This is a genomic window from Salinivibrio sharmensis, from assembly GCF_001995985.1.
GTDB lineage: Bacteria > Pseudomonadota > Gammaproteobacteria > Enterobacterales > Vibrionaceae > Salinivibrio > Salinivibrio sharmensis.
This window is the reverse complement of the sequence record NZ_MUFC01000002.1, coordinates 230,686-288,356: the sequence shown is the minus strand read 5'-3', so window position 1 is coordinate 288,356 and position 57,671 is coordinate 230,686. Positions and strand designations below refer to the sequence as shown.

49 protein-coding genes (2 of these 49 only partly in view) are annotated in these 57,671 nt (G+C 50.6%); 29 read left to right on the top strand and 20 right to left on the bottom strand.

The window, feature by feature from the left end:
• Nucleotides 1-2,396, top strand: the 3' portion of a protein-coding gene (glnD, locus tag BZG74_RS03375) for a bifunctional uridylyltransferase/uridylyl-removing protein GlnD (RefSeq protein WP_077771336.1). It extends 223 nt beyond the left edge of the window; only the last 2,396 of its 2,619 coding nucleotides appear in the window; the start codon falls outside the window, past its left edge; its stop codon occupies nt 2,394-2,396.
• 67 nt (nt 2,397-2,463) lie between these two features.
• On the top strand, nt 2,464-2,841 hold the full coding sequence (locus BZG74_RS03370) for a DUF3461 family protein (protein ID WP_077771335.1): 378 nt from the start codon (nt 2,464-2,466) through the stop codon (nt 2,839-2,841).
• 106 nt (nt 2,842-2,947) lie between these two features.
• On the opposite strand, the gene truC is transcribed toward BZG74_RS03370, so the two are convergent.
• Both truC and BZG74_RS03360 read right to left on the bottom strand, forming a co-directional pair.
• Nucleotides 2,948-3,697 (bottom strand): tRNA pseudouridine(65) synthase TruC, encoded by a 750-nt coding sequence (gene truC / locus BZG74_RS03365; RefSeq protein WP_077771376.1) that lies wholly within the window; start codon nt 3,695-3,697, stop codon nt 2,948-2,950.
• Nucleotides 3,697-4,014 (bottom strand): YqcC family protein, encoded by a 318-nt coding sequence (locus BZG74_RS03360; RefSeq protein ID WP_077771334.1) that lies wholly within the window; start codon nt 4,012-4,014, stop codon nt 3,697-3,699. Before BZG74_RS03360 ends, truC begins: the two co-directional genes overlap by 1 nt.
• 139 nt (nt 4,015-4,153) lie before the next feature.
• On the opposite strand from BZG74_RS03360, the gene BZG74_RS03355 reads away from it, so the two are divergent.
• The 4 genes from BZG74_RS03355 to BZG74_RS03340 all read left to right on the top strand — a co-directional run bounded on the left by BZG74_RS03355 (nt 4,154) and on the right by BZG74_RS03340 (nt 6,864).
• Entirely contained in the window at nt 4,154-5,206 is a 1,053-nt protein-coding gene (locus tag BZG74_RS03355) for a DUF3549 family protein (RefSeq protein ID WP_077771333.1), read from the top strand.
• Nucleotides 5,196-5,519 carry a DUF3301 domain-containing protein gene (locus tag BZG74_RS03350; protein ID WP_077771332.1) on the top strand — a complete coding sequence of 108 codons (324 nt, stop codon included), beginning with the start codon at nt 5,196-5,198 and terminating at the stop codon, nt 5,517-5,519. The genes BZG74_RS03355 and BZG74_RS03350 overlap by 11 nt, the downstream gene beginning before the upstream one ends.
• A gap of 798 nt (nt 5,520-6,317) precedes the next feature.
• Complete coding sequence (locus tag BZG74_RS03345; protein WP_077771331.1) at nt 6,318-6,551, top strand: DUF2789 domain-containing protein; 234 nt, start codon at nt 6,318-6,320, stop codon at nt 6,549-6,551.
• A gap of 34 nt (nt 6,552-6,585) precedes the next feature.
• Complete coding sequence (locus tag BZG74_RS03340) at nt 6,586-6,864, top strand: hypothetical protein (protein ID WP_077771330.1); 279 nt, start codon at nt 6,586-6,588, stop codon at nt 6,862-6,864.
• 47 nt (nt 6,865-6,911) lie between these two features.
• Here BZG74_RS03340 and BZG74_RS03335 read toward each other — a convergent pair whose 3' ends face one another.
• Entirely contained in the window at nt 6,912-7,691 is a 780-nt protein-coding gene (locus BZG74_RS03335; RefSeq protein ID WP_077771329.1) for a Zn-ribbon-containing protein, read from the bottom strand.
• Entirely contained in the window at nt 7,688-8,236 is a 549-nt protein-coding gene (gene syd, locus BZG74_RS03330) for a SecY-interacting protein (protein ID WP_077771328.1), read from the bottom strand. Before syd ends, BZG74_RS03335 begins: the two co-directional genes overlap by 4 nt.
• 63 nt (nt 8,237-8,299) lie before the next feature.
• Here syd and queF point away from each other — a divergent pair, with 63 nt between their 5' ends.
• The 5 genes from queF (at nt 8,300) to xni (ending at nt 15,573) form a co-directional block, all read left to right on the top strand.
• A complete protein-coding gene (gene queF, locus BZG74_RS03325) occupies nt 8,300-9,148 on the top strand; it encodes an NADPH-dependent 7-cyano-7-deazaguanine reductase QueF (RefSeq protein ID WP_077771327.1) in 849 nt (282 codons plus the stop codon).
• Between the two features lie 59 nt (nt 9,149-9,207).
• Nucleotides 9,208-11,553, top strand: a complete 2,346-nt coding sequence (locus BZG74_RS03320; RefSeq protein WP_077771326.1) for a tetratricopeptide repeat-containing diguanylate cyclase — start codon at nt 9,208-9,210, stop codon at nt 11,551-11,553.
• Between the two features lie 77 nt (nt 11,554-11,630).
• Nucleotides 11,631-13,187 carry a GGDEF domain-containing protein gene (locus tag BZG74_RS03315; protein ID WP_077771325.1) on the top strand — a complete coding sequence of 519 codons (1,557 nt, stop codon included), beginning with the start codon at nt 11,631-11,633 and terminating at the stop codon, nt 13,185-13,187.
• Nucleotides 13,188-13,306: 119 nt separating this feature from the next.
• A complete protein-coding gene (gene ppnN, locus BZG74_RS03310; protein ID WP_077771324.1) occupies nt 13,307-14,662 on the top strand; it encodes a nucleotide 5'-monophosphate nucleosidase PpnN in 1,356 nt (451 codons plus the stop codon).
• A gap of 119 nt (nt 14,663-14,781) precedes the next feature.
• Complete coding sequence (xni, locus tag BZG74_RS03305) at nt 14,782-15,573, top strand: flap endonuclease Xni (RefSeq protein WP_101494652.1); 792 nt, start codon at nt 14,782-14,784, stop codon at nt 15,571-15,573.
• A gap of 33 nt (nt 15,574-15,606) precedes the next feature.
• On the opposite strand, the gene rlmM is transcribed toward xni, so the two are convergent.
• The 4 genes from rlmM to BZG74_RS03285 form a co-directional block, all read right to left on the bottom strand.
• Nucleotides 15,607-16,683: a 23S rRNA (cytidine(2498)-2'-O)-methyltransferase RlmM gene (gene rlmM / locus BZG74_RS03300; RefSeq protein WP_077771322.1), complete on the bottom strand. Its 1,077-nt coding sequence runs from the start codon at nt 16,681-16,683 to the stop codon at nt 15,607-15,609.
• Nucleotides 16,684-16,805: 122 nt separating this feature from the next.
• Complete coding sequence (locus BZG74_RS03295; protein ID WP_077771321.1) at nt 16,806-17,183, bottom strand: DUF423 domain-containing protein; 378 nt, start codon at nt 17,181-17,183, stop codon at nt 16,806-16,808.
• A gap of 2 nt (nt 17,184-17,185) precedes the next feature.
• The gene (locus BZG74_RS03290) at nt 17,186-17,818 is read right to left on the bottom strand and encodes an alpha/beta fold hydrolase (protein WP_077771320.1); all 633 of its coding nucleotides are present in this window, start codon (nt 17,816-17,818) and stop codon (nt 17,186-17,188) included.
• The gene (locus BZG74_RS03285; RefSeq protein WP_077771319.1) at nt 17,815-18,720 is read right to left on the bottom strand and encodes a transcriptional regulator GcvA; all 906 of its coding nucleotides are present in this window, start codon (nt 18,718-18,720) and stop codon (nt 17,815-17,817) included. Before BZG74_RS03285 ends, BZG74_RS03290 begins: the two co-directional genes overlap by 4 nt.
• A gap of 357 nt (nt 18,721-19,077) precedes the next feature.
• Between BZG74_RS03285 and BZG74_RS03280 the strand changes: the two genes are divergently transcribed.
• The 8 genes from BZG74_RS03280 (at nt 19,078) to BZG74_RS03245 (ending at nt 27,236) form a co-directional block, all read left to right on the top strand.
• A complete protein-coding gene (locus BZG74_RS03280; RefSeq protein ID WP_077771318.1) occupies nt 19,078-20,289 on the top strand; it encodes an aminotransferase class V-fold PLP-dependent enzyme in 1,212 nt (403 codons plus the stop codon).
• 19 nt (nt 20,290-20,308) lie between these two features.
• Entirely contained in the window at nt 20,309-20,734 is a 426-nt protein-coding gene (gene csdE, locus BZG74_RS03275) for a cysteine desulfurase sulfur acceptor subunit CsdE (RefSeq protein WP_077771317.1), read from the top strand.
• A 499-nt stretch (nt 20,735-21,233) separates the two neighbouring features.
• Nucleotides 21,234-21,974 carry an SDR family oxidoreductase gene (locus BZG74_RS03270; protein ID WP_046074155.1) on the top strand — a complete coding sequence of 247 codons (741 nt, stop codon included), beginning with the start codon at nt 21,234-21,236 and terminating at the stop codon, nt 21,972-21,974.
• A 15-nt stretch (nt 21,975-21,989) separates the two neighbouring features.
• Nucleotides 21,990-23,201 (top strand): acetyl-CoA C-acetyltransferase, encoded by a 1,212-nt coding sequence (locus BZG74_RS03265; RefSeq protein WP_077771316.1) that lies wholly within the window; start codon nt 21,990-21,992, stop codon nt 23,199-23,201.
• 58 nt (nt 23,202-23,259) lie between these two features.
• Entirely contained in the window at nt 23,260-23,607 is a 348-nt protein-coding gene (locus tag BZG74_RS03260) for a phasin family protein (protein ID WP_046074153.1), read from the top strand.
• Between the two features lie 79 nt (nt 23,608-23,686).
• Nucleotides 23,687-25,501: a class I poly(R)-hydroxyalkanoic acid synthase gene (gene phaC, locus BZG74_RS03255; protein ID WP_077771315.1), complete on the top strand. Its 1,815-nt coding sequence runs from the start codon at nt 23,687-23,689 to the stop codon at nt 25,499-25,501.
• Between the two features lie 124 nt (nt 25,502-25,625).
• Nucleotides 25,626-26,390, top strand: coding sequence for a substrate-binding periplasmic protein (locus BZG74_RS03250; RefSeq protein ID WP_077771314.1), 765 nt, complete (start codon nt 25,626-25,628; stop codon nt 26,388-26,390).
• 60 nt (nt 26,391-26,450) lie between these two features.
• Entirely contained in the window at nt 26,451-27,236 is a 786-nt protein-coding gene (locus BZG74_RS03245; protein ID WP_158020626.1) for a substrate-binding periplasmic protein, read from the top strand.
• Here the strand turns inward: BZG74_RS03245 and tcdA are convergent, their stop codons facing one another.
• Nucleotides 27,237-28,049 carry a tRNA cyclic N6-threonylcarbamoyladenosine(37) synthase TcdA gene (gene tcdA, locus BZG74_RS03240; protein ID WP_077771312.1) on the bottom strand — a complete coding sequence of 271 codons (813 nt, stop codon included), beginning with the start codon at nt 28,047-28,049 and terminating at the stop codon, nt 27,237-27,239.
• Nucleotides 28,050-28,081: 32 nt separating this feature from the next.
• Nucleotides 28,082-28,999 (bottom strand): LysR substrate-binding domain-containing protein, encoded by a 918-nt coding sequence (locus BZG74_RS03235; RefSeq protein WP_162273999.1) that lies wholly within the window; start codon nt 28,997-28,999, stop codon nt 28,082-28,084.
• A gap of 99 nt (nt 29,000-29,098) precedes the next feature.
• On the opposite strand from BZG74_RS03235, the gene BZG74_RS03230 reads away from it, so the two are divergent.
• The 3 genes from BZG74_RS03230 (at nt 29,099) to BZG74_RS03220 (ending at nt 32,406) form a co-directional block, all read left to right on the top strand.
• Nucleotides 29,099-30,424: an aspartate aminotransferase family protein gene (locus tag BZG74_RS03230; RefSeq protein ID WP_077771310.1), complete on the top strand. Its 1,326-nt coding sequence runs from the start codon at nt 29,099-29,101 to the stop codon at nt 30,422-30,424.
• A gap of 40 nt (nt 30,425-30,464) precedes the next feature.
• Nucleotides 30,465-31,292, top strand: coding sequence for a BKACE family enzyme (locus BZG74_RS03225; RefSeq protein ID WP_077771309.1), 828 nt, complete (start codon nt 30,465-30,467; stop codon nt 31,290-31,292).
• A gap of 142 nt (nt 31,293-31,434) precedes the next feature.
• Nucleotides 31,435-32,406: a TAXI family TRAP transporter solute-binding subunit gene (locus BZG74_RS03220; RefSeq protein WP_077771308.1), complete on the top strand. Its 972-nt coding sequence runs from the start codon at nt 31,435-31,437 to the stop codon at nt 32,404-32,406.
• Between the two features lie 75 nt (nt 32,407-32,481).
• On the opposite strand, the gene mltA is transcribed toward BZG74_RS03220, so the two are convergent.
• Complete coding sequence (gene mltA / locus BZG74_RS03215) at nt 32,482-33,561, bottom strand: murein transglycosylase A (RefSeq protein WP_077771307.1); 1,080 nt, start codon at nt 33,559-33,561, stop codon at nt 32,482-32,484.
• A 235-nt stretch (nt 33,562-33,796) separates the two neighbouring features.
• On the opposite strand from mltA, the gene BZG74_RS03210 reads away from it, so the two are divergent.
• A complete protein-coding gene (locus BZG74_RS03210) occupies nt 33,797-34,021 on the top strand; it encodes a hypothetical protein (protein ID WP_077771306.1) in 225 nt (74 codons plus the stop codon).
• Nucleotides 34,022-34,052: 31 nt separating this feature from the next.
• Here BZG74_RS03210 and BZG74_RS03205 read toward each other — a convergent pair whose 3' ends face one another.
• Complete coding sequence (locus BZG74_RS03205; RefSeq protein WP_077771305.1) at nt 34,053-34,409, bottom strand: DUF2850 domain-containing protein; 357 nt, start codon at nt 34,407-34,409, stop codon at nt 34,053-34,055.
• Nucleotides 34,410-34,661: 252 nt separating this feature from the next.
• Here BZG74_RS03205 and argA point away from each other — a divergent pair, with 252 nt between their 5' ends.
• The gene (argA, locus tag BZG74_RS03200; protein ID WP_077771304.1) at nt 34,662-35,987 is read left to right on the top strand and encodes an amino-acid N-acetyltransferase; all 1,326 of its coding nucleotides are present in this window, start codon (nt 34,662-34,664) and stop codon (nt 35,985-35,987) included.
• A 15-nt stretch (nt 35,988-36,002) separates the two neighbouring features.
• Here argA and recD read toward each other — a convergent pair whose 3' ends face one another.
• Together recD and recB are read right to left on the bottom strand one after the other, a co-directional pair.
• Nucleotides 36,003-37,841 (bottom strand): exodeoxyribonuclease V subunit alpha, encoded by a 1,839-nt coding sequence (gene recD, locus BZG74_RS03195; RefSeq protein WP_077771303.1) that lies wholly within the window; start codon nt 37,839-37,841, stop codon nt 36,003-36,005.
• Nucleotides 37,838-41,425, bottom strand: a complete 3,588-nt coding sequence (gene recB / locus BZG74_RS03190; RefSeq protein ID WP_077771302.1) for an exodeoxyribonuclease V subunit beta — start codon at nt 41,423-41,425, stop codon at nt 37,838-37,840. The genes recD and recB overlap by 4 nt, the downstream gene beginning before the upstream one ends.
• Before the next feature lie 252 nt (nt 41,426-41,677).
• On the opposite strand from recB, the gene BZG74_RS03185 reads away from it, so the two are divergent.
• Nucleotides 41,678-43,288 (top strand): methyl-accepting chemotaxis protein, encoded by a 1,611-nt coding sequence (locus BZG74_RS03185; RefSeq protein ID WP_077771301.1) that lies wholly within the window; start codon nt 41,678-41,680, stop codon nt 43,286-43,288.
• A gap of 134 nt (nt 43,289-43,422) precedes the next feature.
• On the opposite strand, the gene BZG74_RS03180 is transcribed toward BZG74_RS03185, so the two are convergent.
• The 3 genes from BZG74_RS03180 to BZG74_RS03170 form a co-directional block, all read right to left on the bottom strand.
• Nucleotides 43,423-45,669, bottom strand: coding sequence for a CehA/McbA family metallohydrolase (locus tag BZG74_RS03180; RefSeq protein ID WP_077771300.1), 2,247 nt, complete (start codon nt 45,667-45,669; stop codon nt 43,423-43,425).
• Nucleotides 45,670-46,196: 527 nt separating this feature from the next.
• Nucleotides 46,197-49,577 carry an exodeoxyribonuclease V subunit gamma gene (gene recC / locus BZG74_RS03175; protein WP_077771299.1) on the bottom strand — a complete coding sequence of 1,127 codons (3,381 nt, stop codon included), beginning with the start codon at nt 49,575-49,577 and terminating at the stop codon, nt 46,197-46,199.
• A gap of 134 nt (nt 49,578-49,711) precedes the next feature.
• Complete coding sequence (locus tag BZG74_RS03170) at nt 49,712-50,395, bottom strand: DNA-3-methyladenine glycosylase I (RefSeq protein ID WP_077771298.1); 684 nt, start codon at nt 50,393-50,395, stop codon at nt 49,712-49,714.
• Nucleotides 50,396-50,478: 83 nt separating this feature from the next.
• On the opposite strand from BZG74_RS03170, the gene BZG74_RS03165 reads away from it, so the two are divergent.
• The 4 genes from BZG74_RS03165 to pheA all read left to right on the top strand — a co-directional run bounded on the left by BZG74_RS03165 (nt 50,479) and on the right by pheA (nt 54,231).
• The gene (locus BZG74_RS03165) at nt 50,479-50,787 is read left to right on the top strand and encodes a YebG family protein (protein ID WP_077484446.1); all 309 of its coding nucleotides are present in this window, start codon (nt 50,479-50,481) and stop codon (nt 50,785-50,787) included.
• Nucleotides 50,788-51,010: 223 nt separating this feature from the next.
• The gene (dapD, locus tag BZG74_RS03160) at nt 51,011-52,042 is read left to right on the top strand and encodes a 2,3,4,5-tetrahydropyridine-2,6-dicarboxylate N-succinyltransferase (protein WP_077771297.1); all 1,032 of its coding nucleotides are present in this window, start codon (nt 51,011-51,013) and stop codon (nt 52,040-52,042) included.
• A 394-nt stretch (nt 52,043-52,436) separates the two neighbouring features.
• Nucleotides 52,437-52,787: a ribosome hibernation-promoting factor, HPF/YfiA family gene (gene hpf / locus BZG74_RS03155; RefSeq protein WP_046074133.1), complete on the top strand. Its 351-nt coding sequence runs from the start codon at nt 52,437-52,439 to the stop codon at nt 52,785-52,787.
• Between the two features lie 259 nt (nt 52,788-53,046).
• The gene (gene pheA / locus BZG74_RS03150; RefSeq protein ID WP_077771296.1) at nt 53,047-54,231 is read left to right on the top strand and encodes a prephenate dehydratase; all 1,185 of its coding nucleotides are present in this window, start codon (nt 53,047-53,049) and stop codon (nt 54,229-54,231) included.
• Between the two features lie 99 nt (nt 54,232-54,330).
• On the opposite strand, the gene BZG74_RS03145 is transcribed toward pheA, so the two are convergent.
• The 3 genes from BZG74_RS03145 to BZG74_RS03135 all read right to left on the bottom strand — a co-directional run.
• Nucleotides 54,331-56,025 (bottom strand): KAP family P-loop NTPase fold protein, encoded by a 1,695-nt coding sequence (locus BZG74_RS03145; RefSeq protein WP_077771295.1) that lies wholly within the window; start codon nt 56,023-56,025, stop codon nt 54,331-54,333.
• Between the two features lie 219 nt (nt 56,026-56,244).
• Nucleotides 56,245-57,378, bottom strand: a complete 1,134-nt coding sequence (gene tyrA, locus BZG74_RS03140; RefSeq protein ID WP_077771294.1) for a bifunctional chorismate mutase/prephenate dehydrogenase — start codon at nt 57,376-57,378, stop codon at nt 56,245-56,247.
• A 3-nt stretch (nt 57,379-57,381) separates the two neighbouring features.
• Nucleotides 57,382-57,671: the end of a 3-deoxy-7-phosphoheptulonate synthase gene (locus BZG74_RS03135; RefSeq protein WP_077771293.1), read on the bottom strand. 787 nt of this gene lie beyond the right edge of the window; 290 of the gene's 1,077 nt are visible here — the last part of the coding sequence; its start codon lies off the right edge, out of view; its stop codon occupies nt 57,382-57,384.

Genomic DNA, 57,671 nt, shown 5'->3' with positions numbered 1-57,671 from the left:
CGGTAGGAGGATACGGCCGGCGTGAGCTGCACCCACTCTCGGATATTGATTTACTCCTGCTTTGCCAATCCCCGCTGGATAACCACCAACAACAAAGTTTGAGCGATTTGCTCACCCTATTATGGGATTTAAAACTTGAAGTCGGTCACAGTGTGCGTACAGTCGATGAGTGCATTCACGTGGGGCTGGACGATCTTACCGTCGCCACCAACTTACAAGAGTCACGCTTGTTATGTGGCGATAACCAACTGTTTGATGCGCTTGAAGCCCGGGTACACGATGACAGCTTTTGGCCCAGCGAGCGGTTTTATCAAGCCAAAGTTGAAGAACAAAAAGCGCGTCATCGCCGCTATCATGACACCGCCTACAAGCTGGAGCCTGATTTAAAGCTCAGCCCCGGCAGCCTCAGAGATATTCACACCTTGTCTTGGATTGCGCGCCGTCACTTTGGTGCTACCAGCTTACGGGAAATGAGCGATTTTGGCTTTTTGACCGACGCGGAATATCGCGAGCTCAATGAGTGTCAGAATGTATTATGGCGTATTCGCTTTGCACTTCATCTTGAGCTACGCCGCTACGATAATCGCCTGACCTTTGCACACCAAACATCGGTCGCAGAGCTGCTTGGCTATCGAGGTGAGGGCAATCGTGCGGTCGAAACCATGATGAAAGACTTTTTTCGCACGCTCGGGCGCGTTGGTGAGCTCAACAAAATGCTGCTACAGATCTTTGATCAAGTGATCATCGATAATGGCCGCACCGGTGAGGTTGAGATCTTAAGTGACGATTTTCAGCGCTGCGGACGCACCATTGAAGCGCGCAAACCCGCCCTGTTCCAAGCGCGACCGGAAACCATTCTCGATATGATGTTGCATATCGCTAACGACACCTCGATTGAAGCGATTGCAGCACCAACCTTGCGCCAGTTGCGTACAGCAAGACGTCGACTCAATCATTTTTTGTGTCAGCAAGAAGACGCACGTGAAAAATTCATGGCCCTGGTCCGCCATCCCAATGCGCTTCATAAAGCGTTTGGCTTAATGCACCGCCATGGTGTGATGTCAGCCTACTTACCGCAGTGGAGCCAAATTGTAGGGCAGATGCAATTTGACTTATTCCATGTCTACACGGTTGATGAGCACACCATCCGCCTGCTTAAACATATGCGCTTATTTGATGACGAGGCTAACCGTGATCGCCACCCGATTTGTTGTGATGTTTTCCCTCGACTCGCACGCCGCGAGCTATTACTGATTGCGGCCATTTTTCATGATATTGGCAAGGGGCGTGGTGGCGACCATAGCGAAATTGGCGCCATTGAATCGCATGACTTTTGCTTAGAACATGGTTTATCCAAACCAGAAGCAAACATTGTCAGCTGGCTAGTACGCAACCACTTACTGATGTCCGTCACCGCGCAGCGCCGTGATATTTATGATCCTGATGTGATTACTGACTTTGCCAAAGAGGTGCGTGATGAAGAACGTCTGGATCTTCTCCTTTGTCTTACCGTCGCAGACATCAATGCCACCAATCCAGATTTATGGAACAGTTGGAAACGCACACTGATTGCGGAGCTTTACTACTCGACGCAAAAAGCACTGCGCCGTGGCTTAGAAAACCCACCTGATGTGCGTGAGCGTATCCGCCACAACAAGCACTTGGCCGCCGCCATGCTGCGCAAGCAAGGCCATAGCCCGAGAGATATTGAAGTCTTATGGCAGCGTTTTAAGGCAGACTATTTTTTGCGCCATACTCATAAACAAATTGCTTGGCACAGCGAGCACCTTCTTCATCATGCTGAGCAAACACCATTGGTTTTGGTGAGTAAAAAAGCAACCCGTGGCGGGACCGAAATCTTTGTATACTGCCAAGACAGACCCAGCTTGTTCGCACGGGTGGTAGCGGCGCTCGATAAGAAAAACCTTAGCGTCCATGATGCACAAGTGATGACGAGTAAAGATGGTCATGCACTTGATACCTTTATGGTGTTAGACCAAAACGATGACGCTATCCCTCTCGACCGCCACCCCAGTATTATTGAAGGGGTCAGTAAGGCGCTGAGAGAGACAGGGACAATTACCCTCCCCAAACGGCGAGCACCGCAAAAGCTTCAGCATTTTTCGGTCAAAACCCAGGTGCTGTTCTTACCCACCAAAAACGGTCGTCGTACTTTGATGGAGCTGGTTGCACTCGACACACCTGGATTATTGGCACGTGTGGGCGCGGTATTTGCTCGCCAAGCTGTCAGCGTCCATGCTGCTAAGATCACCACTATCGGTGAACGCGCCGAAGACTTTTTTATCGTCACCGACGCAAACAACCAAGCATTAACTTCTGAGCATCAGGCACAATTAAAAGCCGCACTTGAAAAAGCGCTGGCTCGCGCAAAATAGCACGCACCACAATAAGCGGTGCGCCCAACGCACCGCGTTACCAGGAGCATCTAACCACGAGGTGGCTATGTATCAACAGTTGAAAAATATTGGCATTGAACATCCGGAAAAAATTGAGCGTTATTCGCTGCGCCAAGAAGCCAGCTACGACACGCTCAAAGTCTATTTTAGTAAGCAAAAGGGCGACCTTTTTGCCCGGAGCATGAAGTTTAAATACCCGCGTCAACGGAAAAATGTGGTTGTCGATAGTGGCACAGGTCGCTCTCGTGAAGTCACCGAGATCAATCGCAGTCTCTCATTGGTGATTGATGAGCTGGACCAAATTGTTCAAAACGAGCACGCCGAACAAGATGTGAAGCAAAAGGTACTCACTGACCTTCGCCATTTGGAAAAAGTCGTGGCCAGTAAAATCGCTGAAATTGAGGCGGAGCTCGACAAACTTTAGCCCTATCAAAAGGGAACGATGTGCCAAGCGACCTTTGAGCAACCATACCTGACGGTGGTGCTTGGCGGTGCATGTTGACACCGCACAAAAAACTTTGGAGGGACGTTTAGCGTGTGGCGGCGAGGCGAGGCGCTTCCCACCCCAACGCTGATAAGACATGCAGCCATCTATTGTCAAACGGCGCTTGCACCTGAATACGCTCGCCACTGACCGGATGGACAAACTGCATGTCACTGGCATGCAGCAACAGCTGATGACAGTCAAAGTGTTCACGAAAAACACGGTTATGCCTGCCATCACCATGGGTAGTATCACCAATAATCGGATGGCTGAGGTGGTGCATGTGGCGACGTAATTGGTGTTTTCTTCCCGTTTGCGGTTGCATCGCCACGAGGCTATAGCGACTGGTCGCATACCGCCCTGTTGCGATAGGTAGCTCCACCGATGCCAGTGGTTGATAATCCGTCACCGCCGGTTTGGCCCTGGGCGGCTGGCTCGCGTCTTTGTCCGCTATCTTATCCTGCTCCTCCACCAACGGATAATCGAGTTGGCCCGCTTCCGTGATCCAACCTCTAACCACCGCATGATATCCTTTTTTAATCTCTCCTTGCGCGAACTGTGGCATCATCAAGGACGCCACCTCGCTAGAAAGCGCAAACACCAACACCCCAGAGGTGGGTTTATCGAGCCGGTGCAACGGATAAACACGCTGGCCAATCTGGTCCCTGAGCGTTTGCATCACAAAGCGTGTTTCACCTTTATCTAACCAAGAGCGGTGCACCAACATACCAGCAGGCTTATTGACCACAACCAGCGAGGCATCGCGGTATAAAATGGATAATGGTTGCTCACTCATCATTGACTTAATAGCGCGTCAATACGGTAAGTCACTTTGACTACCGCCGTCGCCCCTTGCTGCTCTTTCATCGCTTCTTCCACATACGGGGCGATTTCAAAATTTCTTGGCAACGGCTGACGAGCAACAACTAAGGCACGCATTTTGGGCAGAAATATCCACTGTAGCCACTCATGGCAATCAAGCGTGTCCACCGCGAACGGCTCGGTACTGGCCAGTCGTTTAGGAGAGGGTGGCTCGGATTGCAGCAGATCACAGGCATCTAACACTTGCTCAAGCTCATCCAGAAGTTGCTCACACTGTTGATAAAGAGTCATTGACAATCCCATCATTACTCAAATTAGAAACCGCGAAGCATAGCACGATCCCAGCAAAGACAACATCAACTCGACAAGCATCTCACCGGTAAAAACTGATATACTCGCGCGCATTAAGCGATAACCAAGAGCGGACATCATGGAAACGGTTCACGCCCTGAGCACCTTATTTGACCACGCCGATTGCCAATTCAGTGTTTACGACTTAGGTCGTCGTGTTTGCCAGCTGGATCAAGCAGCCTTTCGTGCGGTTGAGGCCAATCAACAACCTTACCCTCATCCCTTGCGCCAACATGCCCACATGGCTGTCGCTTTTTGGCCACAAGGCGGTGCACCTTGGGTATGGTTTTTAAAAATGCCGCTTGACGAGCGGGGCTTGCTCAACCACACCGCAATGGGCGACTTTTTACAGTATGTCAGCACCGCGATGGGTGAGCGCTTAACCGCGACGCCGAATAAAGAACAGCGAGAAAAGCTGGCCAATAACCCCTATACCTTTACCCCTACAGACGACAAGATGGCCATGTTTCATGCCAACTTGACCTATCAACTCGGCCGATCTGCAAGCCAGTATTATGATCATGCCCAGCATTATTTAAATGGCGAACTTGGCTGGGATAATTGGCAAGGGGTTGGCCTACAAGGACTGGCCGATGCCTGTGTACGCATGGCAGAGCAAAATAATGTCACGCGAATTCGCAAAGCGCTGAACAACCTCCCAACGACACCAATGTATGCCCTGCTAGGTTGCTTAGAGCACTGCCAAATCAATGAAAAGCTCGCGGCAAGCATACGCGACATGTTTAGCCGAATGTGTCAGACGCAAGACGTCGATCTTTTCTTGGTCAGCGCTTTACTCCGCGCGCATGCTGGCGCACCGGATTCCACTCGCCATCACTTGATTGATGCCGTGTTGGATAAAACCGAACTGCACCATCGCGAGATTTTTGTTGCGATTGCGGGGCGGTGCTGGGATAGCTTGACGGACGACACAGTGTTAGATCGCTTCTTGATTGCGCTTGCCGATCAGCACGACCCTGCACTGTTTCAACAAATCTATGCCGATCTTGTGATGCTGCCACCGCTTCGAGGCGCGCTGCTTAGCCGTTTGCACGGAGACACCTCTCCGGCGCTGACCCAAGCGATGACGCGTATGCAACAGGCGGTCAAACATACTTCTTATGATCACTGACCTGCTGACCATTGTCTTGGTCGTTGTCGTCGCCTTGCTGTTTTGGCAACAGCGGCGACAATCCGAGCAAGCACACACATACATTCGCCAATACTGTCAGCGGATGGAGTTGCAACTACTGTCTATCGCACGAGGTCGACACACCATACGCAGAACCGAACAAGGATGGCAGTGGGTCACCCAATATTGGTTTGAGTTTTCTGCCACCGGGGATGATCATTATATCGGTCACGCTCAGCTTCGAGGGTTAAGATTAAAGGCGATAGACACACCGGTTCATGCGATGCCAAGAACGGGCCAAATCGACGGTTAGATGTCACTCAACCACGCCAACCGTGGTGATAATAAAAAAGGCGGGGATAATTGTTCGCGCAACGTGAAAAGCTGTACTAGATTAGAAGTATGGTGCACACGCAAGTTTAGTGCTAACGGTGCGTGACAGGGAGTCACCGGTGTCGGTTTAACCGGCCAGAAAAAAGGAAAGGGCGCAGCTTGCGCCGCGCCCTAGAGTTTTACTTGCAGCCATCCTGCTACTAAAAGGTGCTCCCTGCATCATTCCTTGATCAGTCGCCGATTCCTTCAGCGTCGTTCCATGTCTCTCCGTCTTGGAGGTGTCCTTTCGTCATCCTGACAAACCGAAATTCCCGTTTCGATAAGCTCTCCATCCTGGAGGTGTCCATGACTTCGTCCTGAAGTGGTCCTTAAGCCCCCATCCTGGGTTGTCCTAAGTCTTCCTGACGTACAAGCTTCCTGCCTGTAGAGAACGGCTCCATCCGTTGTCCTTTTTGCAATCCATGCCAGCGCTTCTTCCTGAAGTACTGCCTCATCCTGAGGTACCAAGTCCTTGGCGATTCCTGTTCCCTGTGTCAGTTCCCTTCCGACACCGATAAGATTACGCGACTATGTAATATAAGAAAAAATAAAAACAAGAAGGTCAGTTTTCGTAGCAATACTCTGCTTTTATCCCACGCCCTTGTAAGAGATATCTCACAAGGAGCAAGGGCCTTTTCTATTTATTGTTCTATGCTAACAGGCCCCGCTTTGTCACAACACGGAGCGGAGGCTGCTACTATAGTGAGTATAGACGTGTATCAAGCAGCTAGGAGGGACAATGGAAACTTTTCAACATGACTTACAGCACCTTTTTGAACAGCTGGGTTTGGCAACCGATAAGGCCTCGATTGAGCACTTCCTATCCAGCCACTGCTTGGTTGAAGGGCAAACACTGGTCGATGCCCCATTTTGGAACGCGGCGCAACGCGCTTTTATTGATGAAGCGATCAAAGAGGATGCTGACTGGGCCGAGCACGTTGACACGCTTGATGCGCTGCTGAGAAAGCCCTAATCTTGATGCCCTATCGAGTGACGAGGAAGTATGGATGAGTTATCAAGCCGAACTGGAACGAGCGCTTGACGCGCTCGCCGCAAAGGGACAAACCGCAACGGTCGCAAAGGTAAAAGCCCAGTTAAGGACGTCAGTGCCCTTGCCTTTAATTATTCAAGCGGTTAAAAGTGCTAAGGCTAATACGCCGCTGCCCGAGATGGCTAGCTTGGATGCAGCAATGTCGGACGCGGAACGCATTAGTCAACTAGAACAGCAGGTTGCCGACTTGAGTGAGCGATTGGCGACTCTAGAAGCGCACTGTGCCCGCAGCTAAACAGTTTGCCACGCAGAACCTAGCGGCGTGCTGCACGATACGCGGCACTACGTCAGTTTAAAGTCCCAAGAAAGGTTGGATACTAGCCGGCAACGATCGCATTTAAACAGAAAGATATCGTGGAGTGGGCGCTCAAGCCGCCAAGGCTCCCCACACTTGGGACATGGGCGTTCAAGCTCACTCTCTTTATCTTTACCGCCAACACGATATTGATAATAGTAAGTCGGCGTGCCTGTTAAGTACTCTATCCGCCCACGTAAATCCCAACCGCGCTGAAATAGGCGCGTATTGGGACATCCAATTTCATTCAAGCCTGCAAATTCGGCATCGCTGGCGCCGGCCATTTGTAATTCATCACAGGCTTGCCATTCTGTTTGCCATTTGATGACCGCTTTGTGATCACCGTTAAAGGTGGCGGGTAAGCGATAAAGCGGGATAGGTAGCAGCGTATCGCCACAACGCAGCGGCGAACACGTGTGAACAAAGGTGGTGTAAAGCACTTGCCAAGTCGGTGAGACACTCGGAGCGGCTTGTTCTGAGTTCAAATCGCGCCCCAGCACACGCACTTTCGGTTGGGTTAAGCACGCATCGGCGAGCTGCTGCAAAGCCCGTTTCACTTGTGGGCTGTGAAAGCGTGGGTGCAAGGCGTCTTCATCTGGGCAGACAACACGAAGCTGAAACTGGCCTTCTTGCATCAAGATCGGAAACTCGCGTCCAAGCACCTGGCCATTATAACGTAACGCATCCATGAGGCCGTTGATAGTACAGTCGACCGCACTAACGGTGGTATTATCAAAGCACTCAAAGGTCAGTTCCGTGAGAATCATGCCACATCAACCTCTAGTGCCGCGAGAAATGTTTCCAGATTGGGGGCAATCACATCACGCGTCCCTTTATTAAGGGTTTCTCTGATCACTTCTCCGCTCATGTTATCAATTGCAATGATCACCATTTCATCGGCTGTGGTCGCGATAAAGACACTCGGCGTAAGCTTGCGCTGACGCTGCATCATCAGATGCCCCAAGATATTTTCTTGCAAGCGCGCCAAGTCATCGTCACTCCATACCTGAAGCAAGCTTATCGGCTCCCCCTGATAACGAACCGATAAATCTGCACAATAAAATGCGTTGTAAAAATCTTTAATATCGCCATGCAAACGCAACGCGATCGCTTCTTCTACATTAGAAAAGTTAGCCAAGGCGTCGCGCTTGACCGGTTGCCACTGTAGTTGGTGATCGTTTTCGCTCACGATACAGGGAGATGGCAGCCCAATGTAAGCATCTGTACAGGGTAAATGCTGATAATTACGCTGCCATACCGCCATATAATTCTGTGTTAGCGCCCAAAGGGCACGATGTACTGTGTTCTCCATTCGCAACCTATAGCAAGATTCAGTAAACTTTACCTATTCTACTTGAATCAATAGCAGATCCGTATGAGCAATTATCAAGATGCCGATGCCCTCGCCAATTTATCGCTTGGCGAAAAGACAGATTATCCAACCCAATACGACCCCTCGCAACTGCGTGCTGTTCCTCGCGCGCTAAATCGTCAGGCCATCGGATTAGATAATGCGCCGATGCCCTTTACCGGTTACGACATCTGGACCTTATATGAGCTGTCATGGCTCAACAAAAATGGGTTGCCCCAAGTCGCGATTGGCGAAGTCCGTCTACCGGCCTCTAGCCCCAACTTGATCGAGTCAAAATCATTTAAGCTGTACCTCAATAGCTTTAATCAAACCAGCTTTGATAACTGGCAACAGGTAGCTAACGCATTGCAAACCGATCTATCCGCCTGTGCGGGCGAAGAGGTGGATGTCACCTTATCACCGCTCAGTGAGTTAGAGGGAGAAACCATTGCAGGCCTAGCGGGTGAATGCATCGATCACCAAGACATCAGTATCGACGACTACACCTTTAAGCCAGACTGGCTCGATGGTGCCGCTCAAGGCGCGATTGTGTCTGAGACGCTTCATAGCCATTTACTGAAATCAAACTGCCTCATCACCAATCAACCAGACTGGGGCTCGGTGAGGATCGCTTACAAGGGCAAAAAAATAAACCGTGAGAAACTACTTCGCTACTTAGTTTCATTTCGAGAGCATAATGAGTTTCATGAGCAATGTGTGGAGCGCATTTTTATGGACATCATGCGCTTTTGTCAGCCAGAAAAGCTCACGGTTTACGCCCGTTATACACGTCGCGGCGGGCTGGATATCAACCCATATCGTACGAACATGGGTAAAACACCGAGCGAAAACAACCGTTTGGCAAGACAGTAACATCACAGGCTGCCTGCTGGCAGCCTTTCTCTCACCGCTTTTAACATAGAGGATGGCGCATGCGCATCAGCCGACTACTCGTAGGCCTGCTTTTTTGGTTAACGTCGATAACGGCGTTTGCCGCTATCCACTCCTCACCTGTGCTAACCAATGCCGAAAAGCTTCTCGAGACCTCTCCAGCGCAATCGTTGGAAGTCAGCAATCGGTTTTTAGCCCAACGCCGCCTAACCACAGGTGCCAACCGCTCACACGTCAATAACGACACGGATCGCTCGATTCGCACGCCATTGCATACCGTGTATGCCTATTTGATCAGTGCCCGAGCCTATGCGTATCTCGATCAACCCATAGAGGCTAAAGCCGCGTTACAAAAAGCGTATCAAGTGGTCGATGAATACGACTTAAAACACGTACAAGTGCAAGTTTTACTGACCGAGGCCTCGCTTACCTGGCACCTTGATCGCGACTCGACGCGCGCCCTAGCGACACTCGATGCCGCCCAAAAAGCCATTGAAGCCTTGCCAGAGAACAGCTTAAACGGCCAAGCAAGCCGCTTTAAAAGCGCTTTACTGCGCGCCAATATTCTCGCGGCGACTGCAGACAGTGAAACCGCGCTTGTCGCCTATGAGAACGCGCGCAGCCAGCTTAGCCGTGATCCCCAAGATTTACGGGATAAAGTCGAGTTTCAGCTTTCGCTGGGCGGCTTTCTACTCGACCAAAAGCAGCATGAAAGTGCTCTTACCGAGTTACTCAGTGCTTTCTGGATAGCGAGCGAGAACGAATACACGGCGTTGATTGCCGGTGCCAATATGAAGCTGGCTAAGCTGTATAATCAGCAAGGCGTGCTCAATCAAGCCCTTGAGCACGCGAACCAAGCCGCTGCCTTTTTTGAGCACTTTTCATTAAGCCGACGTTTATCGGCGTCACAGCGCTTATTAGCCACCATTTATGAGCAACAAGCCCGTTATAATTTTGCCTTGGTTCATTATTTTAATGCGCTTGAAATTGAGCAAGCACTCGGTCGCCTCCAACCGCTTGCACAAGTCCACCTGGCCATCGCCCGCACTTATTATCAGCTAGAGCATTTCCCGCTCAGTGACAGATACATTCAAGATGCGTTAAGACTGGTCGGTAGCCTACCCAACTCGCCTCTGACCACACAGGCAATGTTGTTACAAGGACGTATTCACCTTGCACTTTCTCAACCAAAGCAAGCAGAGAAAGAAATTCGCACCGCACTGGAGCGAGCAGAGGTAGAAAAAGACCGCAAAACCATGACGATGGCGCATCACGCCCTCTCCAAAGCCTTGGAATCGCAAGGCAAGTATCAAGCGGCTCTGATGATGCAACGTGATTATGAAAAGCTACGCGCACAGCAAACACAATCAGAGCAACAACAACAAGCCGATACGTTTAAACAGCAACAGCGTGTGGTCGAGCGGCAGCTACAGATGGATGAACTGCAACGTCAGCTAGATAGCGCACATCAAGAGCAGCTTCACCTACAAAAGGTCAACTATTTCCTATTGGGTAGCCTTGGGGTGTTAGTAGCCATTGTTTATCTTCGTCATCGTGCCGCGGTAATGCGTCAGGGAGAACTCGAAGAGCTGCGTGATGACTTTTATACGCACCCACGCACCGGGCTGAGGAACTTACGTATGCTTAATGCCAAGTTACCGCGTTCGTTGGAAAAGAGTAACGCTAACTTTGAGCAATGGTATCTGAACGACATGATCCACCAGCCACTCAGTGATCGGCTACGCTTCGCCATGTTCGATGTAGCCTTTCTAAAAGCGTTATTTTTGCGTCTCGGCTATCAAAGGGCGCAAGATATCGAGCGTCAGCTTGGCGACTATTTGTCCGAGCGTGTCACTCAATCTGGCCGCTTATATCATTTCGCCGATACCTTGTTTATTTATATCGAGACCAATTGGGATCAAGATACCCAGCCTGATGCGCTGGCTCATTTTGTGCAGTCTTTGATCGCAGACTTTGTCAGCCACTACCAAAGCAGTCAGCCGCAAACAGTGAGTGCAGGTGACCAACCTCCGACGCTCACGCCGCAAGTCGCCATTGGTCTCGCGGAATACCCTTTTTTACCGCGCGCGTACACATCGATTAATGACCAAGAGTTAATTGAGATTTTATTAACGGCTACCCATCAAGCCAGTGATCTCGCGCAACAGACTGGGGAAAGTCATTGGGTACACTTTAGCGCGATTAACACAGCGCCCGCCGCGAGCTTCGTGAATACCAACTTACGTCATGCTTGTTTAAAAGGCATTGACTCTGGATTGGTAAAGGTTAAATCTTCCGCGAACGACTTATTGAACTGGCAGAAAGATCACGAATCTGATAAAAAGCCATCGTCAATTATTGATGACCAGAGCAATAAGTCGGTATAGCTACAGGTAGTTAGTGAAACTGTTTTCGCTACCAATGGCGCCAAAATGCGAACATAATCAGGTAGTTCCTCGATAAAATGACTAAGTCCACCCCATCACCGTTGTCGGCCCAGCCCGCTCAGCCGGGTAATAATGCGTCGCCCTCAACGTATCAGGCGCTGGCGCTTAAGTCGCGTCGAGAAATCCATAGCCTTAAACGGCTGGTTTCGCGCTTTATCGCCACGTGCTCGGGTAAAAATAACTTGGTCGACCAAAAACTGGCCGAGTTCCGTGACGTATTGTATTCAACGCAGGATGTTAGCGCCTTGCTTCCGCGTTTAGCCATTATTGAACGCATGGTGGGTCATCAAAACATGACACAAGCAAAAGCACAGTCACACCTCGATGAGCAATTTCACACCAGTGGTGAAACACTACAGCGAGTGACTGGTCTCCCCGCTCAATTGAAACGTGACTTGCGAGATCTATTAGCGCAACCGGCGAACGGTGATACCGAACGCACACAACACCTCATTAAGTTACTTCAGCTATACGAACGCGCCGTGACCTTGCAAGTTGCAAGGCCCCGCACTCAACAAACACCAGACATCGACAACGATCAAATACGTCGCGTCGCTGATGAACTACAAAACCTGATTACAGAGCTCGATATCGACGGTCAAGCCGGCGACAAGTTGCTTGAAATCCGCCGTGAACTGCTGACCGATATCTCACCGGCTACCGTGGTGTCTTTGACGTTGGCAGCACTCAAGCTGATTCTGGAAGCCACCCAATCTGAGCGGCGTGCTTCGCAGCAATTTCTCAGTCAAGTCAATGATGACCTCGTATCAATAAGCCAACAAAATACCCGTGCGCATGATCATGCGACACAACTACGGCTGGCACATCAAGGTGTCGATCAGCGACTCGATCGCACCATTAACGATATTGAACACGAACTCAAACGGAAAGGCGCGGCAAAAGCCAACCCAGAAGCCGCATTAACCCAAGCGCTTGCAGAGCTGAAAGTGATCGCGCAAGAAAACAAAGCGCTCAAAAATCGCGAACAAGCCTTGGAGGAGCAGTTGGCACACAATCAAAACCAGCTTAGCGCCTTAGCAGAGCAAACCCTCGATCAACACCGTCGTGTCGGCGACCAAGAACGTAAACGCCTATTAGACCCGCTGACCCGCGTCTACAACCGTGCCGCGCTTAACGATCGTTTGGAGCATGAGTACCGCTTATGGAAAAAGTATCAGCGTGAGTTTTGCCTTGCCGTCATTGATCTTGACCACTTTAAACAAGTTAATCAGCAGTTTGGCTACGAAGTCGGTGATAAAGCGTTGAAAATTATCGCGCGCAGCATCTACCAATGTCTGCGCGACACCGACTTTATTGCCCGCTTTGGTGGCGAAGAGTTTGTCATTTTACTGCCTGATGCGGACGATGAAACGCGGACCGATATTTTGGCCAATATTAGCCACACCATTCGCAAACTCCCGCTGAAGTTTAAAAACGAGCGCGTGTCAATTAGCGTCTCAATTGGTGCCACCCTCTTCCAAGGTGAAGATACCCCCACGCCGGTGCTAGAGCGTGCTGACCAAGCGCTCTATCAAGCGAAAAACAGTGGTCGCAACCAAATCATCTGGTGTTAATTTTTACTGGTCAATTGTGGCTAGCGTGTGTATTTTTAATTAACACACTGATTTTTATAGCACCGCTCGACAGCCTGGCTTGCGTTAAACAGGATGTCGGCGTGTAAGAGGTTGCCGCTATGATCACACACATTAGTCCGATTGGAACGATGGATCTGCTTTCTCAAATCGAGGTCGATCGTTTAAAAGCCAGCGCCAGCAGTGATCTGTACCGCTTATACCGCAACTGCTCATTGGCCGTTTTAAATTCAGGCAGCCATACGGACAGCTCCAAAGCTCTGCTTGAAAAACACGCCAACTTTGAAATTCGCGTGTTGCGCCGAGAGCGGGGCATCAAACTCGAGCTGGTTAATCCACCGGATCATGCCTTTGTCGACGGTAAGATCATTCGCGGCATTCAAGAGCATATGTTCTCGGTACTACGCGACATTATTCACGTCAATGTGCAGCTCGAGCATAGTCCTGCTCTCAACCTCGATAGCTCACCGCATATCACTAACCTAATATTCGGTATCTTGCGTAATGCGAAAACGCTCCGCCCAAGGGTCGATCCTAATTTAGTGGTTTGCTGGGGGGGGCATTCAATCAACGACATCGAATATCAATACACGCGTGAAGTAGGTCATGAGCTTGGTCTGCGTGAACTGGATATTTGTACGGGGTGTGGCCCAGGTGCGATGGAGGGACCAATGAAAGGTGCAGCCATCGGCCATGCCAAGCAACGCACTTATGACAGCCGGTTTATTGGCTTAACCGAGCCCTCGATTATCGCTGCTGAGCCGCCGAACCCCATGGTTAACGAGCTGGTGATCATGCCCGATATTGAAAAGCGCCTAGAGGCATTTGTCCGTATCGCCCATGGGATTGTCATTTTCCCAGGCGGCGCAGGGACAGCGGAAGAGCTACTTTATATTCTCGGCATCATGATGCATCCTGATAATCGCTCGCAGCCTTTGCCTATCGTGTTAACCGGTCCGAAAGAAAGTGAGGATTATTTTCGCGATATCGATGCTTTTATTCGTGATGTCTTGGGCGAGGAAGCCACCCAATATTATGAAATCGTGATTGACGATCCAGCAAAAGCCGCACGATTAATGAAAAATGCCATGCCCGCTGTCAAAGAGCATCGCAAAGCCACCGGCGATGCCTACTCGTACAATTGGTCATTAAAAATCGAGCCAGACTTCCAACATCCCTTTGCGCCAACACACGAAAATATGGCTAACCTCAACTTGCACATGAATCAGCGCCCAGAATTACTCGCCTCAGCGTTACGTCAGGCATTCTCGGGCATTGTGGCGGGGAATGTGAAAGACGAGGGGATGCGCAATATCGAGCAACATGGCCCATTTAAAATCGATGGTGACAAGTACTTGATGGTAAAAATGGACAAACTGTTACAAAGCTTCGTCGACCAACAACGGATGAAGCTCCCAGGCACCGAATATGTGCCGTGCTATGAGATTGTCTCTTAGCCCTAATACGCGCACTGAGCCGGCGCGCAGAAGGGTAACCGACATAACGCACACTGCGTTATGCTACTAACACAGGTATAATGCGCGGCTCATGCTGCGCGTTATTACTGGTTTTTATTATGTCTAACCTCCATGTTGTCATTATCGATGCAATGAACCTCATCCGCCGTGTCCACGCGGCTCAGCCCGAAGGCGATGCCATCGACACCACGGTGAATGCCTGCATCAAAACCCTCAATAAAATCATCAATCATAGCCAGCCGAGCCATATTATTGCTGTCTTTGATCACATGGGTAGTGATCGTGGCTGGCGCGCAGAGATCTTGCCGGCATACAAACAACACCGCAAACCCATGCCTGCGGTGCTCGAGCAGGGATTAGACACCATTCAAGATGCATTTTGGCAGCACGGCGTCGACTCGCTGCTTTCTCAAGGCGATGAGGCTGACGACATGATTGCCACCCTCGCCTTAAAAGTGGCCGAGCATCAGCAACATGTTACTATCGTGTCGACCGACAAAGGCTATTGTCAGCTTTTGCAGCCAACCGTTAGAATTCGAGATTACTTTCAGCAGCGCTGGTTAGATCTCGCGTTCGTACAAGCGCAGTTTGGCGTTCGCCCGGAGCAGCTTTGCGACTTTTGGGGGCTCGCGGGGATCAGCAGCAGTGAGATCAGTGGTGTGCCAGGGATTGGACCCAAAACGGCCGCCAGTCTACTTGGCGACTATGCCGATATCGATGCCATATTCGCTGCTGATGACCTTGCGCCAAAGTGGCAGAAAAAACTCACTGGTCATTATGAGTTGGCACAACAGTGTAAGCAGGTAGCACAACTGAAAACGGATATCCCGCTTGGCTTTAACCTGCAAGATATCCGTTTTGAACCTATCAGCGAGCGCCAACCCTCGTAAACAAACGCAAGGTGGCAGCCAGTCACCATCCGCTTAACGCTGACGTTTCACCCGCCGCAAGTGCACGGTAATTTCTTCTCGATCGTGATAAAGGTGCTTCGCGCGCATTTCATACGCCACATTGTAGTCATCAAGAAAGGCACCTAAGGTGTCGAGGTTTTCTGTTACCTGCTCATAGCGACGACTCATCGGCAATTTCAAATTAAATATTGCCTCTTTTGCCCACCCTTCAATCAGCCACTCACCCATCAATTGGGCCACGCGAGAAGGCTTTTCAATCATATCGCACACCAGCCAGGTGACATTTTTTCGCGTCGGCTCAAATTTAAATCCATCTTCGGCGTGATGAAACACTTGCCCTGTATCCATGAGCTGTTCATCCATCGCCCCATTATCCACCGCGTGCACGAACATTGAGCGTTTAACCAACTGATAAGTCCAGCCGCCGGGGCACGCACCTAAATCGACCGCCCACATGCCAGGCGCTAAACGCGTCTCCCATTCTTGCTTGGGAATAAAGTGATGAAACGCCTCTTCCAATTTTAAGGTAGAGCGGCTCGGTGCATCAGCAGGAAACTTCATTCGTGGTAACCCCATATAATGCGGGGAGTTATTAGTTGTCAGTGAATAGCCGACCAAACAGGTGCCTGGGGCGGTAAAGCACAGATGAATGACCGGCTTTTTGGGGTTATCTTTTGCGAGCAGCACGCCTTGCTTACGCAGAGCCTGACGCAATGGAACGGTGAATTTACGACAAAACTTCAACAGCGCTTTGGCTTTATCATTGTCAGGGGTCTCTACCCGCAAATCGCCACCTTTGGGTAGGCTATCACCCACGGCCAAGATAGGTGAAATACGATCGTCCGGGTCTAGATCCGACAAAGAGGCGGTCACCGCAATCATTTGCCGAGCAAAAATCAGTGAGTCTAATGGGAGATCACGTACCACACGCTCAGCATCGGCCTCTTGGTAGCACTCAAACAAGACATACGCACTGTTGGTTACCACGCGCGGGAAACCATATACTCCCATGTCGGCGGTTTTCTGTTGGATCTCTGCGGCGCAGTCTTTCTCAAACCCCGCACGACAATAAAGCAGAACCTGATTCATAACACCCTCTGGCTCGAACACATCACCACGCAATGTGGCGGTAAAAATAAGCTGCGCATTATATCTGCCATCCAGGCTAGAAAGAAATGGCCGCTAGGCTTTTATTCGCCGAGGCCGATTCATCAACATTTAGCCCGCCAAGCGCCGATAGCAAGGGCGGCCCACCCGACCAAAAAACTCATGCCACCTATCGGCGTCACCGGTCCAAGCCACTGCCAGGAGGTCAGAGCGAGCAGGTATAAGCTGCCACTGAACGCAACAACACCCAACAGCCACGCCCATGAGACGATAGCGACACAACGTGAAGAAAGCCTGGACGCGACGCCACAAACACTCAATAAGGCGAGGCTGTGCCACATCTGATAATTCACCCCCGTTTTAAAAATGGCCAACTGGTACTCTGACAGTATTGTTTTTAAACCATGAGCGGCAAACGCACCCAACCCCACGGCTAACCCTGCACCGATCGCCGCCACACTCACCCAACGATGTAATTTCATCTTTATCCACCTTGTCGTTCAATAAACCGGTGTAGGCTATCCACCGCCCACTGGCGATTGTCTGACTCTGTATACCCTGAAGCTTTACGAGGCTTAAAGCTATGATCGCCATCCGGTACGATGACCACCTCAACCGATGGCGATAAAGCATAATTGTTGACTTCATCTTCACGGCCAAAGGTATCGCGTGCACCTTGTACAATCAGCAGTGGACGCTCAACAGACGCCAAATGCGCACCTTTATACTTCTCTGGCTTCCCTGGCGGATGGAATGGAAAACCAAAACAAATGACACCACTAACAGAGACATGATCAGTCAAGTGACTCGCCATACGCCCACCCATCGACTTACCGGCTAACCATAATCGGCTCCCACCAGGACGCAAACCATCCACGTACTCAATCACAGACTCAAAATGGGCAAGCAATTTCGGAGCACGATCGGGCGGGCGCTTTTTACCCTCTTGCTCGCGCTTTTCCATATAGGGAAAGTTAAATCGCACCACTTTGCAGCGCTCTCCCAAACGTGCTGCCATGTCCACCATAAATTCATGGTCTTTACCCGCCCCTGCACCATGGGCGAAGACGACCCAGTCTGTCGCCGTTTGTGGTCCGGATATGCTTACCTCTATCATAAATTCATTTTCTCTTGTTCTTTCGCTGCCGTCGCCAACATCCATTCTCGGAACGCGGTAATACGTCCGGTATCAGCATCGCGTTGCTGACTGACCAAGTAGAAGCCATTATCGCTCTTTAGTACTTGCTCGAAAGGCTGAACCAAGCGCCCAGATGCTAACTCTGGTTGAGAAAGCACATTGTTTCCTAGCGCGACACCTTGTCCATGTGCCGCCGCCTGCAACACCATGGATGAGTGACTAAAAATCGGCCCATGCTCAACATTCACCTCACTGAGTTGATGGGCTTTAGCAAATGCTTTCCATTCTTTACGTGAGCGGTCATGCAATAAAACATGATGAACCAAATCATCTGGGGTTTGTAGAGGCTGCCCTGATTCCAGTAGCAGTGGCGAACACACAGGCAGCAAGCATTCTTGATACAAAAGATCGCAGCGCAATCCCGTCCAGTGTCCCCGGCCATAATAAATGGCGACATCGACATCATCGGTCAGAGACCCTTCTTCCAAATCAACCGCTTTTATCCGAACATCAATATCAGGATGGGCTGTATTAAAATCAGCTAATCGAGGCACTAACCACTGGATGGCAAAACTGGGCGGCAAACTAATTGTCAACGCCCCTTTGGCACTACGCTCCAGCACTTTATCGGTTGCATACGCAAGCTCAGAGAAAATATCTTTTATATCAAGAAAGTACCCTTGCCCCTCTTCGGTCAATAGTAACGAACGATTACGCCGGCGGAAAAGCTTCAAACCGAGAAATTCTTCTAATGCCTTGATTTGATGACTAACGGCCGCTTGGGTCACAAACAGCTCTTCTGCCGCTCGTGTAAAGCTCAAATGTCGTGCGGCTGCTTCAAACACACGCAGCGCGTTAAGTGGGGGAAGACGCCTCGCCATATGCTGACACCTCTATGCATTAATTTTTCTAATCGTTGGCATTATAAATTGTCGATTGCTGATATACCAGCAAACTCCTATAGTGCTCCCCGCATCCACTTGTGACGTCTGTCTATTTAAGACTGTTTCCGTGGTTGCGATGTTGTGTTTGCATTTGTCTAACACTGGTTAGACAGGTAGTCGTATCTACCACTTTTAACTTCCTGTATTTTGACATTGTCTGTCATTACATATTTGTTGGCACTGAGCGTCGCTCAGTGCTTTTTTTTATCTGTAATTTGGCACGGCCTGACAACAGGCTTGAGTTATTCCCACGAGATAGCGATCATAGACGGGATTTTATTTCGGACGATGACTATGACCGACGGTTTTGATCCCCACTCCCTACGCGCCCAGTTTCCCGCTTTCAATACGCCAGGCTGGGTATATTTAGACAGTGCCGCAACCGCGCAAAAACCGCAGCCGGTCATTGATGCGGTTTGTCACAGCTACGCGATGCCGACGGCAAACGTCCATCGTGGCCAACATCAAGCAACCCTCTCTGCTACCGAACAGTTTGAGCAAGCACGACGAGATGTGGCACATTTTATCGGTGCCAACCCACAAAATGTGGTCTGGACCCGTGGCGCGACAGAAGCCATCAACCTGGTCGCCTATGGCTTGAGCCACGCGCTTGTCCCGCAAGATGAAATTCTCGTCAGCGAAATGGAGCACCATGCCAACCTGATCCCTTGGCAATTGATGGCGCAGCGCACCGGCGCTCAACTGGTAAAAATCCCTTGCTGCCCTCGCACGGGTAGACTAGATATGAAGGTATACCAACAACGTTTAACCGCACGGACACGCATTGTTGCGATCAGTCATGTCAGCAATGTCACCGGCACCCGCCATCCTATCGAGGAAATGACCCAACTGGCGCACAAAGTTGGTGCAACCGTGGTCATTGATGGCGCACAAGGCATCGTCCATGAGCCTGTTTGTATGCAAACACTGGACACTGACTATTATGTTTTTTCTGGCCATAAACTATATGGGCCCACAGGGATTGGCGTCTTGTATGGAAAACCAGAAGCGTTAAGCGCGCTCTCGCCTTTCCACGGAGGCGGGAAGATGATCACAGACGTGTCGTTTGACCATCATACGCTCGCCCCCATCCCTAGCCGTTTTGAAGCAGGCACGCCGAATACCACCGGCGCGATAGGACTCGCAGCAGCCATCCATTGGCTCAAGCAGCAAGACAGCCAAGCAATAGACGCACATATAACAAGCTGTTACCAACAACTCATAGACGCTTTGCGCGCACGGCCACGCATTCGTTTGATCGCGCCACAGGCGACCAGCTCCATGGTCTCTTTTGTTGTTAGCGACGAGCATCATGCCGATGTAGCCGAATTGTTGGCCCAGCAAGGTATTGCTGTTCGCTCTGGCCATCATTGTGCCCATCCTTTTATTAAGGCGCTTGGTGTCGATGGCACCATCAGGGTCTCTCTAGCGGCCTACAATACACACCAGGATATCGCACAGTTTATTGCAGCACTAGATAAGACCCTGGTTCTACTCGACATTTAATCACAAGGCAGGATAGACAATGGCGTTACCCCACCACCCTTTTGGCACCGAGCTTAACCAAGCGACTGTCACCGAGATGCTCGCGCAACACACCAGCTGGGAAGATAAATACCGACAATTGATTTTGTGGGGAAAACGGCTACCAACCTTTACTGATGCACAAAAACAAACAGCAAACCAAGTACACGGCTGTGAAAGTGCGGTTTGGTTTCTCCATCAGGCAGAGGGAGACATCCATTACTTTGCCGCCGACTCCAACGCCAGGATTGTTAAAGGCTTATTAGCGATCGTGCTTGCCTGTGTTCACGGTCAACACGGTAATGCCATCCATACCCTCGATATAGACCGCGCTTTCCATCAAGCGGGGCTTGCGCACCATCTAAGTGAGTCACGCACCAATGGCTTGCACGCCATCACTGAATTCATTCATCAGATCACTCGTTAGTTCTTTGTCCGCGTGGTGGCATGTCGCCACCGCTCTCCATTCTCCTCACCTCACCTCACCTCACACATAGTGAGCATTTTCCGACCAGGGTGTCCACTTAAAAAGGCAATCCTCATCATCAATGCAATCCATTTCATGGACTTAGTCAAGCAGTGGGCAATTCGATTTAAAACCAACAAAAACAAACACAAAGTAAACATTAATTTAACATCTTGTTGCAGTGTTTCCTTGTTAATTTGACCAAGATCTCGAATGTAGAATATGAGGTTTTTATACTTTGCGTATTTGTCTAGATTCGTTAGCTTAGAAGCAGGCAGTCATAAAAGGGTCACACCAATCCGTTAGTCTGCCTAACAATATCGGCAGAATGATAAGTTGATTTTTGGCACAACTATTGCTGCTGTGAGAAAAAGATGACTGTAATTCTGGTTTGAAGTGGTTCCAGATGCGGCTTCAGGCATCTCGTTTAGTTTGCTTGTTGTAGTGAATGGAGTCATAAATGAAGAAACTGGCATTAGTAACCGGCGCGAAAGGCGGTATAGGATCAGCCATTACCGAGAAATTGGTGGAAGATGGATATCGCGTCATCGCGACCCACTTTACAGGGGGAGCGGAGTGCGCCCAAGAGTGGTTTGACGAAAAGAAATTTAACCACGACCAAGTTCGTTTGTTTGAGCTTGATGTCACCGATACCGAACAATGCGCCTCACGGATTGCTAAGCTACTCGAGGAAGAAGGCACGGTGGATGTACTAGTAAACAATGCTGGTATTACCCGCGACAGTGTGTTCAAGAAAATGAATGCCTCACAATGGCATGATGTTATTAATACCAACCTCAACAGCCTCTTTAACGTTACTCAGCCCTTGTTCGCCGCCATGTGCGAAAAAGGAGGAGGACGCATCATCAATATCTCATCCGTCAATGGCCAAAAAGGTCAATTTGGCCAAGCCAACTATGCCGCCGCCAAGGCCGGCATGATGGGCTTCAGTAAGTCACTCGCGGCAGAAGGGGCGCGGGCCGGTGTCACTGTCAACGTCGTGGCGCCAGGCTATACCGCGACACCGATGGTTACCGCCATGCGCGACGATGTGTTGGAGTCGATCACCAACCAGATTCCAATGAAGCGTCTGGCCAAGCCAGAAGAGATTGCGGCATCGGTGGCGTACCTTGCCAGTGATGCCGGCGCTTACATTACGGGTGAAACGCTGTCGGTAAACGGCGGCCTCTACATGCAATAAATCAAGGATAGATTGATGGAACGCATTTTTATTGTGGCGGCAAAACGCACCGCCATTGGTGCCTTCTCCGGCACGCTTAAAGACGTCCCTACCGGACAGCTCGCCGCTTATGCCATAAAAGGCGCGCTGGGCGACAGCTCGCTCGCCCCGACCGCGGTTGACGAAGTGATCGTGGGCAACGTTGTCAGCGCTGGGCAAGGCATGGGGATCGGGCGTCAAGCCGCGATTTACGCGGATATCCCAACACATGTCCCTGCTTACTCTGTCAATATGGTATGTGGCAGTGGCATGAAAACCATCATGGATGCCGTGACCCATATCCGCGCCGGTGATGCACAGGTTGTGGTCGCTGCTGGGGTTGAAAACATGTCCCAGATCCCGTTTGCGGCAGCCGGCAATCTTCGTACCGGACAAAAAATGGGCAACTTCGCGATGAAAGATCTGCTCATCAATGATGGGCTGACAGATGTGTACAACCAATATCATATGGGTGTCACGGCGGAGAATGTTGCCAAAGAAGTGGGCATCACTCGCGAGCAGCAAGATCAATTTGCGCTTCAAAGTCAACAAAAAGCCGTCGCGGCGATTGAAGCGGGCCGATTTAAAGATGAAATCACGCCGATAGAAATACAGCAGCGAAAGCAAACCATTACCTTTGACACCGATGAATATCCGAAAGCCGACGCCACATTGGAGGGACTCAGCAAGTTGCGTCCTGCGTTTGACAAGGAAGGTTCGGTAACCGCGGGTAACGCCTCTGGAATCAATGACGGTGCCAGCGCGGTAATTCTCGCGTCTGAGTCAGCGGTCAACGAACACGGGCTCACACCACTTGCGGAGGTCACTGCCTACGCTCAACACGGTGTTGATCCTAGCGTTATGGGCTTAGGCCCTGTGGGGGCAGTCAATGCGGCGCTGGAGAAAGCGAACCTGACTCTCGACAATATTGATCTGTTTGAGCTTAACGAAGCCTTTGCAGCACAAGCGTTAGGCGTTGTTCATCAATTAGCGGATCACCACCACACGACACCTGAAGCAATCTTGGCGCGCGCCAATGTCAATGGCGGAGCCATTGCGCTTGGCCACCCGCTGGGGGCATCGGGCAACCGCATTGTGGTAACTCTGCTACACGAGCTCGCGCGAAGAGGCGAAACTCACGGAGTTGCTTCTTTGTGTATTGGCGGCGGCATGGGTACAGCTTTGATTATTAAGCGTACACAAGCATAAACGGACACTTGCGACCTTGGGGCAATCCCCAAAAAACAACACTATCAGGAGATACACCATGTACACAGATATGTTTAAAGCGTTTTCTGAGCAATCTGAAAAAGCCCTGGCTCCCTATGTAAACTTCAACAAATTGGTAGCCAAAAATGTTGAGACGCTGACTGAGCTACAAATGAATGCCATGCGCACCTATAGCGAGCTCGGCCTAGAGCAAATGAAAGCTGCCAGCGAAGTGAAAGATGTCTCAAGTATGACGTCATTCAGCAGCCAACAGCTTGCGGCACTCACTAAGCTGTCTCAACAAATGATGGATGATAGCGCTAAGCTACAAAACATCGCCAAAGAGTTTAAAGAAGACATCGACAAGCTCACAGCGGAAAATATGAAAGCCGGTACCCCAGCATAAAGGCAGGGTCTTTGCACGAGTGCCTGCTGCCTTGGGTAGCAGGCGCTTATAGTGCTTATCCGATCAAGAGGGCAAGACTATGTTTCATCACTTCTTTTCGGACTACCTTGCCAGGCTGCAAGAACAAAACCAGCAATGGTGGCAGGATCTTGAGCAGGGCAAGGCAGCCGTAAATACACCGTTCAATCAAGCCATGCAGGAAGTCAGCCTGCAAGACACTGCTCAGTTGCTGGAAGGCGCAGCTCAACAACCCGCTGCACTTCTACAAGTGCAAATGCAGTGGTGGGAACAGCAGATGCAAATCTGGCAGAATGCCATGCTCGCCCGTGAAAGCACGGAAGAGGTTGTGAGCGAGGGCAGTGACGATAAACGTTTTAAGGATAAAGCTTGGCAAGAAGATGTCCTTTATAACTTTATCAAACAGTCCTATCTGCTATTCGGACGTACCTACATGGAGACCATTGACGCCATTGAAGGCCTTGATGATAAAACCCGAGAACGACTATCCTTTTTCTCTCGCCAGGCAATCAATGCGATGGCGCCCAGCAACTATATTGCAACCAACCCTGAACTGCTCAAAATGACGCTTGAGTCTCAAGGTGAAAACCTTCTGCGCGGCATGGAGCAGTTGAAACAGGATATGGAGTCCAGCGCAGATATTCTGAAAGTGCGGATGACCAACAATAACGCATTTCGGGTCGGTGATGATGTCGCCAACACCCCAGGTGACGTGGTGTTTAAAAATGAGCTTTTCGAACTCATTCAATACCGCCCAATGACGGAAAAAGTACATGCCACCCCAATTTTGGTTGTGCCCCCGTTCATCAATAAGTACTACATTCTCGATTTACGTGAGAAAAATTCATTAGTGCGTTGGCTCGTTGAACAAGGCCACTCTGTATTCTTAATGTCATGGCGTAACCCTTCTGCAGAGCAAGCGGAGATCGGCTTTGAAGACTATGTGACGCAAGGTACAGTCAAAGCGGTTAGTGCTATCGAAGAAATTACAGGACAGTCGCAGATTAACGGCGTGGGTTACTGTATCGGTGGCACCGTACTGGCCTGCACGATTGCTTACTATGCCGCGAAACGCATGAAGGCGCGCATCAAGTCGGCGAGCTTCTTTACCACCTTGCTCGACTTCTCTCAGCCGGGTGAAATTGGTGCCTATATCAATGACAGCCTGATCCGAGCGATTGAAGCGCAAAATACAGCGCGTGGTTATATGGACGGCCGCTCACTCAGCGTCACATTTAGCTTGCTTCGTGAAAACAGCCTGTACTGGAACTATTACATTGAGAATTATCTCAAGGGAAATAGTCCCGTTGATTTTGACTTGTTGTATTGGAATAGCGATAGCACCAACGTGGCAGCGAAAACCCACAATTTTATCCTGCGCGATTTGTATCTTGAAAACAAATTGGTGCAAGACAAAGGGGTCAAAGTCGGTGGCGTCTGGATTGATCTCAACAAGATCAAAGTGCCAAGCTACTTCATCTCGACCAAAGAAGATCACATTGCCCTATGGCAAGGCACCTATCGCGGTGCACTGAATGTCGGTGGCAATAAAACCTTTGTGTTGGGTGAGTCTGGTCACATTGCAGGGATTGTTAACCACCCTGTGAAGAAAAAGTACGGGTTCTGGACCAACGATAGTCTGCCTGATTCAGCCGATGAGTGGCTCGATAACGCGTCACATCACACGGGCTCTTGGTGGACGCATTGGGAGAAATGGCTGCGTAGCTATAGCCCAGAGGAACAGGTAGAGCCTTATGCGATCGGCTCTGAGAACTATCCGGTTCTTTATGCGGCACCGGGTGAGTATGTTCGTCAGGTTTTGCCGATTCACACAGAGGCAAAAACCGAACCTGAGCCTGAAGAAGCTAACGCGTAACCAACTACTGTCTCAATAATAAGAATGGCGGCGCAATTGTGGCTCATAGAGAGCGACGGCGCCGCCACTTTATTTCTCCTGCACTATACTCCTCTCATAGTCACGAGAACGCTCAGGAGGCAGTATGAGGTTGATGGTGCAATGGGGATGCGCATTGTTGCTGATCCTTCCAATGCTCACACATGCGCAATCACTCCGCCTGGCGTCGGGTGAATACCCTCCTTTTATTTCGCAACACCTACCCAACCAAGGCCCATTAACTGAAATTATTGTGTTGGCCACCGAAGAAGCTAATCTCGATGTGTCTTTTGGTTATTTTCCTTGGCATGAGTCGATGGCGCTGGCTCAGCAAGGTCAGTGGGACGGTACGGTCGGCTGGGCTTTCACCGAAGAGCGCGCACTGGATTTTATCTATTCAGATGCCATTTATACCGAAAGTGCCGTTTTCTTTTATCTCCGAGATAAAGCATTCGATTGGTCAAAGCCCGAGGATTTAGCCGGTCTTGCGGTCGGTGTCGGCCTTGGATATATCGACGTCAAGACACTGAGCCAATTACAAAAATCCGGTATTGATGTGAAGTTACAAGAATTTGCCAAAGAAGAAGACAAACTCCACGCGTTATTGAATAATCAGATCGATCTCGCACTAGGCAACAAAGATGTTTTGCAGCACATCATTCAAACGGCTCTCAGTGCTGAGCAAGCTCGTCAGTTGACGCATCATCCTCGTCCCTTTCGCGTAACCCCCTTACATGTGCTGTTTAGTCGTCAGATTGAACAGGGCTACGATCATTCCCGCGCATTTAATAAAGGGTTACGACGCATAAAAATGGATGGTCGCTATCAAGCCGTTTGGAATCAATTTCGACGGCAAAAAATGTCGGAATAGTATCAGTTGAAGATTCATCGACATTGGTTTTGGTAAATGTCCGTTGACTTTGGAGTTGTTATGTGGCGATGGCTAATCATTTTATTCGCGTTCAGCCTCCCGGTGGTTGGTGTTGCCACGCCCAATTTGGTGCTCACGTCTGGCGACTACCGTCCATTTATTTCTGATCAATTAGCACATCAAGGGGTGTTGGCGCATATCGTCAAAGAAGCTGGCAAGCGACAAGGCATGGAGATAAAGATCAAGTTTGTCCTTTGGCAGCAAGCCAAAATAGAGGCGCAAACCGGTAAAGTACACGGCACGGTTGGTTGGGGCTATACCCCAGAAAGAGAGCACGACTTTATTTATTCAGCCCCCATTTATACTGAGTCTGTGGTCTTTTTCCACCTCAAAAATCGCTACTTCGATTGGCAGTCTTTAGAGAGTCTCAATGGTCTCAACGTCGGTATTAGCGAAGACTATATCGAAGACAATATGCTGGAAACCTTTAATCAAGAGGGTGGCAGCGTCATCATCCACAAATACCCGAACGAGCTCGAGAAGGTGAAAAGCTTACTAACCGGTCAAAGTGATGTGATTATCGGCAATCAATACGTCATCCATGACGTGGTGCGTAATCAACTTCGCAACGACGAAAGTCGTCACATCACATTTCATCCCAAGCCGCTTCGAGTGACTCCATTACATGTCTTATTCAGTCGTCAACACCCCCAAAGCGCACTGTGGGTCAGTCAGTTCAATCGAGGATTACGCCAGTTAAAGATGAGCGGTGACTATCAGCGCGCTTGGAGTGCGTTTCGTATGGGAGAGTATGGGCTTATCGGCATCCCCGCCGAGCAGCCGTAGTTAATCGGCTTGGCGTCGTTTATCCGCCTCGATCAATTTATGTAAAATGCGCGACACCGCGACGAACCCGAAACTGGCCGTCACCATGGTTGCCGCACCAAAACCACTGGCACAATCCATTCGCTTCGGCCCTTGCGCAGATGCCTTGCTTTCACAGACACTGCCATCAGGTTGTGGGTATTTGAGTTGCTCGCTTGAAAAGACACAGTCAATCCCAAATTTTCGACCCTGAGTCTTAGTAAAGCCGTAAAAGCGACGCAAATTGTTACGCAGCTTCGCCGCGAGTGGGTCTTGAATCGTTTTAGTCAAATCCGCCACTTGGATCTGGGTGGGATCGATCTGTCCACCCGCGCCACCTACGGTAATGACTTTGATTTTGTGCCGCTTGCAGTGAGCCAGCAAGGCTGTTTTGGGCTTGATGCTATCGATTGCATCGAGCACATAATCAAAGCGCTTGTCGATATACTCAGCAATATTATCCGGCGAGATAAAATCATCAATCACAGTCACTTGGCATTCTGGATTGATTGCTGTCACACGCTCGGCCATCACCTCGCTTTTGCTTTGGCCAATGGTCGCTTTCAAAGCATGGATTTGTCGATTGGTGTTGGTGACACACACATCATCCATATCAATTAATGTCATTGCCCCCACACCGGTTCGCGCTAACGATTCTGCGGCCCATGAGCCAACACCACCAATGCCAATCACACAGATGTGGCTTTGACTAAATACTTCGAGCGCACGCTGGCCGTACAGCCTCGCAGTACCACCAAAACGCTGCCAATAGGCGTCTGATAATTGGCGTGTCATACCTATCTCTTTGTTGATCAAACCGAGGGGCGTTATACCGACTTGCTCGATATTTGTCTAGTTGGATCCAGCGCGAACCGCTCGCACAGCCATTGCACAACTTGGTTAACCCCTGTCGCTCGCTGCTTGTAGCTCGCACTATAGAGGTAATAACCATAGCCGCTATCAATACCCAGCCCCAATGGGTTAACTACCTTTCCTTGTGACACACTGGGAGCTGCCATAAAGGTTGGAATCAAAGCCATCCCCATCCCCTGCTGAACACCCTCCAGAGCCATAAAAAAATGCTCAAACCCCGCTCCGTATTGGGGGTTGCTGTCACTGAGGCCAAATTGCTGCCAAAAGTACTCCCATAAAGTGGGACGAGTTAAGTGAGACAATACTGGTATTTTGGCAAGCAACGCGGCTCGCTCTAAGGGCTCAGGAAGGATGGACGCCGAGGCGACTAAAGATAGGTGCTCGTTGACCAAGCAGATTGATTGAGAGCCCGCTTGTTGACGAGGCTGGCAGCGAATAAGAATATCCACTTCGCTCTCTTTGCCATGCGGAATGGTATCACTGGCACTCACGGTCACTGTCACCTGCGGATACAGGGCTTTAAAGTCTTGCAATTGCGGGATTAACCACAGACTGGCAAAAGAAGGCGGCACCAGCAAGCTGACCGACTCTTGCTCTGCACTCTGTTGACGTGCGTAAGCCGTCGCATTGGCAATTTCATGGATCCCTGATGAAACTGATTGAAGATAAGTCTCTCCAATGGCATTGAGCACCACCCCATACGCGGTCCGCGCAAACAAGGGTTGTCCAATCCACTGCTCTAACTGTTGGATTTGTTTACTGATGGTACTTTGGCTGACATGCGACACCTTAGCCGCTTCCGAAAAGCTGCCTTGCTGGGCAACCACGACAAACGCTTGTAAAGCTCGCATCGATGGCAAACGCGCTTCCATTCCCATTCCTTTTTTTCATGCCTGGTGAAAATATATCCTTTGTCGCGCAAAATACAATCGGTTCATACTCGTGTGCAAACGTCACTATGAGGCAATCGTATGAGCCACGTATTCCATCGCCACTGTCATCAAGAACTTCCCACTATCGCAAGTGGTCACGGCATGTATCTGACTGACACGCAGGGAAAGCGCTACCTAGATGCATGTGGTGGTGCCGCGGTATCTTGCCTTGGTCATCATCATCCTGCGGTATTGGATGCGATTCGCGCCCAACTCCAGGCTATTCCCTATGCGCATACTGGCTTTTTTACCTCCGAGACCAGTGAAGCACTGGCCGACATACTCACTGACTTAGCACCAGCGACGATCAATCATGCCTACTTGGTCAGTGGCGGATCAGAGGCGATGGAAGCGGCATTAAAACTGGCACGTCAATATTGGGTGGAAGTTGGCCAGCCGCAGCGCCAACACTTTATTGCCCGACGCCAAAGCTACCACGGCAACACACTTGGCGCGCTGTCCGTGGGAGGTAACGCATGGCGTCGTGCGCCCTTTGCACCTTTATTAATGGATACCAGTCTGATTGCCCCCTGTTACGCCTATCGCGATCAGCGTCCCGATGAGACCGCTTACGAATATGGTCAGCGGGTAGCCAACGAGCTTGAAGCCATACTGTTAGAAAAAGGGCCTGAGAATGTCATCGGGTTTGTGGCTGAGCCTGTCGTTGGCGCGACAGCTGGCGCATTGACGGCGGAAGCAGGCTACTTTACGCGTATTCGTGAGATCTGCGACCAATACAATATTTTGCTGATTCTCGATGAAGTGATGTGCGGTACGGGACGCACTGGGCGCTTTTTCGCCTTTGAGCATGAACATATCGTTCCAGATATAGTGGCTATCGCCAAAGGGCTTGCCGCCGGTTATCAGCCTATTGGCGCGACGCTTGTGGCTGACCCGATCTACAACGCGATCGCTAACGGCTCGGGCTTTTTCCAACATGGCCACACCTTTATGGCGCACCCTACTGCCTGTGCGGCAGGGCTCGCCACATTAAAAGCAATCCAGCAAGATAGCCTAATAGACGCCGCCGGCCAGCAGGGTGAAGCATTAAAAGCCGCCCTCACTCATCATTTTCATTCCCATCCTTTTGTCGGCGACATTCGTGGCCGAGGACTCTTTCTCGCGCTTGAGTTGGTGGCAGATAAAACGTCAAAGCAGCCTTTTTCGTCTACATTGCCGCTAGCGAAACAAATCAAACAAACCGCGTTGGAAAACGGTCTGATGTGCTATCCCATGGGCGGCACCATTGATGGCAAACAAGGGCACCATATTTTATTGGCGCCTCCCTACATCATTAAACAGCCACATATTGATGAGATAGCCGAAAAACTAAGGATAACCTTAGACACCTGTTTGCCACACTAAGCAGTCTGTCTTGCTCTCAACCCAGGCTTAAGGAGAAAAGATGACCGATACACGCACCATCATGGTTGCCCCCAACGGCGCGCGGCTGCAGCCTTCCCAGCATAATGCCGTCCCCGTTGATACGCCATCACTGATTGACTGCCTGCAAGCATGCGCTGACGCTGGTGCCGCCATGGCGCACATTCATGCACGAGATGAGTCTGGCGCGCATAGTTTGGACCCCATTCTCAATCGTCGGCTTTATCAGCAAGTCCAAGATGCGGTCGGTGATCGCATGGTCATTCAACTCACGACCGAAGCCGTGGGTCGCTATCGCCCCTCAGAGCAAATCGCGTTAGTGAAAGCCGTTAAGCCTGAGGCCGTCTCCATTGCGCTGAGAGAGCTAGTACCTGACTCCTCCGAAACGACCGAGGCCAGAACATTTTTTGCGTGGCTACATCACCATGCTGTTTACACGCAGTTTATTCTCTATCACCCCCATGAAGTGGCGCGCTATCGTCAGCTACGTCACGCCGGCGTGATCCCTCCTACAGGGCACCATTTACTGTTCGTCACCGGCCGGGATCAAAGCCCCCCATTTGGCCACCCACAAGACATCGTCGCCATGTGGCAAGCACTCCCCGACCATGACAACGTGCCCTGGTCAGCCTGTGCATTTGGCCACCATGAGATCCGCTGCCTAACGACCGCCGCGCTCCTGGGAGGAGACATACGAATCGGCTTTGAAAACAACACCCAACGCGTTGATCAACGCCAAGCCATAAATAACGCCGCTCAGATCACAGATTTACGCAACACACTGGAAAAGCTGGGATATTGTACTAAACCTGTACAATCACTAAGGCAAATCATGACCCAATCGTTTTAACCCAATACAATTGCTTGCAAATATTGTTAAAAGATTGAAAAAATAGCGCGGTGACACTTTTTTGTCATATTGTCATTGAGTGTTATACAACTTCGAGGGTGCGCTCGGATAGCAACCTCTAACTTAAAAAGGAATCTTAAGCATGAAAGCGATGAAACCTACCCTGATTGCGCTCGGCTTTTCTGCCGCACTAGGAACCGCGGCAAGCGCGCAAGCGAACCAGTTTGTGACCATTGGTACTGGCGGTGTGACTGGTGTTTATTACCCAACAGGTGGCGCAATTTGCCGTCTCGTCAATAAAAGCAAAGATGACCACGGCATCCGCTGCTCGGTAGAGAGTACAGGCGGTTCAATCTACAACATCAACACCATTCGTGCTGGCGAGCTCGATATGGGTATCGCCCAGTCTGACTGGCAGTACCATGCTTACAAAGGCACCAGCAAATTTGAAGACCAGGGCGAGTTTAAAGAGCTGCGTGCTGTTTTCTCTATTCATCCAGAACCGTTTACCGTGGTAGCACGTGCTGATGCTGACGTAAAAACTTTTGATGATCTAGAAGGCAAGCGCGTTAACATCGGTAACCCAGGCTCAGGTCAACGTGGCACCATCGAGGTGTTGATGGATCAAATGGGCTGGGACATGGATAAGTTCGGCCAAATCTCTGAGCTAAAAGCGGCCGAGCAATCCAAAGCGCTGTGTGATAACAAAATCGATGCCATGGTTTACACTGTGGGTCACCCAAGTGGCGCGATTCAAGAAGCGACTACTGCGTGTGATAGCGTATTGGTAGAAGTTGCCAACGACGCCGCGAAACAGCTAATTGAAGATCGTGACTATTACCGCCAAGCGACTATTCCTGGTGGTATGTACCGCGGTAACGATAACGACGTCACCACCTTTGGTGTGGGTGCAACCTTCGTTTCTTCCACACAAGTCCCAGAAGACGTGATTTACAACGTGGTTAAAGCGGTCTTTGAAAACTTTGATGACTTCCGCCGTCTGCATCCTGCATTCGCTAACCTGAAGAAAGAAGAAATGGTAAAAGACGGCCTGTCTGCACCACTTCACCCAGGTGCGGCGCGTTACTACCGTGAAGCCGGGTTGATTGAATAATCAAACCCCGCTTACCAAAAAGCGAGCGTTAAACGCTCGCTTTTCTATTTTCTAAGGGCCTCACCTAACCCGTTATTATGGCTGGCTCACCATTGGTGGCGCTAAGGCGTCCAGTTTCCAAACCCGGCCAAAGTGCTTGTAGTGCCCGGCTTGCTCGCCTGCTTCACTCCCCATACCATGGTATAAATCCAAATGATTTTCTTTCACCGCCCCACCGGTATCTAATGCCATTAATAGCTTGAGTACATGCTCGCCCGTCCAGTTGCCTTGCTCATCCAACTGAGGCACTTCAGCAAGTAGCACACTACCCATGGGTAAATAACGTCTATCCGCCGCCACAGACGCCCCGGCTTTCAATGGAATACCTGCCGTGCCACTGACAGGGTCAGCCGCCTTAGGGGTAAAGAAAACAAACGAAGGGTTTTGTTCAAGTAGATCACGCACTTCCTCTTCATCGTGAGCCGCCACCCAGTCTTCAATCGCTTTTAGCGACATCTTTTCACGCGGCACTTCACCGCTTTCAATCAATACCTTTCCAATGCTGACGTAAGGGTGACCATTCTTGCCACCGTAAGCAAAGTACTCCAGTTGGTCGTTATCGCCAAAGTGGACAAAGCCGCTGCCCTGCACTTCCATAATAAAATTATCGATAAGAGAGGCGCTGTAACCTAGCTCTAAGCCTAACCCGTCCAAAGCACCGTCATAGATGGCGGCACGGTCTGGACAGTCCTCATCACAAGGTGGTTTGGCATACACAGGATAGCGGAACAGGGCATCCGGTTGGTGGCGCATTTCAATGACCGGCGAGAAATAACCGGTAAACATCACGTTTCCAAAGTCATCCCCCCCTGCCATTTGGTTCACCCCCAAGCCATAATCCGCAAGTGCCTCAATCTCGCCTCCCGCGTCTAACCAGGCTTGCAAACGCTGATAAACCGCTTGATGCTCCGCCACTAGCGAGGGTGAGTTGGCGGTCACCTCAGCCAACTGATCATTGAATAGACTAAAATCTCGCGGGCTTTCAGAGACCACTTGTGATACCGGGGTGAGAATAGATTCAAATCGCCCATCGACATATTGTTGACCTCGGTCGGTAGGACGAACACACCCTGCCAACGCCGCCACACATGCCATCACGACTAACGCTTTTTTCACACTATATTCCAATCAGTGAGTTAATAGCGCTAAGGCTCGCAAAAACCACCCAGCTTGGCAATCAGTTCTCGAGGTTAAGTTTGTAACTGCCTGCAAATCAATACACATTAAATGTGATCAAATCTCGCTTACCTGCCTGAAGCAGGCGACATTCATAAAAGTGTCATATAATTATTATGTACTGACCTTGCAACAAAACTGCATAGAAAGTGCAACACAAAGGAGTAAAGCAGCGATGGATTTAAAAGTTGGGCGTTCAACGCTACTTGATAGTGATGCAGTAGAGTACCAATGGATCCGAATGATGGCGAGCGAAGGCTGCACACGCCAGGTGATTAATACCAGTATTCAGCGTTGTCTGGGTGGTGATGCGCAAACCGCTGATCTCTTGCGGAAGGTAGCGACAAAACAGTGCTCAGTCAACGAGCTGCTCACCACGTTGGAATCACAGCACTACTGATCCAGGTCGCGTAGCGGATAACGTTTCCCTCTTATGAGCGCTTATCTTTGGCAAAAAAGGATGTATAGTGCGCTGGCTCAACACGTTCGAGTGTCTTTGCATCTTCAACTCGGTATAGGTAGGTTTCGGTACCTATCGAGTATTTAAGCTTAGTGCCATCAAACTGGTACTCGGTGGTGGCTTTACTTCCATTGGTATAAACGCCATCAGGGCGTATTTCAAACCGATCGGCAGTGTAGGAAGCGACATCCTGCTCTACCCACTCACCATAAAGCTGTTTATCTGTCATGTGTGGCGCAAACAGCTCTGGGCGGGTGGCTACGGTAAAACTCACCCAGCCCAGTACGAGAACAATCACCAGCATGATAAATTGTTTGGTTAACCGCACGCTACAACCTCACTTATTGGTTTTATTGTGATTTTAACGAAATAACTGACCCACATTGATAAACCACTTGCGAATCTTGAGAGATAGTTCCCAAACATTGCGATAATAATGATAAACGTAGTGCAAAAACCATCACGATGCAGAGTACATACTTGCCTCTCCTCTGCAATTATCTACTTGCTTGGGGGTTGACACGCACCGAACAAAAAGAATAAAAAGGCAATATTAGTGAATATTTAAACAAGGTAACGCGTGAAGATAAGAAGTACCGCACTGGTTAAAGGGTTTCGCCAATCGGCGCCGTATGTCAACGCTCACCGAGATAAAACCGCGGTGATCATGCTGGGCGGTGAGGCGATGACGGATGATAACTTTCAGAATATCGTTAATGATATCGCCCTACTCAATAGCCTTGGCATGAAGCTGGTATTGGTGTTTGGTGCCCGTCCACAGATCAATCGCGCACTCAATCAGTACGGACTGGAAACGCCATATCACAAAGGAATACGCATCACCGACAGCCACGCACTTGAAGTAGTCAAACAAGCCGCTGGTCAAGTGCAGCTCGACATTACGGCGCGTTTATCTATGGGGCTCAACAACACCCCAATGGCCGGCGCCCAGATTAATGTGATCAGTGGTAATTTTGTCATCGCGCAGCCGTTGGGCGTCGATGATGGGATTGATTATTGCCACAGTGGCAAAATTCGCCGCATCGATATTGACGGCATTCAGCGCCAGCTCGATCAAAACGCGATTGTGCTGATGGGGCCAGTAGCCAGCTCAGTCACAGGCGAATGCTTTAACCTCACCTCCGAAGAAGTGGCGACTCAAGTCGCGATTCGGTTACGCGCAGACAAGTTGATTGGCTTTTGCTCCGAACAAGGGGTCTTAAACCAAGACAATGAGGTGATTTCTGAGTTACTGCCCACCCAAGCCCAGCCACTTCTAGAAGCGAGAGAAGCCGCTGGCGATACTGGCTCTGGCACCAGTCGCTTTTTACGAGGCGCAATTGCTGCATGCCGCGCCGGGGTCACCCGCAGTCATTTGATTAGCTATAAAAAAGATGGCGCCCTGATCCAAGAGCTGTTCTCGATTGAGGGGATCGGCACCCAGATCGTGATGGAGCGTGCCGAAAAAGTGCGCCAAGCCCAGATTGACGATATCGGTGGGATCTTGGATTTGATCCGACCTTTGGAGCAACAAGGGATCCTGGTGCGCCGATCGCGAGAACAATTGGAGCAAGAAATCCCACGCTTTACCATCATCGAACGGGATGGGTTAGTGATAGGCTGCGCCGCACTCTATCCGTTTAGTGACGCGCGCACCGGCGAGATGGCATGTGTCGCTATTCATCCTGACTACCGTGATGGCGACCGCGGCGTCATGCTCCTCAATCACCTCAAGCAACGTGCCAAAACCAAAGGGCTCGAGACCATTTTTGTGCTCACCACCCACAGTTTGCATTGGTTTTTGGAACAAGGCTTTTTGCTCTCCGATGTGTCAGCACTCCCCAACACTCGCCAAGAGCTGTACAACTATCAGCGCCGCTCTAAGGTGCTGACCTTAGCGCTTTAGCGGATTTCACCATACTCAAGGCGCTATCAAGGCGTCTGGCAAACCACTATACCTTGCGGTGCGTGCGCTCACACCGTGGCGCAGCACCGGCCAAGACGCGTAAAGATCAAGCTGGCGCTTCGCCCGCGTGATACCGGTGTAGATCAGCTCGCGAGTGATCACCGGTGAAATGCTGGGCGGACACACCAACACTGTGTGCGCAAACTCCGATCCCTGTGATTTATGCACCGTCATCGCAAACGCGGTTTGATGGGCGGGCAGACGACTGGCAAGCAAATAGCGCACCTCGCCATCGTGGGTTTCAAACGCCACCCGGGTGATCCCCCGTTGCTGCACCGCAATTCCAATGTCACCGTTATACAGACCCAGGGAATGATCGTTTTGCAAAATCATGATCGGCCGACCGTGATACCAAGTGTCACGCTCTTTGGCGATCAGCCCTGCCGACGCCAAGTGCTGCTCAATGGCTTGGTTGAGACCTGCGACACCAAATGGACCTTCAGTCAATGCGCACAACAAACGAAATTGGCTAAAGGCACTCAGCACGTCCGCCATTGATGACGGGTTTTCGAGCGTTGCATTATCGAGTGTCGTTAAGTAATCGCAATATCCTGTCACCGCTTGTTGCATCAGGGCCTGATAGCTGTCATCACTCAACACATGGTGGGCAATATCGCTATAGCTGCGTTTTAACACCGCCCCCACCTCAGCCATTTCTCCTCGGTTCACCGCAAAGGCGAGCTGGCCAATGCCAGATTGGGCATCAAAACGATAACTCTTGCGCAGCAAGCACAGGGCACTGGCAATCGCTGGCGCGTGCGGGTTTTCGGCTACGTCAAAGCCTGTTAGCTGGCTTAAACGCGCCGCTTGCGACGCTGGATAGCCCGCCTCTGCGTACTGACAAATATCGCCTAGCACCGCCCCCGCTTCCACAGAGGCAAGCTGATCTTTATCCCCCAGCAAAATAATACGTGTTGAGGGCGCCAAGGCATCGAACAACTGCGCCATCAAGGGTAAATCCACCATCGAGGCTTCATCGACAATCAACACATCCGCATGCACGGGGTTATTTTTATGATGGCGAAACGCGACTCGCTGCGGAATCGCCCCTAATAATCGGTGAATGGTACTGGCTTGGGTCGGCAGCGCCGCTTTCACGTCATGATCAACAGGCAAAGCGGCAATCGCCCGTCCTAGTGATTCAGTCAATCGGTTGGCCGCTTTGCCGGTCGGAGCGACCAGCTTGATGGTGAGCGCAGCAGACGTTGTACGCTCGGCGTGGTGCGACGCCACCAGCGCCGCCAACAAACGGGCGACGGTGGTGGTTTTCCCCGTACCCGGCCCACCCGAAATCACCGCAAAAGGCTGGGTCAACGCGGTGGCTGCCGCCACTTTTTGCCAGTCTACCTCTGCCTGTGAGGCGGTAAATAAATTATCTAGGGTTTGTCTGGCCTCATCCGGTACCGGCAGCGCCGTGAGACGCTGGCGAATGTGCCCTGCTACTTGCTGCTCGGCATGCCAGTAGCGATGTAAATACAGTCGATGTCCGGCAAGCACCAAGGGCGTCGCCTGCGTCCCGTCAGACACCACCGACGCCTGTGCCAATTGCTCGCTTGGTGCTTGGCTATCAATGTGCACCAATAAAGGCTGCCAAGCGACGTCACTGGGTGGTTGCCACTGGTGCAAATCAAGGCAGACATGGCCTTTGCCCACTTCGCGACTCAGCAGCGCCGCCCATACGGTGATAGCAGCCTTATCTAATTGGGTTTCTTCTTCGCCCATCAAACAAGCAAATTGCACATCAATCGCTCGTAATTCCCCGCGCTGGTAAAGCGTCATTAATGCTTGTTTCATGCCGACTCTCCAGCAAAGAGGTTGTCCAAGGCGTCAATCAGCGCCTTATCGGGACGATGCGCGAACACACCGGTCTCGCCGCTATAACTGGCGCCCCGTAAAAAGAAATAAAACACGCCCCCCACATGGGTGTCGTAGTCATAATCTGGGATCCGCTGGCGCAAAAAGCGGTGCAGCGCCAAGGTATAGATCTGGTACTGAAAGTCATATCGGTGTGCGATCATCGCCTCTTTGAGCGCATCAGGATGATAATTGGCCACACTGTCCCCTAAATGGTTTGACTTCCAATCCAGCACGTAATACTTGCCGTCGGCGCGGAAGGTCAAATCGATAAAGCCTTTTAACATCCCGCGCGCCGTGTCAAAGGTGAGCTGGCCAGCACGCGCTGATAACGCATCATATCGCGCGGCGAGTCGATTCAATCGCTGGCAGTCGAGTGCAGCCAAAGGCATCACGAACTCCATCTCCGTTAACCGACTGGCATTGTCAATTTGGTTCAGCCTCAGCCCTTGCTCATTGAGCGGGTGTTTCAATACCTGTGTCATCCACTGCTGCAATATCGGGCACCACTGCGGGTCATAGTTTTCCAAGCTAAGGTGATGAGCAATAAGCTCAGCGACTTCTTCGCTCATCAAGTCAGCGGTAAAGTCCACCTCTTCAAACAAGGTATGTAAAAAGGTACCGGCTCGCGCGCCTTTGGGAAACGCAAAAACTGACCAAGGATCCACCGCCACATCCGCCGTCTCCTCGTCAGCGAGATCATCGTCCGCGTCCAAGTCATAACTGGCCAATGTTGGTAAAGCGCTTATGTGATGGCTTTGTTTTAACAGCCCTGAGTAACTGGTTAAGCGCCACTGGCGGTCAATCTTGCCGTCAAACTGACGCGCGCTTAGCGCCTCGTGAGCGCCCATTTGAGGAGTATAACGGCTATCATCCGGTTCAGGCGGCGCGACCACCGCCACCGCATCGCTCGCACTCGCCAATCCAGCCAAACTCTCGGCCAGCAGGCTAGCATCACCGGCTTCTCCATGCTGGAGCAAATAACCGAGGGCCGTTAAGTGCAAGGCCGAGTCTTTTTGCCGACTGTTACCTTGTTTAAGGGGCGCACAGCCGATAAAACACCCATACACGGCGCGCGTCACCGCCACATACAGCAAGCGGATATCTTCAGCTAGCCGCTCTTTTTCAGCGCGTTCTTTGCCTTCATCGACATTATCCAGCGCCAGCACCGGCTGATACTGTTCATCATGATAAAACGGTTGGCTGCTTTCGCGATACTGACAAGCGAACGGCAAGTAAACCAGATCGTATTCCAAGCCTTTCGATTTATGGATGGTGACGATTTGCACCAAATCACGCTCCGACTCCAACCGCACCTGCTGCTCTTCCGATTGTTGAGCCGGCTCGGCCATTCGCTCTTGTAGCCAGCGGATCAGCGCGTGTGGGTTGTCCAATTGCTGGCTGGCACTTTGCAGCAACTCCGCGATATGCAAAAAGTCGGTCACACAGCGCTCGCCTTGCGGCATCGCCAACCAGTTTTCTGCCACTTGGCGGGCACTGGCGACTTGGCGAAGCATCGGCATCACCCCACGGCGCTGCCAAGTATCACGGTAATGGCTAAAGGCCACCACCTCTTGCTCCCACAAGGCTTCGTCTTGATTGAGTAACGCCAGCTGCTCAGCGGTCAGGCCAAATAAAGGGCTGGCTAGCGCTGCCCGTAACTTACGCTCGTTTTCAGGCTGCATGACCGCCACTAAGATGCGCTCAATATCGCTGGCGACGGGACTGGCGAACACATTATCACGGTTAGAAAGATACACAGACGCCACACCTTTTTCGGCCAGTGCTTGCTTAACCAGCTGTGCCTCGCGTCCGGTGCGCACCAACACGGCGATATTGTGCGGCTGAATGTCGGCTCGGCCGGAAGGTGTTTGTAGATAACTATTGCCCGCCACCGATTGGTTGAGTACCTGAGTAATATGCTGTGCGGTACTCACCGCCAAGGTCTGTTCAAAATCTTGCTTGGCACACAACTCATCCGGGCTGTGATGCCAAAAGGTGAGCGCGGGCTGCTCGTTTCCCTCCACCACCAGCGCTTTTTGTTTGGCGCTAGGCGAAGAGGCCACCTCTAAAAAGGGAATACTGTCTTGATAGACAAACGGTGCCTTAGCACGTGAGAACAAGGCATTGACTCCGCGTACCATGCTATCTGTCGAGCGCCAGTTGGTGGCGAGGTTATAGTGATCACTCACCTGTGCACGGGCATGAATATAGGTGAAGATATCGGCGCCACGAAAGGCATAAATCGCCTGTTTAGGATCGCCAATCATCATTAAACCGGTGCGCTCACCCTCTTCCTCTGTGTCTGCGTCTGCGAATACAGGGGCACCGTCCGCCACTGGTGGCTGATAGACAGTACTAAAAATCTGATATTGCAGCGGGTCGGTGTCTTGGAACTCATCAATCATTGCCACCGGATATAAGCTGCGAATACGCGCAGCCAACTGGCCTTGGCTATCTTGGTCAAGTGCGCAGGCAAGTTGAGAAAGGAGATCGTCAAACGAGAGCCACCCTTGGCGACGTTTTTCTTGGCGGAGCAGCTGCCGCACTTCTTTGATCGCCAGCGCGGTTAATCCCGGTTTTAACGTCGGCGGCTGATCAACCAATGCCTGAATTTGATCAAATAGCGCCAGACTCGGTGGCTCAGCTTTACTCTTGGCCGCTAATGTCTGTTGGGCGAATTTTTCCAACTTGTCGGGCAACTGGTAATCAAGCGTTTCGGCATTGGCCCATTGTTCAATCACATTCAGCCAGTTCGCCAGATGAGCTTCACGATAACTGCGGCCATCGAGCTTAGCGGCGCTAAGCTGCTCGGTGATCTGCTCCCCCGCCTCGCGCCATGCGCGCTTCACCGCATCAATCTTGGCAATCACCGCTTGGTGTGCCGCCATGAGATCTTCGCCGAGATCAGGCGCCTTGACCGTGACAGCCGGCCCGGATAAATAGGGCGCAATCTCTTTTAATAAGGCTTCCGGTGCGGGCCAGTAGCTGCTCACCACACCGGCTAACGATTTAGGCAGCGGATAAAAACGACGACGCCAAAAATCGGCCACCGCGCGCGCTTTGATCTGTCGCTCGTCGGTGACAAATTCATGACTGAACAGGCTGCCCGATTCAAACGCATTTTGGGTCAGCATCCGCTGACAAAAACCGTGAATGGTATAGATGGCCGCCTCGTCCATCTGACGTTCGGCCTCTAACAGTCGCTGCGCCGCGGTTTTATGATCGCTAATCTCTGCCAGCAAAGGCTCAATGATAGGATCGTCACTCTCACCGCGCATAAAGGCAAAGCGCGCCTCATGAATGCGACGCCGAATACGGTCTTTTAGCTCTTGGGTTGCCGCTTCGGTAAACGTCACCACCAGTATTTGCTCGACCCGACACGGCGCCGCGCGGCCATGCCCAAGCAACAATCGCAAGTACAAGCCAGCAATCGTAAATGTCTTACCGGTGCCGGCGGAGGCTTCGATTAATCGGACGCCATCAAGTGGCAAGGTGAGCGGGTTGAGGATCTGCGGTTCCATATCATTATTTCATCGCCTAGTCTGCCCGCTATTGTAGCAACCCCTTGGGTTAAAACATATTCTAACCAAGACAACAGTGCTGAGCTCGCTAAGATTTTCCTGCCCGACTCATTGACTTTTATTCATGCTCCCACCCCCCTCCTCAAATGATATTAATAATCATTATCGAAACTTGATATTTAGTTTCAATTCTATTAATAATGGGATTCTTATAACTATCACTCATATAAAACTCATACAGGGAGTATCACCATGCCGCTCATCCACCGACTCTCGGTGCGTAATAAGCTCTTACTTTTAGTTGGCTTAGCCGTATTGAGTCTCGTCAGTTTGGCCGCTTACCTTTCTTTTTCCCATTTTGAAGCCATCAAGCAAGAGCGCATCGCCCAGATGCACAAAAAAGTCGATATGGCCTGGCACTATCTTGATGCTATGCACCGGCAGTACTCCAACCAAGACACGCCCCCCGAATCCGTTCTTCATGCTGTCAGCGCACTCAAATATGGCCAAACCGGTTACTTTTTTATCGTCGATCGTAACGATGTGATGATTGCTGGCGCCGAGAGCGCCGTAGGCAAAAATACGCGACAAATTTTTGATGCCGACGGCCAATCGATTTTACCCGCGCTGACCCAGGCCGCTAATCAAGCCAATGGGGGGATCGCGCGGTATACATTTCAAAAGCCAGGCAGTCATCAAGCGGTTGAAAAGCTCAGTGTGGTGAAGCGTTTTGAACCTTGGGGTTGGATGGTAGGTTCAGGGTTCTACCTCGACGACCTACGCGCACAAGCCTGGCAACAAGCACTTAAAGCGGCAGGCGTTACCGCCTTGATTAGCGCGGTGATGATCGTGCTAGCCAGCGCTCTCACCCGTGCAATGCTGACACCATTAATGGCGCTACGCGGGGTCATATCCTCACTCGCAGATGGCGATCTCACCCAACGCGCAACAGTCCATGGTAATGACGAGATAAGCGACATGACTCGACATACCAACCAAGCTTTGGATGCACTGCAGCAGCTAATCTCGCAAGTAGATGCCAATGTGAGCGAACAACATCAAGGCAGTGAAGAGGTTGCAAGCCTTGCTGCCAGCACCGCCCGTGCAGTTGAAGAGCAAAATCGCACTCTCGACTCTGTGGCAAGCGCCGTTGAAGAGCTTTCTACCGCCGTGCGTGATGTGCAATACCTTACTGAGTCAAATGCTTCGCAAACCGATAGCGCCACACAGCTCATTAACGATGTTGATAGCAGTTTGCAACGCGCCACCAGCGCGATGGAAACCGTGCAGCAACGTGTTGATGATACGTCCGAGATCTTACGTGAACTCGCCGACTCCACCCAACAAATCAGTGATGTCACGACTGTCATCAACACCATCTCTGAACAAACTAACCTACTCGCGCTCAATGCAGCGATTGAGGCGGCACGAGCAGGTGAAGCGGGGCGCGGGTTTGCGGTAGTTGCCGATGAAGTTCGCCAATTGGCGCAATCAACACAAGAATCAACGACGCGTATCAGTGATATTGTCGGCACGCTGCAAGCTCGAGCTGAAAATGCGGTGAGTAGTATGGCGGACGGTCAACAACAAACACAGACATGTGTCAGTGACGCGCAAGCGGCGCGCCGTGACATGGGTGCGTTGCAAACTCAGGTTCAAGAGCTTGCCGCTTTGAATGGCCAAGTAGCCACCTCAACCACTCAACAAGCAGCGGCCGCCGAGGAAGTCGCCAAAAACCTGGCAGCTATCACCGAAGTGTCTCATCAAAACGCCCAAGCCAGCGATGACACCCGAGAGCTGACTGACAAAGCACTGTCACTCAGCCACCGTGTCAAGCAAGGTCTCTCTCAGTTTTCGCACTGATAAAGCTCTACCAATGACAGGGTCACCAAAGCTACTTGGTGATTCCTTGTCAGTAAGCGATGGCTCCCTCAGACACGTCACGATCAAAAAAGGCCAGCATCGCTGGCCTTGGTTCGTTTATTGATACTCGGCGTTTACGACTGAAGCCAAACTGGGTTGGTCCATGCCGTGCTGCCGTCTTTATCTTCCACTTCTAGGTTAATCCAGCCTTCTGCATCCGCAGGAATAGGCAGTGATAACTCAAGACGCTGTGTGCTCTCTTCCGGGTTAATAGTGATGGTGTTAAGCACCTCACCACCTTGACCGATTAAGCGCACTTCTTTGAGACCATCAGCGGCGACCACGTTAATATCCCATTTATCACCTGCCTTGGCAGTTTCACCAAACATGATGTTTTGTGGGTACAAGATTGGCCCCTGGGTGGCATAGCCGTGACCGGCTTTTAACGCTTTAGCAAAAGCGAGCGGTGTCAATTCACCATCAACGTTAGCCATCATACGAATACGACCGGTGAGCTGGTTCCACGCATCATGGGTATCGGTACCCGCAGTGAGGTACATGGCTTCGCCTTGATCCCAAAGCTTGTGCGCTTTTTCAAGCGTCGGCTCGTTATCGACACGTGCGTTAAGCTCCATTAGGTCGAAACGGTCGGTCTTACCACCCGGCACCGCACCTTTGGCGATATTGGTGAAGTAGCCATAATCGTTATATGGATGGTTCATCGGCACCACTTCTGCGCCCATCTCATGCGCGGCATCAATCAGAGTATGTACGTCATCAGTACCCGGGTCGACCGTCAGCGCGGTACCATTGTCGATAGGGAATGGGTTCATGTGACCCCATGATGGCGAGATCTCAATCGATGGAATGAAAGGCACACCACGTTTTGCTGATAAGTCAGCAAACACTTTGTGATTAATGGTGGAGTCGTGATCACTGATAAAGGTCAGATCCAAGTCGGTTGCCAACTGAGCACGCACCACGACTTCTGGTGGGGTTACCCCTTCTAGCACATTGCCGTGGTGGTGCAAATCAGCACCATACCAATGGTTACGATTTGGGAACGTAACCTGAGGCACTTTCACCACTTGTTGGTTGGTCTTGCCCGACTCGAGCGTCACATCCAAGGTTTGTGATTCTGCGGTAAAGCCCGCACCAGCGTTAATGCCCAGCTTGTATTCACCCGGTGCCAGTTTTAGCTCGGCATGGCCGGCTGGCAGTAAGTCAGTGAAGAAGGTGCGTTTACCCAAGAACTCAACCGGTGGCGCTTGACCTTCAATGATAGTCACACGCGCATCTTTGGCTACACCAGAGGTCGCTTCTTCCACGTTAAGTGCAAGCGTCGCTGGGCTTTTCAGCGATGTGAAGTCCAGAGTCTGCTCACTGTCAGCACTGACGGTAATAGATTGTGGCTGGCTATTGGCATGGCCGGTTGCCGTGCCATAGACTTGGTACTTGCCTTCTGGCAACGCCATGTTGTACCGACCATTTTTAGCAAGCGTCCACGCGTAAGGGTGGCCGTCTTTCTCAATCATCACAATCGCATCGGCAGGCACCTTACCATTGTCGGCGCGAAGTTGGCCGCTAATGGTACCCGTCGCTTCGCCATGACGCTCAGCTTCGGCTTTAACAATCGGTGCCATATCGCCGTTGGGAACAACCTGCAGCTTTGAATCAAAGGTACGGGTCTCACCGGCTTTAAGCGTGTGGCCCAAATACATATCACGGCCGTTGTATTTGATGCGATCAAAGTAAGGCGCATGCAGTGCGAACGCCCAATCGCGGTCATACGCCACCATGCGATCGGCAAGGGCGTTATCCGCCATCGCTTCTTCATTGCCTTCAAGCCCCGGCACCGCAAACTGATAACCCGTATCGGGCCAGATTGTGTGGCCTGACTCCAGCTCAAGATCGTCTTCGCTTTGGTTGCTCATCACGGTTTTCAGCCCAATCGAATCAGAGCCGGCTTCCAAGGTATACCAAGTGGTAATGTCGACCTTGTCGAAGTTACGGCTCACTTTAATCACCGCTTTTTCATCACTGTCTTCAACAATATCAATCGACTTGCGATCGTTCGGCCAGGCCGACCAGCTATTAGGGATGAAATCTGCAAAAGCGACTCGGTCTAGATCAATTTTGCCATTTTTCACCGCCGCAAGATCCACCAAGGTGCCACGTGGCACACCCCATGGTGGCGCAGACTCGACCGCCAATGCGAACGCGACATGCTCGTTCTTCACAGTGATGTCTTGGGCGTGGGTTGCCTCGCCATCGGGGATCGCAGTCTTGCCTTGAGTAATACTGACGTCGGCGTGCGCTGAGGCACCCAGCAAAAGGCCAGAGACTAAGGTTGCCACTGCGCTTTTTGATAATTTATGCATGAAGGCACTTCCTTTTTTTCATGGTTTGTTATGTGAATTTTCGATGACATTGTGCGTTAAGTTAATTACACGTTCAAATAAAAAACATCACAAACAGCCCACAAAACCACACATTTAATACGCCCACTAACAAATTAAAAAACAGCAAGATCATGATTTACATACATCTTTATCTTGAAATAACCAGTCAAATGATCGTTTAAAAAATATTTAGACCCCAAACAGATTGACCACTAACGAGATGCGGTTAGCGCAATCTTTAACCAACAAATTGGTAACAATTGTCACTCTAAAAGCAGAAAAACCGACGAACCTCTCGCCCACTGGTTTATGTTACACAACGCGAAAAAATGACTAGTTATTCAACACTGGGAAATGAGAATGCAAAATAGCTTGGCACCAGTCATGCTTTGAAAGGCAACCGAAGGACAATAGCGAGCCCAGTATCAACTTGGCTAACAGGGGGAAGTATGGAGAGTGTGGAGACAGAGGCCGCGCCACTCCTACGAGGCGGGCCTCTCTGGGTGCTAGTGTTTTTGTCGCTGCGCTAGCATCGGCATTAAGTGGCGATCGCCTGTTGCTAACAGCGCTTGGCCGAGGCTCTCTCGCCATTGAGGCCAAACACGGTAAACGTAAGGATCTAGCCCTTCGCCAGGATTAAAGCCCCCCACAAACGTATCGCGTATCGCTTTTAGTGCTCTATCTTGGCCGGTTTCACTGTTATCAAAGCCTTTTTTGCCATCTCGGGCTTTTATCCCGGCCCCGACAGAGCTTGGCAGATAGGTAAGCGGCTGATTCAGGCCATGTTGATAGTCTTCAACCAAGGCTTGTAAGTGTGCAAGCGCGTCATCTTTGCTGAGTGGGGAAAACTCGATGGTTTCTTTCACCCCAACCAGCGTACTCGACACGGCTTCGCCCATCGCGCATTGGCATAAATGATCGATCCATACCGCAAGCTGATGACGCACGGTCAGATCACCGCAATGAAAGCGGACCAAGCTGTCTTGATAACGCCGATTGAGCCAACCTTGCAATTGCACCTCACCCAACGCAGTGGGAAGGGTCAGATTAAGCTCAAGATCGGGGCGCGGCGCGGCGAGTAAAGGCGTTAAACGTTGGTACATATCACGGATCACCGTGACTTGCGTATCCAAGGTCAGTTCGCCAAAGTACGCCAAAGGCAACTTGCCCTGCCCACGCTGTCGGGCCATAAAGTTCTGCACACTTTGGGAGCTGTCATCGGTTTCAATAAAGTGTGCTAACAGCTGATCACGCAGCTGAAAGCGGTGCAAGGTATCTAAACTAAAGGGTTCGAATTCTTCTAGCGGCGCTTCTAACTGCTCAAAGAAGACTTTTAAGCGGCGTTGGAAAAAATAGCGCACGGGCAACCGCCAAAAGCGCTGCAACTCAGCTAACTCAATCACAGGATCCTGGTGGCTGTCCGGATCAGGGTTTAACGCATCGCCAATAAATGCCGGCAGTTGTGTCCCTTGTCCTTGAGCAGCCGGTAGCCACTCTTGCGCGTAGCTACCATCATGAGCAAACGCCTGTGGGCTAAAGGGAGTCAGTGGATGCGTCTGGATAAGCGTCTCTTCCAGCCGCTGACGTGACTGGACTTCGGGTAAGTCACGGTCACCGGCCAAACAGTAGCCTTGAGTACAATATTCAAGCAACTCGGTGACCAGTACCGATGGGACTTTTAAGCTGTTGTCTTGCACTGAGCGACCGACATAACTGATATACAAACGCTGCTGTGCTGACTGCAGCGCTTCTAAAAACAGGTAACGGTCATCGTCGCGGCGCGAGCGATCCCCTGCCCGCGTGCGACCGACCATCAAATCAAAGCCGACACTGGGCACGGTGCGCGGGTACACGCCATCATTCATCCCAAGCAGACACACCACATCAAAGGGAATGGAGCGCATCGGCATCAAGGTACAAAAGTTGACCTGGCCGGCCAAAAAGCGCTGGCTGACTCGTTCGTTATTGAGGCGACCATTAAAGTAATCGCGCACCACGGGCAAACTTAGCGTATGGGCAAAGGCGGCATCGCTAAGCTGTGTCAGCCAGCTGTCTAACTGGGTACGGATCAATTTGACCGCTAACTCTTCATCCCCTTCAATGGCGAAGCAATCATCCAGCATTTGGGTCAATCGCGCCACCCAGGCCTTGCCATCGCACTCAATCGCCAACTGCTGCTGGTAGTCAATTAAGGTGTCGATAAACAGTCCTAAACGCCCCGCCAGCTCCGCATTAAGCCCTTGGACTTCATCATAAGGCACGGTGTCTGCAAACAATCCAGCCTCACTCGGCATCGCGTAGCCGAGTAACATACGTTTAAGGCCAAATAGCCAGGTATTCTGATACTGCTCGGGCAAGGCAAATTGACTCGCGGTATGGGTATCAAGCCCCCAGCGAATGCCGGTTTCTTCCACCCACTGCTTAATCTGATCAAACTGTTGGCTGTCGATGGCAAAACGGCGCGACACCGCCGGCACCTCAAGAATTTCCAACAGCTCCGCCGCACTACACCGACTATCAGGCAGGGTGAGCAGACGCAAAAAGGCGGCTAACACCGGGCTTTCTTGATCGGCGCTGCGATCTGAGATGGAAAAGGGAATAAAACGCTCACTCGGTGCATTACCAAACACCGCTTGAATGGCGGGGCTGTAGGCATTGATATCCGCCACCATCACAATCACATCACGGGGGCTCAGTGATGGGTTGGCCTCAAACATCGCCAGTAGCTGATCGTGCAGCACTTCGACTTCGCGCATCGGGCTGTGACAGGCATGGATTGCGATCGAAGCATCATCTGGCTCGATCTCTGTTTTCGCCGCACTGGTTTCAGCCTGCTTGGGATCGCCCGGCTCATTCAAATCCAAAATATCGGCTTGGATGTGATGCAGCAGATTATCGCGAGTGACCTCAACAAAGCCGCTATCAATCTCATTACAAGCCATTTCCGAGAGCAGCAATAAGTTATCGCGCCCCAGTTTTCCCATCGACGCCAGCAAGCTGTTTCCTACTTCACCGTGCTCGGGCTCATCAAGCCCCAGTACCAATTGGCTCTCGGCGGGGATGTCTTCAATCCGGCTGATTTTATCCCGCGCCAATGCGGCACGTTTAGCCAGATAGCGCTTGTCGCGAATACCGCCCCAATAATAACGGCATGGATTAGTGAACATAAAATGCACCTCCACATGCTCGCCCAGTGCTTGCAACGCATCCAGATAGCGTGGTGGGAGCGCGGATATGCCAAACACAAAGACCCGCTCAATATCAGCCAGCCCCTCAGGTTTGTGCTGATGACTGGTTAAGGTATCAATAAACTCTTGATACAAGTTGGCGCGATGATAAGGCGATTGACCCAGCGCCAAGGTGTGATCGTATAAGCGGCGCCACAGTTTTTGCTGCCAAGGCTGCACATCGTCAAGCTCAGGCACCGGTTGTTCTTGCTCCCATGCCAGCACCCACTCGGGGCGATAGACCAAATACTGGTCGAAAATATCGGCCACTTTTTCGGCCAGCTGGTAAGCACGCTGCTGATCCTGGCTATCTTCCAAATACGCGGCTAAATCAGCGAACTCTGGCGCATCCAGACAGCTGGGTAAGATATCCATCAGCTTCCATGTCATCGCCTCTTTGTTGAAATCACTGCGCTCAGGCACGCCATCCAACACCCGCACAAACAGCTGCCAGATAAAGGTAGCGGGAAGCGGGAATTCGACGTTAGCGACAATCTGCTGCTCGTTGGCGAGTGCCATTTTTAACCACTGCGCCATGCCGGGGCTTTGCACCAGAATAAGTTCTTTTTGAAAAGGGTCAGACAGCGGTCGCTGTTGGATCAGGGAGACCAACAAGGATTTCAACAGATCGAGCTGATTTGAGTGATAAACAGTAAACACAAGGCGCTCACATGGGAAAGATAACTGGCATCGATTGTGGCCGATTGCCGTGATAAGCGCAAACCGCCACCGATACGCCGCGACCTCGCACACGGCTTGCTAACCGTGTGATAGCACAGCAAATCGCTGCGCGATTAAACGCGATTGTCACCCACACTGAATGCGATCAGCTGGCTGATGTGGTTCAGTGAACGGCCTGACTCTTGTTGCCACTCATTAAATGCCTGTTGCGCCGCTTGCATCGCCCGCTTGGTCTCTCGGCCGCTATCAACGATTTTAGTCGCGCGCAGGTAGTGCTCGATATCGCGGGTGAACAAGAAGGTGTCCTTACCCATTCGGCGCAAGGTATAAGCACCCGTATTACCGCCTAGACGCTTACCGTGCTTTTTTAAATACTGCCATAAACCGACAATATCTTCGCTGGGCCAATCGGCGATAAACTGGCTAAAACTGCCGTGCGATTGCTGCACGCGGTGGATCATTTCCGCGTTGTGCGGAATGGTCATCACCTTGGTTAAATGGCGGATAATCGCTGGGTTGTTGGCTTTTTCCTCCCACATTTCCGGCGGCATCAGCAGCATTTTCTCAATATCAAAGCCCCAGAACACCTCTTCAAATCCGGGCCATTTTTTACGCACTACCTGCCAACTAATGCCCGATTGAAACACCTTCTGGCTAAACGCGGCTAACCAGCGATCATCCGCTATCTCACACAAGGCATGACGCGCAAGCGGCGCCACCAGCATGCGTTCTAACTCATGTTGGCCACCTTTACGCTCAGCGGCACGTTGATAAATGGTGCTAAATTTTTCTCTCATGTCACAATCATGGCAGGGTCGGTGGACAATGCCCCTTATCCTACTGTATAAAAAGACAGTGAATCAACGAAGAGAGGGTAATTATGGCCGTTATCGTCAAGTACGTGGTCGAACGCGAAGGAGAAGAAAAGATGACATTTACCTCCAAAGCCGAAGCCGACGCCTACGACAAAATGTTAGATATGGCGGATGCGATGTTCGATCTGATTGGAGAGAGCGAACTGGTGGACGACGAAGAAAAGCGTGAAGCCTTGTCGCTATACCTTGCTCAACACAAAGACTCCGTTCTCGAAGCGCTGGGTGCCAAACGCAAGGCGGCTAAGAAAAAGCCCGCTAAAAGCGAGACCAAAGCGGACACAAATAGTGACGACAAAGACGCCGACGCGGCATAATGTTGTGATTGCAGACCCTTTTAACATCCGTGAAAGAGCAAGCCTATTTGGCTTGCTTTTTTTATGCTTGTTTCCTGGTGCTTATGCATCAAGATGAATCGGTGCGCTGACCTGTAACGGTTTTTGCTTTCACCCGCCGTTAAGCGCTTCCAACCACCGCCGCTTGTCTTTAAGATGAAGTGTTTGATGTTTTAAGCCCAACGACACAAGGAGATCTCCCCCAATGGCAAGCTTTGCTCTGGCACTCGGTACCGCCACTCAAAACCAGGACGGTAAAATCATTGAAGCCTATTTTCCGGCGCCCCTGCTTAACCCTAGTGATGATCTGGTGAGTGCTCTAAGTGTACTCACCGGCTATGATGCAGGTAATCAGGTACTAGCGATTGCACCAGAAACCTGCGCTGCAATCAGTGAAGCCTTCGCTGCCGCTGGCGCTCAACAGGCAGCTAACTTTGCGAGCAAGGCTCAACAAACCACCCAACCGCTGGTGCTGGTTATTCTAGAAAACGACAGCAAACCCGCATCGGTGGCGGAAGGCTTTTTAAAGCTTCAGCTGATCTCGCACCGTTTAGTCAAACCGCACGGTGTGGTGCTAGACGGGCTCTTTGGCCTGCTGCACAACATTGCTTGGACCAACCAAGGCCCGATCGACTTGCCTGAGTTGCCTGAGCGTCAGATGGAAGCGCGTTTGAAAGGCGAAACGCTGACCGTTGAGTGCGTGGATAAATTCCCGAAAATGACCGATTACGTGGTACCTGCCGGTGTGCGTATTGCCGATACCGCCCGCGTTCGCTTGGGCGCCCATGTGGGTGAAGGCACCACAGTGATGCACGAAGGCTTTATCAACTTTAATGCTGGCACCGAAGGCAAGAGCATGATTGAAGGCCGTATCTCAGCAGGTGTGATGGTCGGTCAAGGTAGCGATATTGGCGGCGGTGCATCGATTATGGGTACACTGAGTGGCGGCGGCCAGATTGTGATCTCAATCGGTGAGAATTCACTACTCGGTGCCAACGCCGGTCTTGGCTTCCCACTCGGCGATCGTTGCACTATCGAGTCAGGGTTGTATGTTACCGCAGGCACCAAAGTCACCATGCTCGACGCCGACGGCAACGCTGTAGAAAGCATCAAAGCGCGTGACTTAGCGGGTAAATCCGATCTATTGCTACGCCGCAACTCCAAAACGGGAGCGGTTGAATGCCTCACCAACAAAACAGCGGTCGAGCTCAACCACGAGCTACACGCCAATAACTAATTAAGCGCGCTTCTAGCGTTTTTTAAAGGCGGCCACTTGGTCGCCTTTTTTATGCCCATTTTGCTTGAATCACTATCGCGTCACCGCGATGCGCCAAAAAGCACCAGCAAATTTGTGGCACATTTTTAACCACAAGAGAAAAGTAGGGAAAAACACAGGCGCGACGCGCCCCTGACCGGCGGGTGAATCAGCATTCGTGACCTCTCCCAACGTAGCATTTTTGGCATTGAGTTCAAGGCTTTTCCGACCTTTTCGATGTCAGGATTCGCAGGTGCTCACAGATCCTCCTATCGATATCTTTCCCCCCTTTAAACATGAGCTAAGTCACGTTATCAATAATGAAAAGCGGTAATCTGAAGATGAACCTAATACAGGGGAACAAAGAGGAAAGAGTATGAGAGTGGAAATTGCAGGCAAAAACATCGAAATCACTCCCGCCATCCGTGAGCGCATCGAAAGCCGCTTTGAAAAGCTGGCCAAGTGGCAGGTGGCACTCATCAATCCTCATGCTGTGATCAGTAAGGAGCCAAACCACCAGTTCAAAGTAGAAGCCAAAGCTGGGCTACCAGGTTCAACACTGGTTGCCTCTGCCGAAAGCGACGACATGTATAAAGCGATTAACGAGGTGGGCCAAAAACTCGAGAAGCAACTGAATAAGGTCCAACACAAAGGCGAAGCGCGCCGTAACGATAAATCAGCCGCGACGGTTGCGATGGAAGAAAATCCAGCCGATGAGGAAATCTAACCCTCGGTGCAACACCTAAATCGCTAAACATGTTAGCCCCGCCTTTGCGGGGCTTTTTGATCCTTGACACGCCTGCCTGCGCCCCATATGGTTAATCCATACGCAAACATAACAACACAACGCCTAATGCTGATTCTCGCTCGTTTTTTTCGCTTCTTTTTTATCTCGCCAACGCGGGAGGAAGCGTGCTAAGCCCAATCAGCCTGGCGCACTAACCTCCCAACCGGGAGGTTTTTTTGTATTAGAACAAGGATAATTTATGCCAGACACACCACGCCCACTGGATGAGATACGCACACGGATAAGTCAGCTTGATCAAGAGCTGCTGACGCTATTGGCTGAGCGCCGTCGCTTAAGCCTAGATGTCGCCAAAAACAAAGTCGCAGTGCAAAAACCGATTCGTGATCAAGCGCGCGAGCAAGCCTTATTAGAAAAGTTGGTGACCAAAGCGCAAGATCACCAGCTCGATGCTCACTATGTGCTGAGCCTGTTTCACACCATTATCGAAGACTCGGTACTGATTCAGCAGCGCTATCTGCAAAACCTGGCCAACCCAGATAATCAGCGTCCAGTGGCACGGGTTTCTTTCTTGGGTAACCAAGGCTCTTATTCCTATCTTGCCGCGCGTCAATACTTTAGCCGCAAGCAAACCGAACTGGTGGAGATGGCCTGTGACAGCTTTAAAAAGGTGGTAGAAACGGTAGAAACCGGCCATGCCGATTACGGTATCTTACCCGTAGAAAACACCAGCTCTGGCTCAATCAATGAAGTGTACGATCAGCTGCAGCACACGCGTTTATCGATTGTCGGTGAGCTTACGCTGCCTATCGACCACTGCCTGCTGACTGTCGGCGACCAAGACCCAAGCCAAATTGATACCTTGTATGCCCACCCGCAGCCGCACCAGCAATGCAGCGAATACATAGATACCTTGGGTAACGTGAAGAAGATTTATTGCTCCAGCACCGCTGAAGCCATGCAACAAGTGGCGGATTTAAACCAACCCAATGTGGCCGCGATTGGCCATGCGGCCAGTGGTGAGTTTTACGGTTTAACCGCGATTAAGAGCGAGATAGCCAACCAACAGCAGAATCATACCCGCTTTATTGTGGTGGCCCGCAAGCCGGTTAAAGTGTCGTCACTGACCCCTGCCAAGACCACCTTTATCATGTCAACGTCGCAACAAGCGGGTTCCTTGGTGGAGTGTTTAATGGTATTGCGCGAGCGTGGTATCAATATGACCAAGCTCGAATCTCGCCCCGTGCTCGGCAACCCGTGGGAAGAAATGTTCTATGTCGATGTTGAAGCCAATATGGCTAGCAACCTGATGCAAAGTGCACTGGACGAGCTCACTACCCTGACCCGTTATCTAAAAGTGCTCGGCTGCTACCCGTCAGAGACCATTTCTCCCACCGAGGTATCGCTGCCGGACAGCAACGACTAACCGCGAGTAGCCATTAACGCCAAAAGCCCACATTGTGGGCTTTTTGCTCGAGCGTAGTTTTTAAGTAGTCTGCTACGAATGTAATGAAAGTAATATATCTTATCCTTCTAAATAAGTGCTTATTTCCACCAGATCTTTATACCTTTCATATAAGAGATTTAATGGATAATCTCGCTCTTTATCACCATTAATTTCCGTTTCATTTTTAATAAACCTTTCATCTAATTCATTATAGTAAAAACCATATTTTATCCAGTCATATAAATGGCTTTCTGTCAGATTATAACCATTATTACCACCGCCATCCCTAATTATATCTTTTTTGCTATTAACCCCTACCCGGTAGTCAAGTGCAACCAGATGACATAATTTAATGAAATCACTTATCCCAACGTTATAATTGATATCCTGATATTGGTTAGTTCTGCTTAAAAAATTTCCTGGCATGTCTTCAACTCTAAGAGTTTTTCCAAGTAGGGCTTGAGGATCTATAAATAGATTTATCCTTACATTGCCGAGATCATACTTCCTAACCACCTTATTCCAATCGCCCTCAATAGCGCTCAAAAGCGATGAATCTCTCATCTGGTTATATATGCTGTACTCCTTCTCATGCAAGCAAAGTAAAATTGTCAAATAGTATATATTAAGCGAGTCCCCCTCACTTAAGTTAGCCACGATAGAGATTAACCGCTCGACTACTTGAATAGCCTCTCGAGCAGAAAGATTAAAACCTGTGAGGATATTTGATATATTTTTAATTTCCACATTACAGCCAACACCTTCAATTGAGGCTTTAGGCCAAACAGTGATCCCATTCTCACTAAGAGTTTGCATAGAAATACTTTTCATATCACAATGCACTGATAGCAACTTCTCGTAGTCTGCTACTTTTAGTGTATATCGAGCATCAAAAAAACGCCCTAAGTAAACGCCAGCATCAAAGCCCTGACCATATATTGCTTTTACTGCATGCTGCAATTGTTCTGTGTCTGTTGCCACAACAAACACAACGCCCGGGATACTAAAAATATGCTTGATGGTTTCTAACATCTCAACTGCATAACTTGGTCGGCAACGATCAAGTTCATCAATAAAAACAAATGCTGGAAATTGTTTTCTGTCGGTACTTTGTTGTGATGAAGATTTTGCAGCTTCAACCCATTGTGATATTGCTTTTTTAAGGCTGTCGATAGCTTCTAGTTTCGCGGAATGTTCATCTAGTAGATGTGTAACCATTTTTGAAGCTGCCATCCCCATATCGATTGGGTCACCCTTTTCATTATCTATGGGCTCTCCAATTTGCCCATCCTCGCTTGACTCCATTATTTTTACCGGATCAATTCCTAGATACCTTTTGGCTAGGCCACCCGCAATAGCTGGCGTCGCCGCCTTGAGCAAACCGAGCAGTTTTCTTGGCGCTTTAAAGGTAATATCTTGTGCACTTTTACCTGCCTGTTCTCGAAGCTGATCAATCATTGAGGTGATAACGGTCATGAGAGGATCATCTGAGTAGTCCTGCTCCCAGGCGTTCACATATACAACCGGGTGTTGATTTTTAATGCTCTCACGCCAGCGGCGTAGGAAGTATGTTTTTCCACTTCCCCACTCGGAATTAAGATTAAGAACATAAGTTCGCTTAGCCTCATCACCACGTTTTTGGTCATACCCTTTTTGCTTTAAAAGACCCGTCAAGTAGCTAGCATATTTTTCGCGGTTAAGTGTATCAGGAGGAAAAACATTCCCATCAATATCTATTTCTTTGCTCCAATCCATTGCTTTATCGTCACTCATAACTTCTTCCTAGCATTCCTATACCATGTTCGTTGGTTTTGGGTTATATAGCAATAAGTTATCTGTATAAGAGGGTAAGCATTCATGTTTTTTGCGGCTTGGATAGATTATCTGAAACCTCAAAAAATATTTACAAAAAAATTGATAATGCATAAAAAACCAGCCAAGCGGCTGGTTTCGGTATAGATTTTCATCTATTGTCGGAGTGGTTTACATAAGCTAAGTCGCGGTGCGGTGGGTCGCGTCGTTGGCTTGTCGCAACAGGCCTTGGCTTTCTTGTAAAAAACGTGGGGCATAGTCGCCAAACCAGTTTTCTACTTGCGCGAAGGCATCGACAAAGGTGGCTTTGTCGTGTTGTTCAAGCAAGTCAATCGCTTCGCCAAAGCGCTGGTAAAAGCGTTTGATCATCGCCAGATTTTGCGGCGAGGACATAATAATATCCGCATACAGACCCGCATCTTGGGCGAACAGACGCCCCACCATGGCAAGCTCTAAGCGATAAATCGGTGAGCTTAGCGCGGTAAGCTGATCGAGGTTGGGATTTTCTTCTGCCAAATGGACCCCGTAAACAAATGACGTAAAGTGACGTAGCGCTTGGATCAGCGTCATGCCTTCGTCATGCTCAATGGCACTGATCCGGTTTAACCCGGCGCCCCAAATACGAAATTGCTCGAGCAGCCATTGGTACGCCTCAGGGTGGCGGCCGTCGCAATAAACAATCACCTGCTTGGCAAGGCTGGCCACATCTGGACCAAACATCGGATGCAGCCCGACCACGGGCCCTGAATGCGCGGCTAACATCGCTTGTAGCGGACCTGATTTGACAGAGGTGAGATCCACTAATAAGCAATCGTCTGGCAGTTGAGTCAGTTTATTAATGACCGTTTCCGTGACGTCAATGGGTACCGACACTACCACCATTCCTGCATTGGCCAGCAGGGCGTCGGCATGCCCCCAATCGTCTTTGTCCAGCACAGTGACTTGGTAACCAGAAAGCGCAAACAAGCGCGCAAACAAACCACCTAGCTGCCCTTTACCGCCAATGACGACGATCTGGCGTAAATCCGGGTTTAGACACTTAAAGCCAGAGTCGTTTTCACTGCTGTACGACTCGCGCATGGTGCGACGCAGCACATCTTCAATTAAGTCCGGTGGCACGCCTTGCGACTCGGCTTCTTGACGACGCGACGCGAGCATCGCCGCCTCACGGTCCGGTGCATAAATGGGCAATCCATGCTGGCTTTTTACCTCTCCCACTTCTGCTACCAGCTCTAAACGGCGCGCGAGCAGGCTCACCATTTGTTTATCGACATCGTCTATTTGATCGCGCAGTCGGCTCAGTTCTGCCACCATGATTTAGCCCTGTTGAATACGTTGTTTAAGAGAGGTTGCCAGCTCTTGGTGAGCATGACGCAGCAATTGTTCGGTAGACGCCCAATCAATGCAAGCATCGGTGATCGACACCCCGTATGCCATCTCATCTTTCGGTAGTTCCGCTGATTGGTTGCCAGCGTTGAGGTGACTTTCAATCATCAAGCCAATCACAGAGCGGTTACCTTGTTTGATTTGATGGATCACATCTTCCGCCACCAGCGGTTGGCGACGGTAATCTTTGCGTGAGTTAGCGTGGCTGCAGTCCACCATCA

Bases quoted from the DNA above. Each gene is read 5' to 3' on its own strand.
- BZG74_RS03370 (WP_077771335.1), top strand. From the start codon at position 2,464: ATGTATCAACAGTTGAAAAATATTGGCATTGAACATCCGGAAAAAATT.
- truC (WP_077771376.1), bottom strand. From the start codon at position 3,697: ATGAGTGAGCAACCATTATCCATTTTATACCGCGATGCCTCGCTGGTT.
- BZG74_RS03360 (WP_077771334.1), bottom strand. From the start codon at position 4,014: ATGACTCTTTATCAACAGTGTGAGCAACTTCTGGATGAGCTTGAGCAA.
- BZG74_RS03355 (WP_077771333.1), top strand. From the start codon at position 4,154: ATGGAAACGGTTCACGCCCTGAGCACCTTATTTGACCACGCCGATTGC.
- BZG74_RS03350 (WP_077771332.1), top strand. From the start codon at position 5,196: ATGATCACTGACCTGCTGACCATTGTCTTGGTCGTTGTCGTCGCCTTG.
- BZG74_RS03345 (WP_077771331.1), top strand. From the start codon at position 6,318: ATGGAAACTTTTCAACATGACTTACAGCACCTTTTTGAACAGCTGGGT.
- BZG74_RS03340 (WP_077771330.1), top strand. From the start codon at position 6,586: ATGAGTTATCAAGCCGAACTGGAACGAGCGCTTGACGCGCTCGCCGCA.
- BZG74_RS03335 (WP_077771329.1), bottom strand. From the start codon at position 7,691: ATGATTCTCACGGAACTGACCTTTGAGTGCTTTGATAATACCACCGTT.
- syd (WP_077771328.1), bottom strand. From the start codon at position 8,236: ATGGAGAACACAGTACATCGTGCCCTTTGGGCGCTAACACAGAATTAT.
- queF (WP_077771327.1), top strand. From the start codon at position 8,300: ATGAGCAATTATCAAGATGCCGATGCCCTCGCCAATTTATCGCTTGGC.
- BZG74_RS03320 (WP_077771326.1), top strand. From the start codon at position 9,208: ATGCGCATCAGCCGACTACTCGTAGGCCTGCTTTTTTGGTTAACGTCG.
- BZG74_RS03315 (WP_077771325.1), top strand. From the start codon at position 11,631: ATGACTAAGTCCACCCCATCACCGTTGTCGGCCCAGCCCGCTCAGCCG.
- ppnN (WP_077771324.1), top strand. From the start codon at position 13,307: ATGATCACACACATTAGTCCGATTGGAACGATGGATCTGCTTTCTCAA.
- xni (WP_101494652.1), top strand. From the start codon at position 14,782: ATGTCTAACCTCCATGTTGTCATTATCGATGCAATGAACCTCATCCGC.
- rlmM (WP_077771322.1), bottom strand. From the start codon at position 16,683: ATGAATCAGGTTCTGCTTTATTGTCGTGCGGGGTTTGAGAAAGACTGC.
- BZG74_RS03295 (WP_077771321.1), bottom strand. From the start codon at position 17,183: ATGAAATTACATCGTTGGGTGAGTGTGGCGGCGATCGGTGCAGGGTTA.
- BZG74_RS03290 (WP_077771320.1), bottom strand. From the start codon at position 17,818: ATGATAGAGGTAAGCATATCCGGACCACAAACGGCGACAGACTGGGTC.
- BZG74_RS03285 (WP_077771319.1), bottom strand. From the start codon at position 18,720: ATGGCGAGGCGTCTTCCCCCACTTAACGCGCTGCGTGTGTTTGAAGCA.
- BZG74_RS03280 (WP_077771318.1), top strand. From the start codon at position 19,078: ATGACCGACGGTTTTGATCCCCACTCCCTACGCGCCCAGTTTCCCGCT.
- csdE (WP_077771317.1), top strand. From the start codon at position 20,309: ATGGCGTTACCCCACCACCCTTTTGGCACCGAGCTTAACCAAGCGACT.
- BZG74_RS03270 (WP_046074155.1), top strand. From the start codon at position 21,234: ATGAAGAAACTGGCATTAGTAACCGGCGCGAAAGGCGGTATAGGATCA.
- BZG74_RS03265 (WP_077771316.1), top strand. From the start codon at position 21,990: ATGGAACGCATTTTTATTGTGGCGGCAAAACGCACCGCCATTGGTGCC.
- BZG74_RS03260 (WP_046074153.1), top strand. From the start codon at position 23,260: ATGTACACAGATATGTTTAAAGCGTTTTCTGAGCAATCTGAAAAAGCC.
- phaC (WP_077771315.1), top strand. From the start codon at position 23,687: ATGTTTCATCACTTCTTTTCGGACTACCTTGCCAGGCTGCAAGAACAA.
- BZG74_RS03250 (WP_077771314.1), top strand. From the start codon at position 25,626: ATGAGGTTGATGGTGCAATGGGGATGCGCATTGTTGCTGATCCTTCCA.
- BZG74_RS03245 (WP_158020626.1), top strand. From the start codon at position 26,451: ATGTGGCGATGGCTAATCATTTTATTCGCGTTCAGCCTCCCGGTGGTT.
- tcdA (WP_077771312.1), bottom strand. From the start codon at position 28,049: ATGACACGCCAATTATCAGACGCCTATTGGCAGCGTTTTGGTGGTACT.
- BZG74_RS03235 (WP_162273999.1), bottom strand. From the start codon at position 28,999: ATGGAAGCGCGTTTGCCATCGATGCGAGCTTTACAAGCGTTTGTCGTG.
- BZG74_RS03230 (WP_077771310.1), top strand. From the start codon at position 29,099: ATGAGCCACGTATTCCATCGCCACTGTCATCAAGAACTTCCCACTATC.
- BZG74_RS03225 (WP_077771309.1), top strand. From the start codon at position 30,465: ATGACCGATACACGCACCATCATGGTTGCCCCCAACGGCGCGCGGCTG.
- BZG74_RS03220 (WP_077771308.1), top strand. From the start codon at position 31,435: ATGAAAGCGATGAAACCTACCCTGATTGCGCTCGGCTTTTCTGCCGCA.
- BZG74_RS03210 (WP_077771306.1), top strand. From the start codon at position 33,797: ATGGATTTAAAAGTTGGGCGTTCAACGCTACTTGATAGTGATGCAGTA.
- recD (WP_077771303.1), bottom strand. From the start codon at position 37,841: ATGAAACAAGCATTAATGACGCTTTACCAGCGCGGGGAATTACGAGCG.
- recB (WP_077771302.1), bottom strand. From the start codon at position 41,425: ATGGAACCGCAGATCCTCAACCCGCTCACCTTGCCACTTGATGGCGTC.
- BZG74_RS03185 (WP_077771301.1), top strand. From the start codon at position 41,678: ATGCCGCTCATCCACCGACTCTCGGTGCGTAATAAGCTCTTACTTTTA.
- BZG74_RS03180 (WP_077771300.1), bottom strand. From the start codon at position 45,669: ATGCATAAATTATCAAAAAGCGCAGTGGCAACCTTAGTCTCTGGCCTT.
- BZG74_RS03170 (WP_077771298.1), bottom strand. From the start codon at position 50,395: ATGAGAGAAAAATTTAGCACCATTTATCAACGTGCCGCTGAGCGTAAA.
- BZG74_RS03165 (WP_077484446.1), top strand. From the start codon at position 50,479: ATGGCCGTTATCGTCAAGTACGTGGTCGAACGCGAAGGAGAAGAAAAG.
- dapD (WP_077771297.1), top strand. From the start codon at position 51,011: ATGGCAAGCTTTGCTCTGGCACTCGGTACCGCCACTCAAAACCAGGAC.
- hpf (WP_046074133.1), top strand. From the start codon at position 52,437: ATGAGAGTGGAAATTGCAGGCAAAAACATCGAAATCACTCCCGCCATC.
- pheA (WP_077771296.1), top strand. From the start codon at position 53,047: ATGCCAGACACACCACGCCCACTGGATGAGATACGCACACGGATAAGT.
- BZG74_RS03145 (WP_077771295.1), bottom strand. From the start codon at position 56,025: ATGAGTGACGATAAAGCAATGGATTGGAGCAAAGAAATAGATATTGAT.
- tyrA (WP_077771294.1), bottom strand. From the start codon at position 57,378: ATGGTGGCAGAACTGAGCCGACTGCGCGATCAAATAGACGATGTCGAT.